Genomic DNA, 57,671 nt, shown 5'->3' on the forward strand with positions numbered 1-57,671 from the left:
GCCAACTTGGCGGGCCAGCAGGATGTGTTCGCGGGTCTGTGGCATTGGGCCGTCAGCTGCGGAGCACACCAGGATCGCGCCGTCCATCTGCGCGGCACCGGTAATCATGTTCTTGATGTAGTCGGCGTGGCCTGGGCAGTCAACGTGTGCGTAGTGACGGGTTTCCGTTTCGTACTCGACGTGGGCGGTGTTGATCGTGATACCGCGCGCTTTTTCTTCTGGAGCCGCATCGATCTGGTCGTATGCTTTGGCTTCGCCGCCGAATTTCTTCGACAGAACCGTTGCGATTGCAGCGGTCAGCGTGGTTTTACCGTGGTCGACGTGGCCGATGGTGCCGACGTTGACGTGCGGCTTGGTCCGTTCGAATTTACCTTTTGCCATTTTATTCTTCCTTAGAACAATGATTTAAATGTAGGGGCCGGCACTCTCGTGAAAGCCGGCCCGGAACTTCTATTACTTAGCTTTCGAGCTTACGATTGCTTCAGTCACATGCTTAGGTGCTTCAGCATAGTGCTTGAATTCCATCGTGTAAGTCGCACGACCTTGGGTCGACGAACGCAACGACGTGGCGTAACCGAACATTTCCGACAGCGGCACTTCGGCCTTGATGATCTTGCCGCCACCGCCAGCAATTTCATCCATGCCTTGCACCATACCGCGACGCGACGACAGATCGCCCATCACGGTACCGGCGTAGTCTTCCGGCGTTTCCACTTCCACGGCCATCATCGGCTCCAGGATGACTGGCGATGCTTTGCGGCAGCCATCTTTGAATGCCATCGAAGCGGCCATGCGGAATGCATTTTCGTTCGAGTCAACATCATGGTACGAACCGAAGAACAGCGTGACTTTCACGTCAACAACTGGGTAGCCAGCCATCACGCCCGAAGTCAGCGTGTCGCGCACACCTTTTTCAACTGCAGGGATGTATTCGCGAGGAACGGTACCGCCCTTGATCGCGTCAACGAATTCGAAGCCCTTGCCCGGTTCTTGCGGTTCGATCTTCAGAACCACGTGACCGTATTGACCACGACCACCCGATTGCTTGACGAATTTGCCTTCCGACTCTTCGCACACTTTACGGATCGTTTCGCGGTAAGCCACTTGTGGCTTGCCGACGGTGGCTTCAACGTTGAATTCGCGCTTCATGCGGTCAACGATGATGTCCAGATGCAACTCGCCCATACCGGCGATGATGGTCTGGCCCGATTCTTCATCGGTACGCACGCGGAACGATGGATCTTCTGCTGCCAGACGGTTCAGCGCCAGGCCCATTTTTTCCTGGTCGGCCTTGGTTTTTGGCTCAACCGCTTGCGAAATCACTGGCTCAGGGAAGACCATGCGCTCCAGAACCACGCTTGCCTTGTCGTCGCAAAGCGTATCGCCCGTGGTGGTGTCTTTCAGACCCACAACAGCGGCGATGTCGCCAGCGCGCATTTCCTTGATTTCTTCGCGTTCGTTCGCTTGCATCTGCACGATACGGCCGATACGCTCTTTCTTCTGCTTCACGGAGTTCAACACCGAGTCGCCCGAATTCAGGGTACCCGAGTAGCAACGGATGAAGCACAGCTGACCCACGAACGGATCGGTTGCGATCTTGAACGCCAGTGCCGAGAATTTCTCGTTGTCGTCAGCGGCGCGCTCGACCGGCTGCTCATCTTCATCCAGACCTGGGACAGGCGGAATGTCGATTGGCGATGGCAGGTACTCGATGACCGCGTCCAGCATGGCCTGTACGCCCTTGTTTTTAAAGGCGGTACCGCACAGCATTGGAACGATTTCGCTGGCGATGGTACGCTGACGCAGAGCAGCCTTGATCTCGGCTTCCGACAGGTCGCCTTCTTCCAGGTACTTGTTCATCAGGTCTTCCGACGCTTCAGCAGCGGCTTCCACCATGTTCTCGCGCCACTTGGCAGCATCGGCGGCCAGGTGTGCAGGAATGTCTTCGTATTCGAACTTCATGCCTTGCGAAGCGTCGTCCCAAATGACGGCCTTCATCTTGACCAGATCGATAACGCCGGTGAAGACGTCTTCAGCGCCGATCGGCATCTGGATAGGCACCGGGTTGGCTTTCAGGCGCGAACGCATCTGATCGTAAACCTTGAAGAAGTTGGCGCCGGTACGGTCCATCTTGTTCACGAAGGCCAGACGTGGCACTTTGTACTTGTTAGCCTGACGCCATACCGTTTCCGATTGTGGCTGCACGCCGCCGACTGCACAGTAAACCATGCAGGCGCCATCCAACACGCGCATCGAACGTTCCACTTCAATGGTGAAGTCAACGTGGCCTGGGGTGTCGATGATGTTGATGTGGTGCGCTGGGAAGTTGTTTGCCATGCCTTTCCAGAAGCACGTAACAGCAGCCGAGGTAATCGTGATACCGCGCTCTTGCTCCTGTGCCATCCAGTCGGTGGTGGCGGCGCCATCATGGACTTCGCCCAGCTTGTGGTTCACGCCTGTGTAGAACAGGACGCGCTCGGTCGTGGTCGTCTTACCTGCATCGATGTGAGCGGAGATACCGATATTACGATAGCGCTCAATGGGGGTCTTGCGGGCCATAATTAATCCTAAATGAATGGACAAAACCGAGCAGCATTTTTTTGCAAAAATGAGCCCGGCCTCGAACAACAGATGCTTGACAGCCGCCTTGCGGTAGCTGGCTTTATATTAGAAGCGGAAATGCGAGAACGCTTTGTTCGCTTCAGCCATACGATGGACTTCGTCGCGTTTTTTCATCGCGCCGCCGCGGCTTTCAGCCGCTTCCATCAGCTCACCGCCGAGGCGTTGTGGCATCGATTTTTCGCTGCGCTTGTTAGCAGCTTCACGCAACCAACGCATGGACAGGGCCATACGACGGACTGGGCGAACTTCGACCGGCACCTGGTAGTTTGCACCACCGACGCGACGGGATTTCACCTCAACCAACGGCTTGGCGTTGTTGATTGCGGTAGCAAAAACTTCGAGCGGATCTTTGCCCGATTTTGCTGCGATGTGCTCGAAGGCACCGTAGATGATGTTTTCTGCAACCGATTTCTTACCGGACAGCATCAGCACGTTTACAAATTTAGCGACATCAGTGTTGCCGAATTTTGGATCTGGCAAAATTTCGCGCTTGGGTACTTCACGACGACGTGGCATATCAATTCCTTTCAATCTTCAGTTGAGCGCGCGTTCTTCGCACACTCGCGGACGACCATCATAGTCCTCCACTTACTCGACCAGATGCGGTCGACTACATTCACTTAGCTAGTTGCCACTGAGCGAAACTTGGGTTTGCTGCGTACAACTTATTACTTCTTGCCTGCTTTAGCGCGCTTGGTACCATACTTCGAACGCGATTGCTTACGGTCTTTAACGCCTTGGGTATCCAGAGCACCGCGAACCATGTGGTAACGCACACCCGGCAAATCCTTGACGCGGCCGCCGCGCAACAGCACAACACTATGCTCTTGCAGGTTATGGCCTTCACCGCCAATGTACGAAATGACTTCGAAACCATTGGTCAGGCGAACTTTAGCGACTTTACGCAGAGCCGAGTTAGGCTTCTTTGGAGTCGTGGTGTAAACACGTGTGCAGACGCCACGCTTTTGCGGGCTGTTTTCCAGCGCCGGCGATTTGCTCTTCACGGTCAAGGCGACGCGTGGATTGCGAATCAATTGATTGATGGTTGGCATCGTTATAAATCCAACAAAAAAATACGATTAATAACCCGGGCAAGATGCCCGGCGACTAAAACCTCGTCCCGTTCTTATCTGCTGCGCACCGGAGGCACCCGCAGCCACTCGATAAGGAGCGGCCAAGAAATACCAAGTAACACGTAAACGATGTGCAGAATAAAATCGAGAACTCGCTAGTTTAGACCTTGTGTTACAGGGGGTCAATCAGTTTACGGCTTTTTGCTATAAAAAAAGGCAAAAAGACGGCGCGTTCGTGGCATTTTGGCTAATTTTTCCTGGCGCTGCACTAGCCGCCCCCTTGCCGATCCGACACTCTTTCGTTGTGAACAAGTTGCTGCCAGGGCTGTTCTTGTACGACCACGCGATGGCAAAAGGAATGATAATAGCGGACATTTTTCGCTGCCCTCCCTTATGCGCTCCTTGCTTCGCCCCGCCAATCTGTTCCTGCTGCTGACGTATGCCCTGCTGACGGCCGTGCCCTTCATCCCGGTGCTGCTGGGGCGTGCGCTCGAGCATCCCTGGCAGATGCTCACGTTCGAGCTGCTGGCCTGGCTGGCCGTCTGGAGCCTCTTCCAGCGCCCCGCCTACTTCCACTGGCTGCTGGTGCCCGCCTTCCTCGCGCTGCCGACGGAGCTCTACCTGTTTATCTTTTACGGCCAGGGCATTTCCACGCACCATCTGGGCATCATCGTGGAAACCAGTCCCAAGGAAGCGATGGAATTTCTCGGGCAAAAGGTCTGGCTGATGGGCGCCGTCATGCTGGGCGTCATCGCCTGGTGCCTGCTCAGCTGGTATGCGGCCACGCGCACGCGCGACCTGGACTGGCGCGGCAAGACGCGGCCGGCCGCCTTCGCGCTGCTGTTGCTGCTCGGTGCTTTCTGGGGCTATGGCTACGAATTCGGCTTCGACGCCAAGGTGCTGCACAGCGCCGCCGCGTCCGGCAAAAGCGGCGCGCCGGCGGCCAGCGGCAAGGCGCACGCCTCCGGCTTCGGCGACGCCAGCGCGGCCGAGGATGAAACGGCCGAGGAAGACGAGGAAAGCAGCAAGCCCGAAAATGCCAGCATCGCCGGCGCCGACGAGACGGGCCTGGGCTGGCCCAGCCTGCCACACTGGGCGCGCCTGCCCTACACCTTCGACACCATCAGCAATTCCTGGCCCTTCGGCCTGATGGCGCGCGGCCTGGACTTTTACAAGGAACGCCGCTACCTGGCCGAACTGGGCCAGAAAAGCAGCAGCTTCCGTTTCGGCGCGCACCAGCAGCATCCCGACACCCAGCCGGAAGTGGTGGTGATGGTGATCGGCGAATCGTCGCGCTACGACCGCTGGAGCCTGAACGGCTACGAGCGCGACACCAATCCCCTGCTGAAGCAGGAAAGCAACCTGGTGCCGCTGGCCGACGTCATCACGGCCGTCTCCGCCACGCGCCTGTCGGTGCCTGTCATCATCTCGCGCAAGCCGGCCACGCAAAGCCTGAAGGATGGCTTTTCGGAAAAATCCTTCCTCACGGCCTACAAGGAAGCGGGCTTCAAGACCTACTGGCTGTCGAACCAGATCTCGTTCGGCCAGTTCGACACGCCCGTCTCCGTCTTCGCCAAGGAGGCGGACGTGGTGCAGTTCCTGAACCTGGGCGGCTTTACCAATAATTCGAATTTCGACCAGATCCTGTTCGACCCGCTGAAAAACGCGCTGGCCGATCCGGCGCCGAAAAAGCTCATCGTGCTGCATACCCTGGGCAGCCACTGGAACTACAGCCAGCGCTATCCGAAATCGTTCGACAAATGGCAGCCGTCGCTGTTCGGCGTCGACAAGCCCGTGTACACGGACACGGCCATCAAGCCGCAGCTGAACAACAGCTATGACAGCTCGATCCTGTACACGGACTGGTTCCTGTCGAACGTGATCGGCATATTGAAAGACGATGGCCAGCGCATGGCCCTGCGCAGCTCGCTCGTCTACGTGGCCGACCACGGCCAGACCCTGTACGACGGCAGCTGCCGCCTGGCGTTCCACGGGCATAACACGCAGTTCGAGTTCCACGTGCCCGCCTTCGTCTGGTATTCGCCGCAATTCCAGCAGCACTACCCGGACAAGGTGACGCAGCTGCAGCGCCATCAGAAGGCGCGGCTGTCGACGGAAAACATGTTCCACACGCTGCTAGACCTGGGCGACATCCGTTTCGCCGGCGAGCAGCCCGAATGGAGCATCGCCAGCCCCCGCTTCAAGCAGCACAAGCGCTACGTCGACAGCTACGGCTGGACCAATTACGACAACGCCATCATTCGTGGCGACTGCCGCGAAGTGATCGACAAGAGCACGCCGGAAAAACAGGACAAATAAGCGAGGATAAGCAAGCGCGGCCGTCACGCCCGCGCCAGCACGCCCGCGCAATCGTCCGGCTGCGCCATGTGCGTGCTGAGCCAGTCGAAGACGCGGCCCGCCTTGTCTTCGATGTCCAGGCCAAAGCCCCGCTGGGCCAGCAGGGCGATGCCGTTGGTAACCTGCAGCACGCCGGGCGCCAGCAGCAGCGCGCCATGCGCGTCGCGGCGCACGCACCAGGGCGCCAGGCAGTCTTCCAGCAAGGGCCCCAGCACCAGGTTGTGCGACGAGACGAGCACCGGATGCTGCGCTGCCAGCGTATGCAGCACGGCGGCCGCGGCCGCCACCGATTCGAGGTGGTTGGTGCCGCGAAAGATCTCGTCGATCAGGAACAGCGCCGGCGCGCCGCTTCCGGCCAGCGCCAGCAGTTCACGCGCGCGGCGCAGTTCGGCGATATACAGACTTTCGCCGCCATCGAGCGAATCTTCATTCTGCATGCTCGAATACAGCGGCAGCATGGGCACGCTGGCCGCCTGCGCATAGCAAAAGCCGAAGGCGCGCGCGCTGATCAGATTGAGACCCACGCCGCGCAGCAAGGTGCTCTTGCCGATGGCATTCTGCCCCGAGATGAAGACGCCGCGCCCATCGAGCCGCAACGACAGCGGCATGGCACCGTCGAGCAGCGGATGCACCATGGCGTCCAGCGACCAGTGCCGCGCACCGCCCTCCTGCGCCCAGCAGAACCGCGCCCGCGCCCGCACATGGCGCGCCAGGGCCAGGTCCGCCTCCAGGTCGGCCAGCAGCAGGAAGCTCTGGCGCAAAACATCGCGTTCGCGCCGCACCACGCGCAGGCTGTGAAAATAGCGGCGGATATTGCCCAGCATGAGCCAGTCGTCATACTCACTCAGCAGGGGAATCATCTTGATCCAGCGCAGCGGCGTGATCTGGCGGTTGATCGCGCCTGCGGCACGCGCGCCTTCGCGCAGCGGCGCCGTGCATGGCAGGTCGAGCGCCCCCAGGCGGCCATGCACCAGCAACATCCGCTGCACGGTAAACACGCTGCGCTCCCACGGCTTGCAGCGGTCATGAAAGCACATCTGCAACGCCATCAGCGCCAGCCAGACGGGCACCACGACGGCCCATGCCAGCGGCGCGACCAGCCACGCGGCCAGCAGCGATACCAGCAGCACCAGGGTGGGCAGCAGCAGCCAGCGGCTCCACCATGGCGGTGCTGGCGGCGGCGCGCCGCACAGCAGCGCCGCCACCTCCATGTCCGCCGTGCGCAGCGGCCGCATGGCTTGCTCCAGCGCCGCCTGCTGCGCCGGCGCGGCCAGCAGGGCCGCGATGCGCGCGCGCGAGGCGGCGCCTGCAATACCGCTCGCCAGGCGCTGATGCAGGCGCTGCTGGCCAAGAATGCTGGTCTGTGCGGCGAGCTGCGCATGGTAGTCATCGAGCAGCATTTCATCCCAGGTCTGCTCATCGAGCTGGAGCGGGCTACCTTCGACCTGCTGCAGCATGGCAATGTCGCTGCGGGCAAACGGATAATCGAATTCCGCCGGTTCAGGCAGGCTGGCAAACTGGCGCAGCCAGCGGTTCAGGCGGGCAACAAGGGAGGGCGAGGACGGCATCATGCTCCAATCAGTGAGCAGCATGGCGCCGCGCGCCATCACTGCCACGGCACAGATCAGGTCGATTGCCAGATTATCAAGATCCATCGCCGCAGACCCGGCCGCTGCGGCCGGGCGGACACCTGGCGGACGGCGCGGACACGGCGGACAGCCGGACACCGCGGTTTTTCTCCTTGCAGATCAATGGCTTATACAGTGGCACGGATCGTGCATAGCAATGGGCATTGTCCACGAAATGTCCACCATGATCCGCGATACCTCCTCCCAAGACGCCGTGCTGTCCGCCCCGGCGGGCCAGCGCCACAAGAAACGCGCCCTGCTGCTGGCCGGCGCCGTCATCGTCATCGGTGGCGCCATTGCCGTGTTTGCCGGCTGGCGCAACAGCGAACACTCCGTCAACGCCAGCCGCCTGCGCATCGCCGAGGTCACGCGCGGCACCCTGATCCGCGACGCCGCCGTGAATGGCCGCGTGGTGGCGGCCATCAGCCCCACCTTATATTCCACCACGGTGGCCACCGTGACCTTGAAGGCCAAGGCGGGCGATACGGTCAAGAAGGGCGACATCCTTGCCGTGCTGGAATCGCCCGACCTGTCCGATGCCCTGAAACGCGAACAGTCCAGCGTGCAGCAGCTGGAGGCGGAAGTGGCGCGCCAGCAGATCCTGGCCAAGAAACAGAAGCTGCTGGCGCGGCGCGAAGCGGACACGGCGGAGATCGACCGCCTGTCCGCGCAGCGCACGCTGGAACGCTATGAAAGCGTGGCGCAGGTGGGCATCATCGCCAAGATCGATTACCAGAAGGCGAAGGATGCCCTGAATTCCGCCGAGATCCGCAGCAAGCACGCGTCGCAGGCGGCGGGCCTGGAAAGCGAGGACGTGACCCTGGCGCTGAAGACCAAGGTCAACGAACTGGAACGCCAGCGCCTGAGCCGCGACAACGCCCAGCGCCGCGTCGACGAGCTGACCGTGCGCGCGCCCGTCAACGGCTTCATCGGCACCCTGTCGGTGGCCAACCGCAGCGTGGTGCAAGCCAATACGGCGCTGATGACGCTGGTCGACCTGTCGCAGCTGGAAGTGGAGCTGGAAGTACCCGAAACGTACGTGGCCGACATTGGCCTGGGCATGGGCGCGGAGATCGAGACGGGCGCCATCAAGGCGACGGGCAAACTCTCGGCGCTGTCGCCCGAAGTGGTGAAGAACCAGGTGCTGGCGCGCGTGCGCTTCAACGGCGAACAGCCGGCCGGCCTGCGGCAGAACCAGCGCGTCACGGCACGCCTGCTGATCGACGAAAAGCCGAACGTGCTGATGCTGGCGCGCGGCCCCTTCGTCGAGGCCGAAGGCGGCCGCTTCGCCTACGTCGTGCGCGACGGCGTGGCCATCCGCACGCCCATCAGGATGGGCGCCACCAGCGTCTCGGCCGTGGAAATCCTCGGCGGCCTGAAGCAGGGTGACAAGGTGGTCGTCGCCGGCACGGAAGCCTTCGAGAACGCGGCCCGCGTCTCGCTCAATTAATCCATTCTCATCTACCCGGAGACTCGCCATGCTGCGCATGCAAAACCTGAACAAAGTCTATCGCACCCACATGATCGAAACGCACGCGCTGCGCGGCTTCGAGATCCACGTCAAGCAGGGCGAATTCGTCACCGTCACGGGGCCATCCGGTTCCGGCAAGACGAGCTTCCTGAACATCGCCGGCCTGCTGGAAGAATTCACCGATGGCGAATACATCCTCGATGGCGTCAACGTGAAAGGCATGAACGACAATGCCCGCTCGCGCCTGCGCAATGAAAAACTGGGCTTCATCTTCCAGGGCTTCAACCTGATCCCCGACCTGTCGCTGTTCGACAATGTCGACGTGCCCCTGCGCTACCGAGGCTACAACAGCGCCGAGCGGCGCGAACGCATCGAGGATGCGCTGGCCAAGGTGGGACTGGCCTCGCGCATGAAGCACTATCCGGCCGAACTGTCGGGCGGCCAGCAGCAGCGCGTGGCGATCGCGCGCGCGCTGGCCGGCTCGCCCAAGCTGCTGCTGGCCGATGAACCGACGGGCAACCTCGACACACAGATGGCGCGCGGCGTGATGGAACTGCTGGAAGACATCAACGCGCAAGGCACCACCATCCTGATGGTCACGCATGATCCCGAACTGGCGCTGCGCAGCCAGCGCAACGTGCACATCATCGACGGCCAGGTGTCGGACCTGGCGCACAAGGGACCGACGCTGGCCAGCAGCCCGGCCAAGGCCGGCAGCAACGCCGCCACTGCCTGAGGATAGACGCATGTTCCAGTACTACTTCCTGCTTGGCCTGCGCAGCCTGCGCCGCAATCCCGCCCTGACGGCGCTGATGGTGCTGACGCTCGCCATTGGCGTGGCCGCCAGCATTTCCACGCTCACCATCCTGCACGTCATGTCGGGCAATCCCCTGCCGCACAAGAACGGCCGCATGTTCGTGCCGCTGGTGGACAATGGCTCCCTCTCCGGCTACACCCCGGGCAACGAATCGGGCGACAAGCAGCTCAGCTACCGCGACGCCGTCAACTTCCAGAACAGCAAGATCGGCGAGCGCCGCAGCGTCATGTACGGCGTGGGCGGCGCCATCGAACCCGAGCGCAAGGACATCGGCGCCTTCAGCTCGCAGGGACTGGCCGCCTACCGCGACTTCTTCCCCATGTTCGAGACGCCGTTCCTGTATGGCCAGCCATGGAGCGCCGCCGACGATGCGGCCGGCGCCGACGTCATCGTCCTGTCGCGCAAGCTGGCGGAAAAACTGTATGGCGACAGCAACCCGGTGGGCCAGCGCATGACATTGATGGGCTTCCAGTTCCAGATCACGGGCGTGCTCGACAAATGGGATCCCGTGCCGCGCATCCACCGCATCATCGGCAGCGGCGCCTTCGGCAGCGAAGACAGCTACTTCATCCCGTTCACCAGCGCGATCCGTCACCAGACGGGACACAACGGCAGCATGAGCTGCAGCGGCAACCGCGAGCCGGGATTCCAGGGCACGCTCGACTCGGAATGCACGTGGATGCAGTTCTGGTTCGAGATGGCCGGCGATGGCCAGCGCGCCGAGCTGCAGAACTACCTCGATAGCTATGCGCAGGAACAGCGCAAGCTGGGCCGCCTGAAACGCGCCGCGCCGAACCGCCTGTTCAGCATCGATGAATGGCTGGTCCACCTGCGCGTGGTCGGCAACGACAACAAGCTGTCGGCCTGGCTGGCGTTCGGCTTCCTGGCCCTGTGCCTGGTCAATACCATCGGCCTGCTGCTGGCGAAGTTTTCCGTGCGCGCTTCCGAAGTGGGCATCCGCCGCGCGCTGGGAGCGTCGCGCAGCGACATCTTCCGCCAGTTCCTCATCGAGACGACCGTCATCGGCCTGGCCGGCGGCGTGCTGGGATTGCTGCTGTCCTTCGGCGCCCTGGCCCTGATCGGCATGCAGTCCAAGCAGCTGACCGTCGCCGCGCACATGGACTGGGTGATGCTGGCCATGACCTTCGTCCTCTCGGTCGCCGCCGCCATCCTGGCCGGCCTGCTGCCGACCTGGCGCGCCTGCCAGGTGACGCCGGCCATCCAGCTCAAATCCCAATGACCGCCGCCACCGCACACGAATAGGACCATCATGGAAATCCGACCCATCCTGTCTGCGCTGATGCGCAGCAAAACCGGCGCCATCCTGGTCGCCGTGCAGGTAGCCTTGAGCCTGGCCATCCTGGCCAATGCCCTGCATATCGTCAACGTGCGCCAGGAAGTGGCGGCACGCCCCAGCGGCGTGGCGGCCGAGAGCGAAGTGTTTCACCTGCTGGCGCGCAACCTGCGTCCGCTGGGCCACAACGAGGAACTGGCCTTGCAAAAACGCCTGGCCGCCGCCGCGCGCGCCGTGCCCGGCGTCGTCTCCGTGGCGCAGGTCAGTCAGGTACCGCTGTCGCGCAGCGGCAGCAACAGCGGCTTCGCCGCCAGCCGCAAGCAGGAAAACAGCTCCGCCATCGCTGCCGTGTATCTCACACCCGACTCGCTGATCAAGACCTGGGGCCTGCAACTGCGGGAAGGCCGCGACTTCACGCCCGCCGAAATCGCCGAGATCGACCAGAACGTGACACAAGTATCACCACCGCAAGTCATCATCACGCGGGCCATGGCTGAAAAAATCCATCCGGGCGGCGGCAGCGCATTGGGCATGCCCCTGTTCCTCGGCACGGGCGAGGATGCCCAGCAATTGCAGGTGGTCGGCGTCATCGACCGGCTGCAGACCCAGGGCGCGGAAGTGGGCGAACAGGGCGAGTATTCCGTGATCTTTCCCGTGCGCCTGACGGGCGACGGCGATACCCTGCTGACCATCCGCACGGAAGCCGGCCAGCGCGACCGCGTGATGAAGGAAGCCGAGCAAGCCATCCGCGCCGCCACGCCCGACAAGCTGATCGTGCGCATCCGCAGCCTGAACGAGGACCGCGACACGCGCTACCGCGCCGACCGCGCCCTGTCGTGGATGCTGATCACCGTCTCGGCCCTGCTGCTGCTGGTGACGGCCAGCGGCATCGTCGGCATCGCCAGCCTGTGGGTGACGCAGCGGCGCAAGCAGATCGGCGTGCGGCGGGCACTGGGCGCGCGCAAGGTCGACATCCTGCGCTACTTCCTGACGGAGAATTTCATGATCACCAGCGTGGGCGTGGCCGCCGGCGTCGTGCTGGCCCTGGCGCTGAACCACCTGCTGGTGAGCCAGCTGGAAATGGCGCGCCTGCCCCTGTACTACCTGCTGGGCGGCGCGCTCGTGTTCTGGCTGCTGGGACTGGTCGCCGTGTATGGCCCGGCCTGGCGCGCGGCCAGCATTTCGCCGGCCACCGCCACGCGCAGCACGTGAGCATTTGCCCCTGCCCTGGCCGTCATGACAATGTTATGCTGCGCGCATGCCTACCGTACTGATTATTGACGACAATGCCGCCGTGGCCATCGCGCTCGACGTGCTGTTCTCGCTGCACGAGATCGATGCGCTGCGCGCCGCCTCGCCCGAGGAAGGCCTGGCGCTGCTGGCGCGCCATCCCATCGACCTGGTGGTGCAGGACATGAACTTCACGGCCGACACCACCTCGGGCGAGGAAGGCGGCGCGCTGTTCCACGCCATCCGCGCCCGCTACCCCGACCTGCCCGTGATCCTGCTGACGGCCTGGACCCAGCTCGATGCGGCCGTCGACCTGATCAAGTCCGGCGCGGCCGATTACCTGGCCAAGCCATGGGACGACCGGCGCCTGATCGCCAGCGTGCAAAACCTGCTGGAGCTGGGACAGGCCAGCCAGGCCCTGCGCCAGCGCGTGCTGGCCGAGCAGCGCCAGCGCCACGCGCTCGAACACGACTTCGACTTGCGCGGCATGGTGTGGCAGGACCCCGCCACCGAGCGCGTGGTGCACCTGGCGTGCCAGGTGGCGCGCGCCGACGTGCCCGTGCTCATTTCGGGGCCGAACGGCAGCGGCAAGGAGCGCATCGCCGCCATCGTGCAAGCCAATTCCCAGGTCGCCGACGGCCCCTTCGTGGTGCTCAACTGCGGTGCCGTGCCGGTGGACCTGATCGAAGCCGAACTGTTCGGCGCCGAAGCGGGCGCCTACACGGGTTCCACGCGCGCGCGCGACGGCAAGTTCGATGCGGCCGACGGCGGCACCCTGTTTCTCGACGAGATAGGCAATTTGCCGCTGGCCGGCCAGATGAAACTGCTGCGCGTGCTGGAAACGGGCTGCTTCGAACGCCTCGGATCGAACCGCGAACGCCAGGTCAAGGTCAGGGTCATCAGCGCCAGCAATGCCGACCTGCCGGCCATGATCCGCGCCGGCACCTTCCGCGAAGACCTGTTCTACCGCCTGAACGTGATCGAGCTGCGCCTGCCGCCGCTGGCCCAGCGTCCGGCCGACATCCTGGTGCTGGCGCGGCATTTCCTGGGACCGGACAAGCGCCTCGATGCGCAGGCGCAGGCCAGCCTGCTGGCGCATGGCTGGCCCGGCAATGTGCGCGAACTGAAAAACGTCATGCAGCGCGCCAGCCTGCTGACGCCGGGCGCCGTGATCCAGGCGCCGGAACTGGGCCTGCCGCCAGCGGCCACGCCCCGCGCGCCACCGGATGGCGCGACCACGGAACCGGACCGCGACAGCGTCGTGACGGCGCTGGCGCGCGCCCACGGCGTGGTGGCGCAGGCGGCGCAGGAACTGGGCCTGTCGCGCCAGGCGCTGTACCGGCGCATGGAGCGCCTGGGCATCGCGCGCGCCTGATGCCGATGCGCCCGAACGCCCTGCGCCTTTCGCTGCTGACGCGCTGGACGGCGCTGATCGTCACCCTGCTGGTGCTGGGCATGGGCATCGCCCTGCTGCTCGCGCACTTCCTGCCCGGCCAGCCGTGGCTGGTGCTGGGCCTGTCCCTGCTGTGCATCCTGCCGATCGCCATCATCACCATCCGCGCGCAGCTGCAAGCGATGCTGTCGCTGTTCCGCGCCTTGAGCGGCACGGTCGCCAGCTACCAGGACGGCGACTTCGCCTTCAGCCTGCGCTGGCCGCAAAACGATGAACTGGCCGACCTGGTGGCGACCCACAATGCGCTCGGGGACGTGCTGCGCAAGCAGCGCCTGGACCTGGTACAGCGCGAGCTGCTGCTCGACACCATGGTGCAGAACACGCCGGTGGCCATGCTGCTGGTGGCCGATGGCAGCGCCATCGTCTACGCCAACCTGGCCGCGCGCCAGCTGCTGCACCAGGGGCGGCGGCTGGAAGGACAGCGCCTGGCCGACATCGTGCAGCAGGCGGCGCCGGCGCTGGCCGAAGCGCTGGCGCGCGCCAGCGACGGCCTGTTTACCAGCGGTGAAGGCGAACAGGAAGAGGTGTACCACCTGGCGCGGCGCAGCTTCAGCCTGAATGGCCGCCAGCATGAATTGCTGCTGCTGCGCCAGCTGACCCTGGAATTGCGGCGCCAGGAAGTGCAGACCTGGAAAAAGGTCATCCGCGTCATCAGCCATGAGCTGAACAATTCGCTGGCGCCCCTGGCCTCGCTGGCCCATTCGGGCGCCGAGCTGGTACGCCGCGGACAAACGGAACGCCTGCCGCAAATCCTCGCCACCATCGAGGAACGCACGCGCCACCTGGAGAGCTTCATCCTCGGCTATGCACGCTTTGCCAAGCTGCCCGCGCCGCGCCTGGCAGCCTGCGAATGGCAGCCCTTTCTCGACAGCCTGGCCTCGCAAGCGCCCTTCACGCTGGACGGCCAGCCACCCGCGCAAGCGGCCGTCTTCGATGCAGCGCAAATGCAGCAGGCGCTGCTGAACCTGCTCAAGAATGCGCGCGAATCGGGCTCGCGCGAAACGCACATCGGCCTGCACGTGAGCCAGGCGCAAGGCCAGCTGCGCATCGAGGTACGCGACCGTGGTCCGGGCATGAGCGGCGCCGTGCTGGAAAACGCGCTGGTGCCGTTCTACTCCACCAAGCGCAGCGGCACGGGACTGGGCCTGGCCCTGGCGCGCGAAATCGCCGAAGCCCACGGCGGGCGCATCACCCTGGCCAACCGCGAAGGCGGCGGCCTGGCCGTGACCCTCATCCTTCCCTTGCTGGACAGAAATGAGATCCGTGTATAACGATTTTTAGATCACACCATTTACAATTATTTATTGTGCCATATCAACAATTTGTATGTTCTATTTTGCAAGTAAATGCTCGGCGTGCCCGTGTGTTAGAAATAAGCTATTTAAGTTTGCATAATGATATAAAAATAGCTCATTGACAATAAAATGTCTTGGCGATAACTTAGCTCCGCGGTACGGTTTTTTGAAACATCAATCGTCTTTTCGCGGGGATAACCATGAAACTGAAATCACTCATCGCAGCAGCGGTACTGGGTGCGGCATCCATCGGCAGCGCCTGTGCAGCGTCGTACACCGTCAACCTGACCAATACCACAGGCAATCTGTGGACGGGCGGCTTCAACGCCACACCGAGCCCGCTCGGTGCCTTTACGGACATTTTCACGTTCACCCCGAATGCGACATTCGGTTCGACCGCGCAAGCCTTCCTGGCCAACCTGTCGGTCACGGGCAGCGATGCTTCCGCGATCAACTTCACCAGTGCCAACTTGAACGGGATCTCGCTGACGGGCTTTGGCGGGCCTACCGTCTTCGGCTATGCGCAAGGCCAGGTGCTGGCGCAAACCAGCCTGCTGTTCAACGGCCCGCTGACCCTGACCGTGATGGGCAACACCAATGGCGGCAGCTACGGCGGTACCTTCAACCTGAACCTGGCGCCTGTTCCGGAACCGGAAACCTATGGCATGCTGCTGGCTGGCCTCGGTGTACTGGGCTTCCTGGCGCGGCGCCGCAAGCAAGCTTGAACGCTCCACCCCAAAGACGCTGCGGCGTCTTTTTTTCGGCCGGCTGCTACACTGGCGCCATGACGACCGATTTCACTTCCACCAGCAGCAGCGCTTTCAGCCATCCTGGCCACCCGCCGGCCACCACCACCGAACATCGCGGCATCCGCTATCTGCACCTGGGCACCAAGTGGGTGCAAGGCGCCATGCGCCTGGACAAACCCGACGCCATCGAGCTCGAATACGTGCAGATGATGATGATGTGGATGCTCTTCAAGACGCAGCCGAAACGCATCGTGCAGCTGGGCCTGGGCAGCGCCGCGCTGACCAAGTTCAGCTACCGCCGGCTTCCCGACGCGACGGTCACGGCCATCGAACTCAATCCCAACGTGATCGCCATCTGCGGCGCGCAGTTTGCGCTGCCGCCGAACGATGCGCGCCTCGACGTGCGCGAAATGAATGCGCTCGACTTCGTGCTCGACCCGGCCAACCACGGCAGCATCGACGCGCTGCAGGTGGACCTGTACGACGAAGAGGCGCGCGGCCCCGTGCTCGACACGCCCGAGTTCTACCAGGCCTGCTTCGACTGCCTGACGGACGATGGCATCATGTGCACGAATGTCTTCGGCGACTTCCCCAACTACGACAAGAACCTGCAGGCGATGGAACTGGTCTTCGACGCCGTCGTCTGGGTGCCGGAAATGGAAGACGAGAACATCGTCGTGCTGGCCTTCAAAAAATCGCCGTCGCTTGATTTCAGCGAGTTGTACGAGCGTGCCGCCGCCATCAAGAAGCAGTTCAACCTGCCCGCCAAGAACTGGGTCAACGGCTTGAAGCAATGGATGCTGGACCAGCAGTAAAGGCGTGAAAACGGCGCCGCATCACGCCGGCAGCATGCACCGATGGACGCGCCGATGGCAAAGTTGGCGCCTGGCCGCCTGCCCTGCGTGCGCGGCGGCAGCCCAAGGGAATGCACGGCCATCGCCGATGCGCTCAACACCAGCGACATGCCCGCGTATGCCGCCGCCTGGGGGATGGAATCCGCTTGACCCGTCCGCGTGCTTGCCCGATGATCGGCGTTGATGGCGATAGCCACCAACCGACCCACTCATGAATGGAGCAGATGATGATGAAGCGAGTATCCCTGGCCGCGGCCCTGACGATCATGCTGGCCTGCGGCGGCAGCGGCGCGGCACTGGCTGCCGACGGCACCGACGCGGCCCTGAAGGCGGCCATTGCCGGCGGCGCGCGCACGCCGGGCAACGCGGCACGCGACGGCGCGCGCCACCCGTATGAAACGCTGACCTTCTTTGGCATCAAGCCGAACATGACAGTGGTGGAACTGGCGCCCGGCGGCGGCTGGTACACGGAAATCCTGGCGCCCTACCTGCGCGAGAATGGCAAGCTGATCGCGGCCGGCAGCGATCCGCAATCGGCCAGCGAAGGTGCGCGGCGCAGCGCGGCACGCTTCCAGCAAAAACTCGACGCCAATCCCGCCGCCTTCGGCAAGGTGGAAATCGGTGCCTTCGCGCCGCCCACCACCTACCGCATCGCGCCGAAAGGCACGGCCGACATGGTGCTCACCTTCCGCAATATCCACAACTGGATACCGATCGGCGAGGAAGGCATGCAGGTCCTGTTCAAGCAAGTCTATGACAGTCTGAAACCGGGTGGCGTCTTCGGCATCGTCGAGCACCGCCTGCCGGCTGGCAAGGCGCAGGACGCCACGGCCAGCAGCGGCTACATGCATGAAGCATATGTGATCAAACTGGCCGAAGGCGCCGGTTTCAAACTGGCGGCGAAGTCGGAAATCAACGCCAATCCGAAAGACCATGCCGACCACCAGGGCGGTGTCTGGGCCCTGCCGCCCACCTACGCCAACAAGGACGTGGAACGCGACAAGTACACGGCCATCGGCGAGAGCGACCGCATGACGCTGAAGTTCGTCAAGCCATAATGTAAAAAAGGCCACCTCGCGGTGGCCTTTTGCCTTACTTCTTGCCTTCCTTCTTGCCTTCCTTCGCCGGCACCGGCACCAGGCTCAGGTCCTGGAAGTCGTAGCTGAAGTCCGTCTCGGCCGAGACGGGCGCCATCTTCACGCGGTCGATGCTGCCGTCCGGGTTGAGCGAGAACGTCACATACGCGTCGGCGTTGAAGTTGCGCTCCTTCCAGCGCACGATGAAGGTATCGTGCTGCCAGTGTTCCAGCTCGCCCGTCAGGTCCGGCGTGCGCGTAAAGCTGAGGATGTGCTTCTTCCCCTCCGGCTTGATCACGACCTTGCCATACCACGCATCTTCATACTCGCCGTCGTACGCCGCCAGCGGCAGCGAAGGCTGCGATTTCGCCGCGCGCGCGCTCGACGCCTTGCCCTGCTTTTTCACCTCTTCGGCATGCTGCTCCTGCTCCACCTTGGCCACCAGCGCGAGCCAGTCCGACGGCGCCGCCTGCAGGTAATGATCGAGGATGCGCCATTGCAGCGCCGTCATGGAGCCGCCATTTTCCGCGTTGGTCAGGATGGCCACGCCCAGCTTCGCTTCCGGCACCATCAGCACGCGCGAATAAAAGCCCTGCAGCGCGCCGCCGTGCATGGCCACTTTCATCCCCTTGTAGTCGCGCAGCTGGAAGCCCAGGCCATACGCGCTGAAGTTCGGTTTCGTTGCCGCCAGCGCCGGTTTCGGTTCCGGGATCTTGATCGGCGTTTGCGCCGTCCACAGCTCGCGCGCCTGCTTCTCGCTGATCAGGCGCGCTTCCTTGCCATCCTTGTCCGTCACGCCGGCGATCCTGCCTTCGTCGAGCAGCACCATCATCCACTTGGCGATATCTTCCGCGTTCGTGTTGATGCCGACGGCGCCCACGGCGTTCGGCACCGGCATCGACTTGACGGCGGCGATCTTGCCGTTGATCTTGCTGTGCGCCGTGGCGACGTCGGGATTGCCCGCGTTTTCAAGCAGGCTGGTGGTGGTAGCCGTCATGCCCAGCGGCGCGAGGATGCGCTCGTGCATGGCCTCGCCCCAGCTTTTTCCCGCCTTGTCGGCGATGATCTTGCCGGCCACGATGTACAGCAGGTTATCGTAGGCGTAGCTGTTGCGGAAACTCGTCGCCGGACGGATGTAGCGCAGCTTCTCGATGATCTCGTCGGTGGTAAAGGTCGTGGTGGGCCACCACAGCAAGTCGCCGGCGCCCAGGCCCAGGCCACTGCGGTGCGTCAGCAGGTCGCGGATGGTCATGGCGCCCGTCACGTAGGAATCGTGCATCTGGAAGCCGGGCAGGTGTTTGGTGACGGGATCGTCCCAGGCCAGCTTGCCCTCGTCGACCAGCATGGCCAGCGCGGCGGCCGTGAAGCCCTTCGAGTTCGATGCCACCTCGAACAGGGTCTTGGCGTCGACGGCGGCCGGCTCGCCGATCTTACGCACGCCAAAGCCCTGAGTCGTGACGACCTTGCCATCCTTGACGATGGCAATCGCAATACCCGGCACATCGAAGAGTTTCAGGGCGCTGGTGACGTCGCGCTCAAGATCAAAGGCGGGCGCTGGCACTGCCGCCGCGGCGACGACTGGCGCGGCGTCGGCGGCCTGCGCCGGCACGGTGACGCTGGAAAACGCCAGCACGATGGCGGCGGCGATACGGTTCATGGTCTGCATGTTCATGGTGTCCAGTCAGGTTAACGGGCTTGCGCGGCCATCAGCTTGTCGACGCTTTCCTGCGTCACCGGATGATAGCGTTCGCGCGCCTTCGCATACACGTCCTTGGCCCAGGCATGGCCCTGCGGCGTCTTCATCAGGGCGCTGTACAGGGGCACGACAAACTTCTGGCGGCCCACGCTCAGCAGGAAGGCCTGCAAGGGCTGCTGCACGTCGTAGCCGGCGTTCACGGACGCCAGGTAGAAGCGGTAGGCCACTTCATTGTTGCCGCTCTTGCCCACGCCATAAACCTGGTCCAGTTCGCGCAACTGCGCCGCGCTGGCCTTGTTGTTGATGTCGTTCAGGAAGTGCATCGATTCGATGGCGATCCACTTGTCCATGCCCAGGTCCTTGGTCGCCAGTTCGCCTTTCAGCCAGGCGTCGCGGTGCTGGTCGAGCAGCGCCAGGCGCGGCGAGACGACGCGCTTGGCGCTGGCCGGTACGCCCGTGCCATACAGCCACTCGTCGAGTTCCGCCGCCGGCATCACGTCAGGATGCTGCGCCAGCAGGTTCTTGCGCAGATAGGCGATGAACTGGTCCGTCGTCACGCTCTGGAACGCGTGCTGGTCGAACCAGCCGCGCAGGAAGGGATCGAACACGGCGCGGCCCGCGCGCTGCTCCATGGTGGCCAGGAACCAGGCGCCTTTCGGATAGATGATGCCGTCGTCCGTATACGTCTGCGCCGGATTGGCGTCCGCATCGCGCGTGATCAATGCCGTTTTCGCCGCCGGCAATTCGCGGATCGAGGCGGCCAGTTCCTCCTGGTCGACCTGCACGCCCATCTGCGCCACTTCGCTGCCATACAGCTGCTCGACGATGCGCGTCGTGACGTAGGTGGTGAAGCCTTCGTTGAGCCACATGTGCTTCCACGAGGCGTTGGTGACCAGGTTGCCCGACCACGAGTGGGCCAGTTCATGCGCGATCAGGTCGACCAGGCTGCGGTCGCCCGCGATCATGGTCGGCGTGAGGAAGGTCAGGCGCGGGTTTTCCATGCCGCCGTAGGGGAACGATGGCGGCAGCACGATCATGTCGTAACGCCCCCAGCCATACGGGCCATACAGCGCTTCGGCCGCCTGGATCATTTTTTCCGTATCGGCCAGCTCGTATTCGGCCGCCTTGATGCGCGGCGGTTCGGCATACACGGCCGAGCGGGGACCCAGCTTGCGCACTTCCAGTTCGCCGATGGCAATGGCCAGCAGGTACGAGGGAATCGGCTGCGGCATCTTGAATTTCCAGCCGCCCTTGCCCGTCGCCTTTTCATCATTCTCGGCGCTCATCACGACGCGCATGCCCGCTGGCGCATCGATGCGCGCGCTATAGGTGAAACGCACGGCCGGCGTGTCCTGCGACGGCACCCACGAGCGGGCGTTGATGCTTTGCGACTGGCTGAACATGAAGGGCAGCTTGCCCGACATGGTCTGCTGCGGCGTGAGCCACTGCAGCGCGATGGCATTCGGCTCCGTGTGATAGTAGACGCGCACTTTTTCAGGCTGGCCCGTGGTGGTGATGCGCAGCGCCTGGCCCTTTTCCGGGTCGGCCTTGTCCAGCTGGTACGGCGCCATCTGCCATGCGCCGCGCTTGTGCTGTACCTGCACCTTGGCGATCGCCAGGTCGCGCGTGTCGAGCACCAGCGTGCGCGCTTGCGGATCGATCCAGTTCAAGGACAGCTCGGCATAGCCGGAGAGGGTCTTTTGCTTGAAGTCCGCCTTCAGGTCCAGCTGCAGGTCGCGCGTGCGCACCTGGTCGTAGCGCGCATAGCTCAGGGGGTCGGCGTGCGCGGCCAGGGTCGCCTGGCAAAGTAGCGCACAGCCCAGCGCGCGCAAATAGGTCATAGTTTGCATGGTCGTCTTTTGAATGATTTGCGAAGACCCCGGTCCGTGTGCGCCGGGGCGTCGCGCAGAATAGCACTTCCGGCGCAGGCCCGGCGGAAAAAGCGCCGGAGGGGCCGGCGCTGTTTTCCTATTTCGCCTCTGGCCTGGCTTCGGGCGCCTTTAACGGCGCATTGAAATCCTTCATCAGGTTGTTCTTGTCGCGCTCCTGCTTGAACAGTTCCAGGCGCGATGGCGTGATTTTCCTCGGCCAGGCGTTGTTGCTGGTGTCGATGTCGGCCGTCTCCCAGTATGGGTCCTGCACCAGGCCCACCATCGGTTCATCGGTGATGATCACCTTGCTGATTTTTTTCGGCGAGTAGCGCCACACTTCGGCCGGCACGCGCTCGACGATCTTCTTGCCGCTGGCCAGCTCGATTTCCAGGATCAGCGGCATCACCAGGCCGCCAATGTTCGAGAAATCGACCAGGTACAGATGCTTGCCCCGGGCGCGCTGTTCCAGCATCGCCCGTTCCCACGGCTCCAGCCCTTCCTGCTCTTCCGCATAAGCGTTGCGGTCCTTGTTGGTGACTGTGAAGTCGTCATGCCGGTTATAAAAATCCTTCAGCGCGGGGTCCAGGTCGACCTTCTTCGGCAGCGCCTGGTTGCGCTGGTCGGAAATCGAGATGGGCTGGGCCGCCTTCTGCGCCCTCTTCCAGGCTTTTTCGATCTCGGGATTCCTCGTGCTCACGCCATACTCGCTGATGCCGTCGATGCTGATGTCGACGGCATCGGTGGAATAAAACCAGCCGCGCCAGAACCAGTCCAGGTCCGTGCCGGAGGCGTCTTCCATGGTGCGGAAAAAATCGGCCGGCGTGGGGCGCTTGAACTTCCAGCGCTGCGCATACTGCTTGAAGGCGAAGTCGAACAGCTCGCGTCCCAGGATGGTCTCGCGCAGGATATTCAGGGCGGTGGCCGGCTTGTCGTAGGCATTCGGCGCCAGCAGCAGCACCGATTCCGGATTGGTCATGATGGGCACCTGGTTCTGGCTGCGCATGTAGTCGACGATCTTGCGCGGCTCGCCATTCCAGGACGGGAAATGCTCTTCCCACGCCTGCTCGGCCAGGTACTGCAGGAAGGAATTGAGGCCCTCGTCCATCCACGCCCACTGGCGCTCGTCCGAGTTGACGACCATGGGGAAATAATTGTGCCCCACCTCGTGGATGATCACGCCGATCAGGTCGTATTTCGTCGTCTTCGAATACGTCAGCGCGCCCGTCTTCTTGTCCCTCGCGGGGCGTCCGCCATTGAACGCAATCATCGGATACTCCATGCCGGCCACGGCGCCATTGACGGAGATCGCCACCGGATACGGATAGTCGAAACTGTATTTGCTGTACTGCTCGATGGCGTGCGCCACGGCGCGCGTGCTGTACTGCTGCCACAGCGGATTGCCCTCGTTCGGATAGTAGGACATGGCCAGCACGCGCCTGCCGCCGCTGTCGAGGCCTTGCGCATCCCAGATGAACTTGCGGCTCGACGCCCAGGCCACGTCGCGCACATTGGCCGCCTTGAAGTGCCAGGTTTTCGTGCCCGCCGCCTTGCCCTTTTCCGCCGCCAGCGCCTCGTCCGGCGTGATCACCAGCAGCGGCGCATTGCTGTTCCTGGCCCGGGCCAGGCGCTCGCGCTGCGCCGCGCTCAACACGGCGGCAGGATTCTGCAATTCGCCCGTGGCGGCCACCACATGGTCGGACGGCACCGTCAGGTACAGCTCGTAGTCGCCAAATTCCAGGGCGAATTCGCCCGTGCCCAGGTACTGCTTGTTCTGCCAGCCGACGGCATCGTAATAGGCGGCCATGCGCGGGAACCACTGCGCGATCTGGAAGATCGTGTTCTTGTCGTCTTCAAAATACTCGTAGCCGGAGCGCTCGACCAGCACCTTCTGGTCATTGATCTTATACGACCAGGCGATGTGAAAGCTAACGCTCTGGCCCGGCGCCAGCGGCACCGGCAAATCGATGCGCAGCATGGTCTGGTTGACGACGTACGGCAGCGGCTTGCCGCTGGCCGAGGTCACGCTGGCCAGATTGAAGCCGCCATCGAATGTCCGGCCTTCCTGGATGGCGCGCCAGTCCTCGAATTTCAGCGCCTCGTCCTCGTTGCCGCTCAGCCAGGCCTGGCGCGACGGCGCGCTCAGGACGCGGCGCTGGTCCGCGTCCTTGCGGATGCCGTTCTGGTCCAGCTGCAGCCACAGGTACGCCAGGCTGTCGGGCGAGCGGTTGTGATACGTGACTTGCTCGCTGGCCGTGATTTCGCGGCGCGCTTCATCGAGGCTGGCGCGGATCACGTAGTCGGCGCGCTGCTGCCAGTAGGCGTGGCCCGGCGCGCCGGAGGCGGTGCGGTAGGCGCCCGGCGTGGGCAGCAGCTCATCGAGTTGGCGGAACTTGTCGTCGAACGGCACGCCGGCGCTCAGCGCGGGCAAGGAGGCAAACAGCGTACAGCACAAGGCAAGCAAGCGGACGAAGACCGGCATGGCGCATTCCATCTGGGAGTCGTGGACAGAACTGCATTCTAAGTCGAGTCTGTTTGCAAGTTGATCATTGTTGTCCGCGCCCCACACACGCGGCCGCGCCGCCGGCAGCCGGCACTGGCGCGCAAACAGGCATTGGCGTATGATGCGCCTCGAACATTGGGGAGTAGTCGTCCCGCGGTCCTGCCGCGGGAACCTGTATCAACATGATTGGCCCGCAGGCCATGGTGCAGGTGGTTGCAGAACTTGACGAGACCATTGATCCAGGGCGGCCGCATGGGCCGGAGTCGCCCGTGGATCATTGGTTAATTCGTCCGGCCCACGTACCTCTCGCACTCTCATGGAAGCATTCCTCATCTCCACCGGCATCGTCGGTCTCGCTGAAATCGGCGACAAAACCCAACTCCTGGCCTTTCTGCTGGCCGCCAAATTCCGCAGGCCTTTGCCCATCGTGCTGGCCATTTTCGTCGCCACCATCGCCAACCACGCATTTGCCGCCGCCATCGGCGCCTGGATCACAAGCATGCTGGGACCGGACGTGCTGCGCTGGGTGCTCGGCGTCTCCTTCCTGGCCATGGCCGCCTGGACCCTGATCCCCGACAAGCTCGATGAAGACGACACCAAGCTGGCCAAGTATGGCGTCTTCCTGACCACCCTGATCGCCTTCTTCATGGCGGAAATGGGCGACAAGACGCAGGTGGCCACCGTGGCCCTGGCGGCGCGCTACCACGACATTGTTTCCGTCGTGCTGGGCACCACCTTCGGCATGATGCTGGCCAACGTGCCGGCCGTGTACCTGGGCGACAAGATCGCCAACCGCGTCTCGCTGCGCCTCGTGCACGGCATCGCGGCGCTGGTATTTGCCATCCTCGGCGTGGCGACCCTGCTGGGTGCCGGCGCGGCACTGGGGTTCTGAGGCGGCCCTAAAAAATTTCTTATTTACAATGTTCATATCGATATTTACAATACCGCCCACATGAACACAGGCGCACTGGTCCCGCCAGGCCAGCGCGCCTTTTTATAAGGAATGTATGCAGTTCTCTGGAAAAATGGCGGTGCTGTGCCTGGCCGCTTGCGCCAGCCAGTTCCCCGCCGCCGCCGCACCGGCGCAGCATCAGACACGGCCGACCGCAAGGCAGGCCGCACCCGAAGTGCGCACGCGCGACCTGCTGCTGTTCGCTGCGGGCCTGATCCTGCTGGCCGGCAGGCGCCGTCCCGGACACGACGCCTGGCAAGACCCGGCGACAGGCTTACACCAGCAATAACACCGCATGCTCGCGGCCATCGTCACGCAGGGCGATGCTGTCGCCGGCCTGCGCGACGCCATCGAGCGAGAGTCCCGCTGGCCGTCCCTGCGCCTGCTCCACGGTGATCGCATAGCTGCTGGCGCCGAAGCGGTAATGCAGCTTGAAGGTGCGCCATTCGGCCGGCATGGACGGCGCCACGCGCAGCACGTCCGCTTCGCGCGTCAGTCCCAGCAGGGATTCGACGATCAGGCGGTACAGCCAGCCCGACGACCCCGTGTACCAGCTCCAGCCGCCGCGTCCCACGTGCGGCGCCACGGCGTACACGTCGGCCGTCACCACGTAAGGCTCGACCTTGTAGCGCTCCACCGCCTGCGCATCAGCGCCATGGCGCACGGGGTTGATCATGCGCAGCAGCTCCCACGCTTTTTCACTCTCGCCCATGCGCGCAAACGCCATCGCCGTCCAGATGGCCGCATGCGTGTACTGGCCGCCGTTCTCGCGCACGCCCGGCACGTAGCCGCGGATATAGCCGGGATTCAGGCTGGATTTGTCGAATGGCGGATCGAGCAGCTGGATCACGCCCGCATCGCGCCGCACCAGGCGCGCATCGACCTGGCGCATGGCGCCGGCGACCCGTTCCTGGTTGGCGGCGCCCGACAGCACGCCCCAGCTTTGCGAAATCGAATCGATCTGGCATTCCTCGTTGGTGTGCGAGCCGAGCGGCGTGCCGTCGTCGAAATACGCGCGCCGGTACCACTCGCCATCCCATGCATGCTCCTCGACATTGGCCGCCAGTTTCGCCGCCTCGTCGCGGCAGAACCCGGCAAACGGCGCATCGCCGCGCAGCACGGCCACCTCGGCAAAGCGCTGCAGCACTTCATACAGGAAGAAGGCCAGCCACACGCTTTCGCCCTTGCCATGTTCGCCCACCTTGTCCATGCCGTCGTTCCAGTCGCACGAACCGATCAGCGGCAAGCCATGCACGCCCAGGCGCAGGCCATGGCGGATGGCGCGCACGCAGTGTTCGTACAGGTCGGCCGATTCCCCCGAACGCACCGGCAAGTCATAGTAGGAATCCTCTTCCGGCTTGACGGCGCGGCCCTCGATGAAGGGCGCCACTTCCGACAGCACGTTGAGGTCGCCCGTGGCGATCACGTAACGGCAGGCGGCCAGCGGCAGCCACAGGTAATCATCGGAACAGTGCGTGCGCACGCCGCGGTCCGACGGCGGGTGCCACCAGTGCTGCACGTCGCCTTCGACAAACTGGTGCGCCGCGCACAGCAGCAAATGGCTGCGCAGCAGTTGCGGCGCCGTGTGGATCATGGCCATCGCGTCTTGCAGCTGGTCGCGGAAACCGTAGGCGCCGCCCGACTGGTAATAGCCGCTGCGCGCCCACAGGCGGCAGGCGATGGTCTGGTACATCAGCCAGCCATTGGCGATCACGTCCAGCGACGGGTCGGGCGTCTCGATGCGCACGGCGCCCAGGGTGCTCTCCCAGTGCGCGCGCACCTTTTCCAGCGTGGCGCGCGCCGCTTCCTTGCCCGCATGGCGCTGCACCATGGTGCTGGCGTCGGCATTGCGGCGCCCGCCCACGCCGAGGATGAAGACGATGTCGCGCTCCTGCCCCGGCTGCAGTTCGAACGGCACCTGGATCGCCGCGCACGGATCCAGTCCCGTCCCCGCCTTGCCGGACAAACGCACCCGGCGCAAGGCGGCCGGCTGCGCCAGGCTGCCGTTGCGGCCGATGAATTCATTGCGGTCGCAGGTGATGGAACGGATGCTGGCATCCGTATTGAAAAAGCCGACCCGGCCCGAGAATTCCGTGTTGTAGTTATTGCGCGCGAACAGCGCGCCGCTGATGGTATCGACCTCGGTGGCCACATGCATGCCGGACTTGGCGCGCAAATCGGCCAGCACCCATTCCACATAGCCCGTGACGGACAGGCGGCGCGGCACGCCGCTGTCGTTGCGCACCTTGATCACCGAGTATTTGACGGCCGCGTCCAGCGCCACGTAGGTGCACAGTTCGGTGGCGATGCCCCCTTCGCTGTGCTCGAACACGCTGTAGCCGAAGCCGTGGCGCGTGACGTAGTCGCCGCTGCCGCGCGCCGGCAACGAGGTGGGCGACCAGAACTGGCCGCTCTGTTCGTCGCGCACATAGAACGCTTCGCCGGACAGGTCGGACACGGGGTCGTTCTGCCACGGGGTGAGGCGGAATTCATGCGCATTCTCGCTCCACGTATAGGCTTGGCCGCCCTCGGACACCACCGTGCCGAACTGCGCATTGGCCAGCACGTTCGACCACGGCGCCGGCGTCTGCCTGCCTTCGCCCGTGGTGATCACGTATTCGCGGCCATCGGGCGTGAAACCGCCCAGGCCATTTTCCAGGATCAGCTCGCGCTGCGGCGCCCGGTGCGGCACGCCGCCATGCTCGCGCGCAGGGTCCTGCAGCAACGGCGGCATGCGCAGCACGGGGCTCGGCGGACGCTTGACCTGCTCGGCCAGGGTGCCGCGCAGGTCGCTGATGATGGCGCGCGCCACCGACTGCAGCAAGATGCGGTCTTCGTTGGCGATCTGCTCGGCCAGGCGCACGAAGATGCCGCCCGGGCGGTCGATCGCCTGCGCATCGATGCCCGAGGCGATCAGGCCCATGATCTGATCGTGCAGCAGCTGGCGGTAGCCCGACTGCTCCTCGTACCAGATCACCAGGTCCACCACCAGGCCCTTCAGGCGCCAGTAGGCATGCGCCTGCACCATCTGGCGCGCCAGTTCGATATTGGCCGCGTCGCGGATCTGCAGCAGCACGATGGGCAAGTCGCCCGAGATGGCATACGCCCACAGGCCGGACTGGCCGCGCTGATTCTTGATCAGGATGCCGGCTTCGGCGCGCAGGGCCGCATTCGGATAGATCACGGCATTGGCCAGGCGCGCATACAGCTGCGCATCGGCTTCGCTGGCGTTCAACTGGCGCAGCACCACCTGGCTGTGCGTCCAGGCCAGTTCGAACACGCGGTCGGCCAGGTGGCGGTCCTGGTATTTGTCGATCAGGTGCAGGGCCGCATCGCGCTGCTCGGCCATGCCGGTGACGCTGTCGACCGTGACCGCCTGGTCCGGTTCCAGCGTGATCACGTAGCGGATGGCCACGATGGGATCGAGCACGGAGCCGTGGCCGCCACTCAACGGCCCGCTGTCCTGCAGCGCCTGCGGCAGCTGCGCCGTATTGCCGCGGCCGATGAAGCGCGCACGGTCCGTCTCGAACGAGACCTCGTAGCGCTCCACATCATGCACCGTCATCACGTGCAGCAGCCATGGCATCTGCTCGTCCCTGGAACGCGGACGGCGCGTACATAGAATCGCCTTTTCCTGCGCCAGGATTTCCGTCTGCACGAACAGCTTGCTGAAGGCGGGATGGGCCGCGTCGGCCGCCGCCGGCGCCATCACCACTTCGGCAAAGCTGGTGATCTCGATACGCCGCTGGCGGTTCGAATTATTGCTGATGCGCGTGCGGCGGATTTCAATGTCGTCCTCGGGCGAGACGACGATTTCCGTGTACAGATCGAGGCCGTGGTCGGCGCGGCGGAACTCCGCCCGCCCCTCGGAAAAGATCACTTCATACTTCTTCGGCTCGGCCAGGGTCGGCTGGTACATGGTGGACCAGACGGCACCGTCGTCGAGGTCGCGCAGGTAGCAGAAATTGCCCCAGTTATCGCGCGTGCTGTCCTCGCGCCAGCGCGTCACGGACAAGTCTTTCCAGCGGCTGTAGCTGCCGCCCGCATTGCTCACCATGACGTGGTAGCGGCCGTTCGACAGCAGCTGCGTTTCCGGCACGGCGCTGTTGGCCTGCGTGAGGATGCGCATCGGCATGGCCTGCTCGGGTGCGCCGCTGCGCAGCACCGCCAGTTCGGCCGTGTTCGAGTAAAACGCGCCTGCCTGTGGCGTGCGTTCCTGCAGCACCAGCAAGGCCGATTGCAGCAAGGGATCGGATTCGAAACGGCGCTGCATCGGGCGGTCGTGCAGCAGGTAGCTGAGGGCCAGGAAACCCATGCCCTGGTGGTGCACCATGAAGGAGCGGATGACGGCGCTGGTCTGCCCGCGCGGCAGGCGCGCGGTGGTGAAATCGACGGCTTCGAAGAAGCCGTAGCGGCCCATGTAGCCGGCCGCCTGCATGCGCTGCAGGTTCTGGCACGACGCTTCCGGCTGCACCATCAAGCCCATCATGCTGGCATACGGCGCCACCACCAGGTCGTCGGCCAGGCCCCGTTTCAGGCCCAGTCCCGGCACGCCGAAGGCGCGGTACTGATAGTTCAAGCTGGCGTCGACCGTGTTGTAGCCGGATTCGGAAATCCCCCACGGCACGTCGCGCTGGCGGCCGTAATCGATCTGCGCCTCGATGACGGAGTGGTAGGTCTGGTCGAGCAAGGTATTCGGGTAGTTCGGCATCACCAGCAGCGGCATCAGGTACTCGAACATCGAGCCGCTCCACGACAGCAGCACGGGCTGGCCCGCGACCATGCACAGCTGGCGACCCAGCGCGAACCAGTGCTCTTGCGGCAGCTGGCCCTGGGCGATGGCGATGAAGCTGGCCAGGCGCACTTCGGACGCCAGCAAATCGTAGTAGCTGGGGTCCAGGCGCCGTTCGCTGACGTTGTAGCCGATGGCCAGCAGCTTGGTCGACGGGTTGTACAGGAACGCGTATTCGATCTGCGCGAAGTCGCGTGCCTGGCCCGCCGCATGGGCGATGTCGCGCAGGTGGCGGCCCGCCTGTTCGCGGCCCTGCGCCAGCAGCGCCGCCAGCTCGGGCGGCGTGCCATCGGCGATCTCCAGGTTGGCCAGCGCGCGCAGGGTCGGCACCTGCATCCACGCCGCATCGACGCCCGTTTGCGCCGCCCATGGCGCCAGCTGCAGCAATTCCGCCAGTGCCGCGCGGCACTGGCGCGCCAGCGCGCCCGTCCACATCGACAGCTCGCCATCCTCGCTTTGCAGGGTCAGCGACAGCAGCGCATCGGCCGCGCCATTCGCCGCGCTCAGATAGGCATGCCATTCGGCCAGGCTGGCGGGCGTTGCCGCCGCCTGCAGCAAGGCCATGCTGTCGCGCATGGCCTTGCCCTCGCCTTCGGCGGCGATGAATTCCTGCAGCACCTGCGCCGTCGTGCGGATGCCCTGCACCACCTGCGCGCCGATGATGGGAGCGTCATACAGCTCCACCAGGCCTGGCTGCAAGGTCAGCAGATGGCCGGCCAGGTTGCCGCTGTCGACCGTCGAGATGTACATCGGCTGCAGCGCCTTGAGGGTCTGCGTGTCGTACCAGTTGTAGAAATGGCCCTGGAAGCGTTCCAGCTCGCCCATGGTCTGCAAGGTGGCGCGGCTGCGCTCGATCAGCTGGCCCATGGTGATGTAGCCGAAATCATAGGCCGTCAGGTTGGCCAGCAGCGCCAGGCCGATGTTCGTCGGCGAGGTGCGGTGCGCCACCACCAGGTTCGGATGCTCCTGCATGTTATCGGGCGGCAGCCAGTGGTCGTCGGGGCCGACAAAGGTGTCGAAGTAGGCCCAGGTCTTGCGCGCCACGCCATGCAGGAAACGCCCCTGCTCGGCCGACAGGCGCGCCACGGCCCGCTCGATCGGGCGGCTGATCCACCAGGCGATGGCGGGGGCGGCAAGCCACAGCAGAAGCACCACGGCGGCGGCCGGCAAGGCGTCGGGGCGCCAGTACAGCAAGGCGCCGAAGGTGGCCAGCGCCAGCGCGGGCGAGCACCACATGGCGCGCCAGCTGTCCGCCTGCGAGCCGGAGGAACTGTGCAGGTTCGAGGCGCGCCAGTCGAGCAAATGCTTGTGCGACACGCCCAGGCGCCACAGGGTGCGCGCGATGGCGTCCAGGCTGATCCAGGCTTCATACGGCAGGAAGACGAGACTCAGCATGGCATGCGAGAACTGCACGCCGCAGCGCCGCTCGAACGCGGCCAGATGCTGGCGCCAGAGGGTATCGCGCGGCTTGCGCAGCAGGTCGTACAGGGCCGAGAACACGGGCGGCAGGAAGATGATGGCCAGGACCGCCGTGCTCCAGAAGGCCACGTGCGGCAGGAAGCCCCACACCAGCAGCAAGGACAAGGTGGTGGCCGGCGCCACGATGCTGCGGCGCAGGTTGTCGAACAGCTTCCAGCGCGACAGCATCGACAGGGGATTGCGTTCGCGCTTGCCGGCGCGGCCCGGCACGCGGCCCAGCAGCCAGCCGACCAGTTGCCAGTCGCCGCGGATCCAGCGCTGGCGGCGGCTCACGTCGGCGTCGTAGCGGGCCGGGTATTCTTCGTACAGCTCCGAGTCGCTGAGCAGGCCGGCGCGCAGGTAGCAGCCTTCCAGCAGGTCGTGGCTGAGGATTTTATTGTCGGGCAGGCGCTGGCCCAGCACGCGCTCGAACATGTCGAGGTCATAGATGCCCTTGCCGATGAAGGAGCCCTCATAAAACACGTCCTGGTACAGGTCCGAGACGGTGCGCGTGTACGGGTCGATACCCGGTTCGCCTCCGCACAGCAGCTCGTAGCGCGAGGCGTTCGCGCTGGGCAGGGCGACGGCCACGCGCGGCTGCAGGATGCCGTAGCCGGCCACCACGCGCGTGCCCGCCGCGTCCAGCACGGGGCGGTTCAGCGGGTGCATCATGGTGGCGATGAATTCGCGCGCCGCGTCGCGCGGCAGCAGCGTATCGGTGTCGAGCGTGATCACGTATTTGATGGTGCGCAGGCCGCGCAACTCGCCTTCCACCAGCGAGAATTTGTCGCGCGCGCCGCCGCGCAGGAAGGCGTTCAGGTCGGACAACTTGCCGCGCTTGCGCTCTTGCCCCATCCACGCATTCTGCTGCGAATTCCACAGGCGCGGACGGTGCAGCAGCAGGAACGGTCCCACATGGCCCAGCTCTTCGTGGTCGGCCGGGTCGCCGTTTTCCTTGAACTCGACGCCTTCCACGCGGTACTTGTCATTCAAGGCGCGGATGGTTTCCTGCGCCTGGCGCAGCAGGGCGTCATCGCCGGGCAGGGTTTGCGCCTGCGCGTCGACGAAGTCCGTCAGCAGGCAAAAGCGCAGGTTCGGATCGCGGTTGGCGAGATAGCGCACTTCCAGCGCCTCGCACAGGGCCGCCACGTTGTCGTGGCTGTAGATCAGGGTCGGCACCACCACGATGCCGCGCGCGTCCGATGGAATGCCGCCCTGGTAATCCATGCGCGGCAGCGGGTGCGGCGACGTCATCAGGGTTGCCAGCCAGTTCACCACGGCCACGGACAGCTGGCTGCTCCCCAGCAGCGCCAGCACGCCCAGCGCCACCAATGGCCAGCCCTGCACGCCATGGCGCACGGCGCGTTCGAGCAGCAGCGCGCTGGTGGCGAGCGTCAGGAAGGCGATCGCGCCCAGGTACACGGCCAGCGGCGCGGCGCGCGCCGTCTGCTGCAGCGCCTCGGCGAAGGGCAGTTTGGCGCCGGCCTGTTTTTCCAGCACCAGCACGCCGCGTCCGACCAGGTAAAAGCCGATATGGCCGCGGCGCGCGTCATTGCCGTTGCCATGCGTGTGGGCCAGCTGCACCACCATCTCGGCCACTTCCACTTCGCTGCGCGCGCTGCGCTTGGCGATGCGTTCGATGGCATGGCGGTAGCTGTCGCGCGTGGCGAAATCCATCAGGCCATACGTGCCGGCCGGGTCCAGGCGCAAGGTTTGCTCGACCACGCTCATGGTCTCGACGAATTCCTGCCAGTCCATGGTGCCGAGAAAACGCAGGCTGCCGATGCTGTTGGCGATCGACACCTGGTCGGCCGCCTGCTGCCCGATCTCGGACTGGATCTGCTGCTCGATGGTGAGGCCCGATTCGGCCAGCTTGTGCGTCAGCCACGACAGGGCCAACGTCAGCGACGGGCTTTGCCCCTGCAGGCGGCGCGACAGTTCCGCCACGAAGGCGCTGGTGATGGGCGGATTCGAGCGCGCCATGTCGGCCACCAGCAAAATCAGGCCGCTGGGATTGCGCTCGGCGATGTCCGTCATCTGGTCGGCCCAGGTATTGGCCAGGTCGCGCTGCATGCGGTCGTCCGCCACGCGCACGGCGACGCGGCGCAGGTTCTCGATCAGGGCCAGGCGCAGCATGATGGGCACGGCCCACAGTTCGCCCAGGGTCAGCGTGGCGACATCCTGGTAAGCCTCGACGAAGTGGCACAGGTTTTCCAGGTCGACCCGGCCATCGCCATGCGAGATGATTTCCAGCGCGATCTTGTACACGCGCGGGCAGCCCGCGTCCGTGCCGGAGGTCAGCCGTGGCAGCTCCTTGCTGTAATTCTTCGGCAAGTGGCGCCGCGTGGTGCGGATCTGCTCTTCGATGAGATAAAAATTATCCAGCAGCCATTCCGAAGCGGGCGTGACCTGCCGCCCGCTTTTCACGGTGGCCGTCAGCTCGTTGACGGTGGCCGTGATCAGGGCCGCGTTGTCGGCCAGGCGCGCCAACAGGCGGTCGCGGCCGTGATGCCGGCCCACCGCATGGCCGGCGGCCACCTGCTTGCCGTGGGCGGCCATCTGCATGGCGCTGAACAATTCCGAGCGCAAGGGCAGGGCATCATCGCGCGCGGCGTCGAAGGTATCGGGGGCAAGGGAATGATCGCGGAAGATGTCCCTGACCTTGGACATCTGTTCCTTGATCTGTTGCGTGACGACTGCTGTGTACTCTTTCAACTTGGGCCTCGCTAGGTGCACGCAGGCAACCAGCGGCCACCGTCACGCGGGCCCAGTCAGGAAGAACACGATCGGACACTGGCGAAGACGGAAAGCGAAGCGCCGGAGCGTTGCGACGAATCTCAGGGTTCGGGGAGATTTTCTGAACTTCATCGTAGGGGCGCACTGTGCGCAAGACCGTGCGCTAGCGTACATACCTGACCTTTTAGCGGCGTGTCTGCAAAGAAATTAGCGGAGTGAACGGGAGAAAAATGCCACGAGGAAATGAATGGAGGAAACAAACGCCATGCACCGCGCCAATGATGGCGCGGTGCAAGATTTCATAAGGGAAACGTCAACCGATCTCAGGCCGCGATGGCCAGCGCATGATGCGTCGCCTCCGCCATTGCCATGCCGCCGTTCAGCTGCCAGGCGGCCGCATGGCCCAGGCGGCGCAGGCAGGCGGCGGCGCGCGCGCTGCGGTTGCCGCTGCGGCAGAAGAAGACCAGCGGACGCTGCGGCTGCAGCAGCCAGGTGCCGACCTGCCCTGCCAGGCGGCTCAGGGGCACGCTGTGCACGGCGCAGCCTTCGAATACGCCGCCGGCGCAGGCCGCGTGTTCATACGCCTCGCGCACGTCGACCAGGATAGCGTCGGGATGCTGGCGCAGGAAGGTCGGCAGGCCGGCCGCATCGAGCTGCAATTCGGCGGCAGGCACGACGCCTCCGTGTGCGGCGCGCACGGTGCCGCAGATGCTGCTGTCATCGACTGCCGCGCACAGCACGGTGTCCGGCGTGAGCAGGCCCGCGTCCAGCAAGGGGGCGATGGCGTGCGGCGCCAGGGCGCCGACGAAGGCGAAGCGCTGGTCCAGCAGGTACACGTGGATGTCACCGCAATCGACGCGGCGCAAGCGCTGCCGGCCCAGCGCCAGTTCGCCATCGGCCCCCACATCGCCCACCTGCTCGATGGCCAGTTCCTGCAGCAGCGCCAGGCGCGCCGCGCCGTTGTCAAGCGGCGCCGCCGTGTGCACGATGGCGCGCACGGCCAGCTGCTGGCAGCCGATGAAGGCGGCCAGGCGCGGCACCAGCGCGGCGGCGGGATCGATGACGACGCACGTGGCGCTGGCCGCGTCGCTGAGCAGCCAGGTGCACTGGCCATCGACGCTCAGCTGGATTATGCCGTCCTGCGCGCCGTCCTGCGGCGACGGCGCCAGCGCCGACGGCAGCAGACAGCTGCTGCGCAGCGCCTCGCCGCAACGCTCGATGCGCGCGCAGGCGGCGTCGATGGTTGCCGCGTCGATCAGCGGGCCGAACGACAAGCGGATGGCGGAACTGGCGCGCCACTGCGGCACGTGCATGGCTTCGAGCACGTAGCTGGGCAGGGCCTTGGCGGCGGAGCAGGCGCTGCCCGAACTGACGCGCACGCGCGCCGCGTCAAACAGGTCCAGCAGCTCCTTCGAGGACAGGCCCGGCACGGAAAAATTGAGCGTGGTGGGCAGCGACAAGTCGAACGGCATGTTGAAGACGATGCCGGGGAAGGCGCGCGCCAGGCTGGCCGACAGCTGCTGGCGGAAAGCGTCCAGCTCGGCGTGGCTGCGGAAGGTCTTGCCATCATCCAGCGCCGCCAGCACGGCGCCCAGGGCGGCGATGCCGGCCATGTTTTCCGTGCCCGAGCGCAGGCCTGCTTCCTGGCCGCCGCCCATCATCAAGGGCGTAAACGGCGCGCCGGCGCGCACGTACAGCATGCCGATGCCCTTGGGCGCATACAGCTTGTGGCCGGAAAACGGCGCGTAATCGATGCGCGTGGCGGCCAGGTTCAGCTGCAGCTTGCCCAGCGCCTGCACGCAATCGACCATCCAGTACGCGTCGGCGCCGCGCTCCCGCAGCAGCTGCGCGATGGCGGACAAATCGCTGATGACGCCCGTTTCATTGTTGGCCGCCATCGTGCACAGCATGGCCGCGTCGCCGATCAGCGCGGCGAGCGCCTGCAGGTCGTGGCGCCCCTGCGCATCGACGGGCAGCTTGCGCACGTCGAGGTTCAGGCCCAGCAAACGGTTCCAGTGCGCCAGGCTTTCCGGCACGGCCTTGTGTTCGGTGGCGCCATACAGCAGCAGGCTGCCGATGCGCTGGCCCGCGTCGCGCCGTTCGCGCAGTGCGCACAGGGCCGACAGCACGGCCGTCTGGATGCCTTCGGTGGCGCCGCTGTTGAACATCAGGCGCCCCTCGCCCACGCCCAGCAGGCGGCGCGCGCGCTGGCGCACGCCATCCATCATGGCCTTGGCCTGCAAGCCTGTCGCATGGGTGCTGCTGGGGTTGCCGAAACCCAGCTCCATCGCCTGCCGGGCGGCGGCGACGGCGGCGGGCAGCACGCAGGTGGTGGCATTACTGTCGAGGTAGATTTCTTGCATGATGGCGGTCCGGGCATTCTCTGGAAAGGGGGCAGCGCTGGCGGCTGGAACAGATAACAGTCTACCGGCAGGCGCCCGTGAAGATATGCCAAACAATGCTGCAAACAAGGTACCATGCAGCATGTTCATGCTACAAAATGGAAAATCGCAAAATGAATTCCCCCGCCGCCACGCTCGACAAGTTTGACTGCGCCATCCTGGCCGCGCTGCAGCAGGACGGCACCCTGTCGATCGCCGCCCTCAGCGAGAAAATCGGCCTGTCCAGCACGCCGTGCTGGAAGCGCGTCAAGCGGCTGGAAGAAGACGGGTATATCGAAAGCCGCGTGGCCATCGTCAACCGGCAAAAAGTGGGCTTGCCCGTCACCGTGTTCGTCAGCGTGCGCACGGGCCAGCATGATGAAAAATGGCTGCGCCGCTTCGCCGCCGCCGTCATCGTCTTGCCCGAAGTCCAGGAATTTCACCGCATGAGCGGCGACATCGACTACCTGCTCAAAGTCGTCACCACCGACATCAAGGGCTATGACACTTTCTATAAAAAGCTCATCAAGGCGGTACAGCTGACGGGCGTGTCCTCCGCCTTTTCCATGGAACAAATCAAATGCAGCACGGAACTGCCGCTGGAACTGATCGCCCACGGCTTGCCGGCCTGACGCATTTTCCGGCGCTGGCCGCCACACATGAAAAAACGCCATGATTGCCTGTTTTTCACGTTGCTGCATTGCAACATAAATAACCTGCAAGCAGCATTGGCGCGGCCGGGCGCGGGGTGGGACCGGTATACTGCCACCTTGCCTGCCCGCTTTTTCTGCCCATTGCGCAGGCCCTCCTTCAAGGTCTTTCATGTCTCTGCTCCGCCGTCTCTCCATCCAGAAAAAACTCCTGTTCAGCATGGGCTTGTGCCTGCTGATCTTCATGGCGATTTCCTCGTTCCTCAGCGTGCGCATGAGCAGCGACTATGTGCGCGAGCGCGTCGTCAGCCAGGAGTTGCCGGCGCAAGTGGGTGAAATCCGCAACGACGTGCTGCGCCAGATCAGCCAGCCCCTGTCCGTGGTGCAAACCATGGCCAACGATGTCTACCTGCAGGACTGGGAAGACGCGGGCTTGCCCGACAGCGGCATCGCCACCTTCCAGCGCTATGCCGCCGTCGTCAAGCAGAAGAACCAGGCCGCCTCGATCAACTGGGCGTCCGCCAGCACGGGCAAATATTTCACCACGGAAGGCTTGCTGCGCACCCTGGACAAGAACCAGGCGGCCGACCAGTGGTTTTATGGCTTGCTGGCCGGCGACAAGGCCTACACGCTCGACATCGACAAGGCGGACAATTCCAGCGACCTGATGCTGTATCTGAATGCGCGCGGCCAGACGGCGGGCGGCAGGCAGATCGCCGCCGGACTGGGCCTGTCCATCAATGCGCTGGCCGACACCATCCGCCACTACAAGATCGGCCAGACGGGCCACGTCTACCTGGCGCGCGCCAACGGCATCGTGCTGGTGCACCGCGACACGGCCCTGGCCGACGGCAAGCATGCATTGCAGGATTTGCCCGGCTTTAGCGCAGCCTTGAGCAAGCGCCTGCTGACGGGCAACAAGTATGTCTCCGCCATCTATGACGCGCCGGCCGGCCGCCAGTTCGTCGCCGCCGCCTTCGTGCCGGAGCTGAATCTGTATGTGATGGCGGAAGTGCCGGAAACGGAAGTGCTGGGCAATGTCACGCGTTCGGCCCTGATCGCGGCGTTGATCGCCGGCCTGGCGGGCGGCGGCATCGCCCTGTGCATCATTTATGTGATCAGCCGTGCCATTGCCGCGCCCGTCGCGCGGGCAGCCGGCATGCTCAGCGAGATCGCCAGCGGCAACGGCGACCTGAGCCGCCGCATGCCCGTCGAATCGGCAGACGAGGTCGGTGCGCTGGCGGCCGCCTTCAACCGCTTCGTCGCGTCGTTGAACGTGACGATACGCGAAGTACGCGACAGTACGGGCGCCATTGCCAGCGCATCGAGCCAGATCGCCTCGGGCAACCTGGACCTGTCGGCGCGCACGGAAGCGCAGGCATCGAGCCTGGAAGAGACGGCGGCCGCCATGGAAGAACTGACGTCGACGGTGAAACAGAATGCCGACAACGCGCGCCAGGCGAACCAGCTGGTGGTGTCGGCCTCGGGCCACGCCGTCAAGGGGGGCGAGGTGGTCGACCAGGTGGTACGGACGATGGGAGAAATTACAGACAGTTCGCGCAAGATCGCGGATATTATCGGGGTGATCGACGGCATTGCCTTCCAAACCAATATCCTCGCCCTGAACGCGGCGGTGGAGGCGGCGCGCGCGGGCGAACAGGGCCGCGGCTTCGCCGTGGTGGCCACCGAGGTGCGCAACCTGGCGCACAGGTCGAGCGCGGCGGCCAAGGAAATCAAGGAACTGATCGTCGATTCGGGCAGCAAGGTGGAAGCGGGCAGCAAGCTGGTCGACTCGGCCGGCGCCACCATGCAGGACATCGTCGTCTCCGTGCAGCGGGTGGCCGACCTGATGGGGGAAATCGCCTCGGCCAGCCAGGAGCAAAGCCAGGGCATCGCGCAAGTCAATGCCACCGTCACGCAGATGGATGATGCAACCCAGCAAAACGCGGCGCTGGTGGAAGAGGCGGCGGCCGCCGCCCAGTCCCTGCAGGATCAGGCTGGCCGACTGGCGCAGGTGGTCAGCGTCTTCAAGCTGGAGGAAAGCGGCCGGGCGCCGCAGCCAGCCGCCGCGCCCAAGCTTGCCCGCGCCCCGGTCGCCGCGCCGCCAGCACCGGCCGCGCGCCCGAAAGCGCCGCCCAGCGATGCGTGGGAAGAGTTTTAAAGACTGGTGGACGACGCTTAAATCGCCGGCGCTTTTACGCTTGCCGCCTGCTTGAAGAAATCATAGATGCCGCTCTCGCTCATGCGGCGCGCGTTCGCCAGCTCGCCGCCCTTGGTGGCGTACAGCACCTGGTTGTTGTCGCTCGACACCAGCACGGCGGCCGGGATGCCCTTCTTCAAGGGATTGCCGTAGGCCTGCGCCACATCCAGGTTATGGTCGAAGTTGCCCACGTCGACCTTGACGACCTTGAACTGCTGCTGCATCAATTCCGCGTTCTTGCCCTCTTTGAGGGCCTTGTCGAGGGCGCGGCAATCCTCGCACCAGTTGGCGCCAAAGATCAGCAGCACGGGCACGTGGGCCGCCTTGGCTTCGGCCAGCGCGCGGGTCACGTCGGCCTTGGCGTCGGCCGCCGCGTTGTACGGCAAGTGCGGCGTGGCGACCGGGGTGGCCGGTGTGGGGGCGGCGGCAACGGCGGCGCCGGCCAGCAGCACACTGGCGAAAACGGTGGAAAGGATGGCAACGCGCATGCGGAACTCCTGAAAAGATCGTGAGGCCAACTGGACAGGCGCCAGCGGGCATGGTCACTTAGAATATGCCTGCTTACAGGAAATATCCAGAATTTAATTGCACTGTGCTTATACGAAAAACGCATAAGCAAGGCCAGGAGCATGCATTGACCACCGTAGACACCCTGCCTCCACCGCTGTGGGACGCCGCGCGCATGCTGCGCAGCGCCTTCCCGCACGGCATCCCCGCCACGGCGTACGCCCCCGTGCTGGCCTTGCTGTATGAACACTTTTCCGACCGCCACCTGGCGGACTTGATGGCCCATGCCACGGGCAAGGACGCGGCCCGGGTACTCAACGACATGCATGCCTGTGCCGGCAGCCAGCCCGACGACGCCGCGATCAGGGCCGTCAGGGAACGGCTGGACCGGCACGGCTGGCAAGCCATCTGCGCGGAAGATTGAAGCCGGGAAGAGGCATACCGGCCGGCAGCAAAACGGCACGCATGGGATAATGGCGGGCTTTACAGAGCAACGCGTCTGGAACGCGCCCTCCCCATCATGACGACTTCTTTCCTGGCACGCTGGCTGCCACAACCGAACAACGGCAGCCGCCGCGAACAAGCGCGCGCCTGCGCGGGCGCCATCTGCGGCTTGCTGCTTACCGGCCTCATCTGCCATTTCCTGCTGGCGCCCGACAGCGCCAGCGTGTACCTGATCGCCCCCATGGGCGCCTCGGCCGTGCTGCTGTTCTGCCTGCCGGCCAGTCCGCTGGCGCAACCGTGGTCGGTGGTCGGCGGCAACGTCGTCTCCGGCCTGGTGGGCGTGGCTTGCGTGAAATGGCTGGGACCCAGCGTGGGCGTGGCGGCGCTGGCCGCCTGCCTGGCCATCGGCGCCATGTTTGCCCTGCGCTGCCTGCATCCGCCGGGCGGCGCCGTGGCGCTCACCACCGTCGTCGGCGGCGCCAGCGTGCATGCGGCCGGCTTTGAATTCGTCTTCATCACCGTGCTGTTCAATTCCGCCGTGCTGGTCGCCTGCGCCGTGCTGTACAACAACCTGACGGGGCGCCGCTATCCGCACACCCAGCAGCTGGCAACGCCGCATCCGCATGCCACCAAGGACGCAACGCCCAGCACGCGCCTGGGCTTTTCGCCGGACGACCTGGACGCCGTGCTGCGCCAGCACGGCGAAGTGCTCGACATCAGCCGCGACGATCTGCAAGCCATCTTCCTGCAAACGGAAATGCGCGCCTACCAGCGCCGCTTCGGCGTCGTGACGTGCGCCGACATCATGTCGAAGGACGTGCTCAGCGTGGAATTCGGCACGCCATTGGATGTTGCCTGGCGCACCATGCGCACCCACGATGTGGGCGCCCTGCCCGTCGTCAACCGGGCACGCCGGGTCATCGGCATCATCACGCAGACGGATTTTTTGCGGCATGGCGGCCTCGACGATTACCAGGGCATGCGCCAGCGCCTGCGCAGCCTGCTGCAGCGCAGCGGCCTGTCCCACGGCGACAAGCCGGAGGTCGTGGGACAGCTGATGACGCCGTCGCCGCACACGGCGCGCCTGGGCACGCCCATCATCGACCTGGTGCCGCTGATGGCCGACGCCGGCTACCACCATATTCCCATCGTCGATGACGACGAACGCCTGGCCGGCATCATCAGCCAGTCCGACCTGATGGCGGCGCTATATGAAAGCCGCTTTGCCGAGGCGGCCGCATGACGCCATTCCAGGCGCTGCTGACGGCCCCCGAGGGCGGTCCGGCCGGCACGCCCGTCGGCGCGCATTTCTTCGGCAGCCAGCTGTGCATCGAGGCGCCTGGTCCCACCGTGGATATCGCGCAAGTGATCGTCAGCGTGGGTGGCGTCGACAAGCCGGAATTGTTCCTCAACTGGCTAGACGGTCAAGGCCGGCAAGCGTCGCTCAAGCCGCTGACAAGGGAAGACATCGCCATCGTCTTGCGCGAAGCGCCGGCCGCGCTGCAGCCGCAACTGCAGCGCCTGTGGGGCGAGCGCCAGCGCAACCGGCGGCAAGTGTCGGGCTGGCTGGCGGGCTTGACAGGCATGACGGCCATCGCGGCGGCCCTGCTATGGTGGCAAGGCGGGCATGCCGTCGGCGCGCTGGCGGGATGGATTCCGCTGTCGGCGGAAATGCAGCTGGGCGAACTGGCCCTGGCGCAAGTGCGCGTGCAGGCCGGCCTCATCGACAGCGGCGCGGCGCAGAAAACGGTGCAGGACATCGGCCGGAAATTGACGGCCGGTTCGCGCTACCAGTACCGCTGGCTGGTCAGGCATGATGACACGGTCAACGCGTTTGCCATGCCCGGTGGCATCATCGTCGTGCATACGGGCTTGCTGCGCCAGGCGGCAGATCCGGGCGAACTGGCCGGCGTGCTGGCGCATGAAGTGCAGCACGTGGAACAGCGCCATTCGCTGCGGCAAATGATAGGCAGCCTGGGCTGGGGCGCGCTGGTGGGCGTGACCATCGGCGACATCAGCGCCGTGGCCGCCACGCTGGCGCACCAGGCCGGCACCCTGTATTTCAGCCGCGACATGGAGGAAGAAGCGGACCGCCTGGGCCTGCATGCGCTGCAGCGCGCGCACATCCGCCCCGACGGCATGCTGCGCTTTTTCCAGAAGCTCGATGGCAAGGACCAGGCCAAGCTGCCGGAGTGGATTTCCTCGCACCCGCAAACGGCGGCGCGCGCACAGCGACTCCAGGCCATGATCGCCGCCTCGCCCTGCCCTGCCTGCCTTCCCTTGAGCAGCAGCCACTGGCAAGCCATGAAAGCGGCCCTGCCGCCGTCGGCAAAATAGCAACATGCTTCCCGCATAATTTATCCAAGCGCACTGGGCAATGGCGTATGCTTACGCCCCGGCTGCTCCTTCGCGACCGGCCACCCCGACCCCCAACGCCTCCGTTCACTTCCTCACAAAGGATATCGCGCATGAAGCATCGTTTTGCCGCCGGCACCCTCGGCACCCTGGCCGTTTCCCTGTTGCTCTCCCATGCGCCGCTGGTGCAAGCGGCCCAGCCCGCTGCCCTGGCCACCGCTGCACTGGCCGTCAGTGCGCCCAAGACGAAGCAGCAGCTGCAAGTGCTGGCCGACCAGTACTACGATGCGCAAGCCCGCTTCGAGCCGATCAACGCCACCGAAAGTGGCGACAACCGTTTTGACGACCAGCTCGGTTCAGCCATCGTGCCCGCCGCGCGCGCGAAACAATTTGTCCTGTACCACCAGTTCCAGAAAACCCTGCGTGCCATCCCCCGCGCACAGCTGTCGCAGCAGGACCAGATCAACTACGATATCCTCGACTATGAACTGGCCACGGCGCTGAGCTTCGAGCGTTTCCCCGAATACCTGCTGCCCCTGAACCAGATGGACAGCATGCCCGTCACCCTGGCCAATTACGCGGGCGGCGAGGCATCGCAACCGCTGACCACGGTCAAGGAATACGATGCCTACCTGAGCCGTATCGGCCAATTGCCGGGCTGGATCGACCAGGCCATCGCCAACATGAAAGTCGGCATGCAAAAGGGTATCGTGCTGCCGAAGGCGCTGACGGAATCGGCCCTGCCGCAATTCAAGAAACTCGTCAGCGCCACGCCGCAGGAGAGCGTCTACTACACCCCCATCAAGAACTTGCCGGCCAGTTTTTCCGCCGCCGACAAGGCGCGCCTGACGCAAACGTATACCGTCATCATCGAAGCCAAGCTGATGCCGGCCCTGCAGCGCCTGGCCACCTTCATGGAACGCGATTACCTGCCGGCGGGCCGCGGCAGCAGCGGCTGGAGCGCCCTGCCCGATGGCGCGGCCTGGTATCAGGCGCGCGTGGCCAGCAGCACCACCACGGACATGCAGCCGGAACAGATCCACGCCATCGGCTTGCGCGAAGTGGCGCGCATCCAGGAACAATATGCGATCGTGGGGCCGAAGATGGGCTACAACGGCCCGGCCGCCGGCTTGCCCGTGTGGGTCTCGGAGCAGGCGAAATACCGCCCGTTCAAGACGGAACAGGAAGTGCTGGACGTGTATCGCAAGCTCAACGTGCTGCTCGACAGCAAATTGCCGGCCCTGTTCACCCTGGTGCCGAAGGCGCCGCTGGACTTGCGCCTGGAACCGGAACTGAGCCGCGACACGGCGGCCGACCACTACACGGCGCCGGCCGCCGACGGTTCGCGTCCGGGCGTGTTCTGGTCCGTCGTCACGGATCCGAAACAGTATGGCGACACGGGCATGACCACCCTGTTCCTGCACGAAGGCAAACCTGGCCACCACTTCCATCTGGCGCTGGTGCAGGAAATGGACTTGCCGAATTTCCGCCGCTTCGGCGGCAACAATGCCTTCACGGAAGGCTGGGCCCTGTACGCGGAAACCCTGGGCAAGGAAATGGGCCTGTTCGACGATCCGGCCCAGTATTTCGGCCATTTGAACGACGAGATGCTGCGCGCCGTGCGCCTGGTGGTCGACACGGGCTTGCATACCAAGGGCTGGACCCGCGAGCAGACGATCAAGTACATGCGCGACACCCTGGGCTACGATGCCGTGGCGAAGAGCGAAACGGAACGCTACATGGCCTGGCCCGGCCAGGCGCTGGGCTACAAGATCGGCGCCTTGAAAATCGTCGAATTGCGCCAGCGCGCGCAACAGGCACTCGGCGACAAGTTCAGCCTGCCGAAGTTCCACGAAGTGGTGCTCGGCGACGGCACCCTGCCCCTGAAACTGCTGGAAGCCAAAGTCGACCGCTGGATCGCGCAGCAGAAGTAAGACGCATCGCCTGACGGCAAAACGGCAGCACCTTGACGGGACTGCCGTTTTTTTTTCGCCTGCCGCCGGCAGCTACACCAGCAGCGCGGCACTCATCGAACGCACTTCCTCGGCCGATTCGGACAGGATGCTTTGCAGGGTCTCGTTGTCGATAATGAAATCGATGACGGAATCGGAGGGGGTAAGCATTTCCACGAACGTCGCCTGCAAGGGCGACGCGACGGGCGAGAGTTGCTTGGCCAACAATAAGGTGTCGAGCAGGGAATCGGGCGGGATCGACAGCAGCCCATCGCGCAAGCCTTCGATGGCTTCGCTGACGGCCAGCGGAATATGCAGCTTCTTCATGACTTCGCGGGAAATGATTTCCTCGGCCGATTCCATCCAGTGGTCGGCATCGTCGTCGAGCAAGCCGGGAAATTCGTCGGCGCGCGACAGCAGGTAAAAGCCGCCCACTTCGTGCACGATGCCGGCGAACAGGGCCGTATCGGCGTCGACATGCGTGACGCGGCGGGCAATCACGTGCGCCAGCGCCGCCACGTGCGCCGTGTGCTCCCACAGCTGGGTCGCCTTCTGGCGCAGCACAGGGTCGATGATCTTGCTGCCGAACTGGCGCACCACCATGGCGGCCACCAGCGCATACAGGTTGCGGTAGCCCATGCGCATGACGGCGGCGCGCACGCTGGTGACGGGCGCCGTATCGCCGCGGCTGTAGACGGCCGAGTTGGCCAAGGCCACCGTGCGCGCCGCCAGCAAGGGCTCGGCCAGCACCAGCTTGATGGCGTGATCGATATGGCAATCGGGCTCGGCCAAAGCCAGTTGTAATTGCAAAGCGGAATTCACGCTGGTGGGAAACGTCAATTCCCCCCTTACCGCCTGGGAAACAATCAAGCCGAATGCCTGTAATTTATTCATCATACAATCAATCCGCCTCAGATATTATTTCAGCAAACAATCTCACTTTATAGCAGAAATTAATTGCCGGGCCAGTCCTTTTAAAAAACAGGGGGCGCCGGATTTAACGGCAGCGCCTCGTCACTTAATGCCAGCGCCTGCAGCGTCAATTCATCACCGATGACAAACAGCTTAGGCTGCTGTAATACCTGCAACAGGAATGGCTGGCCTTCACGCAGCCTGCGCCGATAATCGGCCAAGGTATATAAGTTGGGATTAATTTTACGCCGCAAGGTTCGTTCGGCCGGCGCCAATCCCGTCAACAGATCGCCATAATTCGCTTCTTCCGCCACCAGCAGCAACTCGATGGAACTGCCCGGCATATCCTGTCCCTTCGCCGTGGCGCCATACACGAAGGCCAGCTGCCATTGCGCGCGCTGCGATGCCAGGGTCGTACTGAGCACGCCCACGAGGCCAAATGTCTTTTGCACCAGGCCGCTCAATTCCGGATACACGAGGCTTTCCTTGTTCGGCCAGAAGCGCCGCACATTGCCGATACGCTCGGACGTGATCAGGCCGGCATCGTGCAGGCGGCGCAGTTCGCGCTGCGCAGACGCGCTGCCCATGCCTGTCAGCCGCATGATCTCGTTCAAGTGAAAGCCTTCATTCACGCGGACAAAGAGCAATCCCAGCAGTTTCTGCTGGGCAGGAGTAAACAGGGCTTGGGCAATCATGCGCCAGATCTTAGCATGAATAAACTGACAATTGGCGTGTTGCGGCCCCAGGAGAAAAACGGCGCAACAGCGCCTCGGCGCTCGGAGCGCGCGCCGTCGCACCGTGCGAGCGGCTGGCTGGCTGGATGGATGGAGGGAAAAGGAGCGCCAGGGGACACACCGAGAAAGCACTTGCCACCGCATGATGGAAGTGAGCGCACACTGTGACTGCGACGCGATGGCACCATGACGCCGTCACAGCGGCATCCAGGCGCGATCCGAACGAATGGCGTCAGCCGAACCGGCGCCAATCGCCAGGTAATCTGCGTGTGACGACAATAAAGATCAGCCCGCTTTTATTTTTTCCTGCAAGCCCAGGATAATCACATCGATACCGGCATCAAAACGCAAGTCGAGGGAACTGTCAAAAATAGTCGCCATTGAAGCATATACATGGGGATAACGTTCCGCGGCCATCACGGCAAAATCATCGCGCCGTGCCGCCAATCCCTGCTGGAAGGAATTGGCAGGGCCACCGCCTTCCGCTTCCATGACAAAACCAAGCACATAATATAAAAGCGTAAACGTGTTCAAGCTGGCCAGCTGCTCCGATGCGCCCCCCAGGCGCATGCATCCGATCAACGCTTCAGCCACGCGAAAAACATTGTCCGAGATAACATAACTGCCGCCAAACACGCGCACGCCATCGCGCCGCGCGGCCAGCGCCTGGCGCAATTGCGCCGCCACCTGGCGTATCTGCGCATCCCAGTGGGCATGCGTATCGATGCTGCGCGCCACGTCCTGTATCAGCATGTCGGCCATACCATCGAGCAAGGCCTGTTTGTTCGCAAAATGCCAGTACAGCGAGGCAGCCTTGATGTCCATGGCATCGGCCAGGCGGCGCATGGTCAAGCCTTCGATGCCCACGTCATCGAGCACATCGAGCGCCTTGGCCACCACCGCTGCGCGTTGAATTTTCATTTTTATACATTTCCCTTGAAACTCTAACGTCGTTAGTTTACCATTTTGCGTAGACTAACAACGTTAGATTGGCATCTCATGTACAACACGCATACCGAAGTCATCATTGTGGGGGCCGGTCCCGTGGGACTCACCCTCGCCTGCGAACTGCGCCTGGCAGGCATCCACGTGGCCGTGCTGGAGCGGCGCGCGGAGCGGACCACGCAGTCGCGCGCGCTGACCATCCATGGCCGCACCCTGGAAATGCTGGGCTTGCGGGGCCTGGACCAGCGCTTCACGGCATTGGGCAAACCGCTCTCCAGCGGACATTTCGCGGGCCTCGATAGCCGTCTCGACTTTTCCAGCGTCGACTCGCCCCACCCCTACACCTTGTTCTTGCCGCAAAGTAGCACCGAACGCCTGCTGGAGGAGCGCCTGCTGGAGGAAGACGTGGCCATCGTGCGCGGCGCGCTGGTCGGACAGGTGCAACAGGATGCGCACGGCGTCATGGTGTCCGGCACGTGCGAAGGCGAACCCTTCAGCTTGCGCGCACAGTATCTGATCGGCGCCGACGGCGGCCACAGCCTGGTACGCCAGCAGGCGGACATCCCCTTCGACGGCGTGGCCGCCACTTGCAGCATGCTCATGGGCGACGTGCTGCTGCGCCACCCGCCCGCCTCGCCCGTGCTGGCGCTCACGAACGCGGCGGGCAGCCTGATGATGGTGCCGCTGGGCGACGGCCGCCACCGCGTCATCGTCATGAATGCGCAGCGCCCGCACGTGGCGGCCACGGAAGCGGCCACCCTGGAGGAATTGTCACAGGTAAGCACGGCCATCGCCGGCCACGACTTCGGCTTGCACGACCCCGTCTGGCTGTCGCGCTTTGGCGACGAGACGCGGCTGGCGCGCCGCTACCGCCAGGGCCGCATCTTCCTGGCCGGCGACGCCGCCCACATCCACATGCCGGCGGGCGGCCAGGGCATGAACGTGGGCATGCAGGATGCGATGAACCTGGGCTGGAAACTGGCGGGCGTGCTCAAGGGCCATGCGCCGGACAGCCTGCTCGACAGCTACCATGCGGAACGCCATCCCGTGGGCCAGGCGCTGCAGCACAATACGCTGGCGCAAACGGCCTTGCTGACGCGCTTTGATCCGCACACGCTAGCCTTGCGCGCCGCTGTCAGCGACATGCTGGCGCAACCCGAGCTGAACCGTAAAATGGCCAGCGACCTGTCGGGCTTTGGCCTGCGCTATCCGGCCCCGCTGGCATCGAGCGCGGGCCACGCCGGCTGGACCGGGCGGCGCGCTCCCGACTGGCTGCTGCGCCTGGCCGACGGCACGGCCGTGGGCATCCATGAACTGCTGCATGCCGGCAAGTGGCTGCACCTGGCGATCGGCGACGCGCCCGGCGCGCCGCCCTTCGGCTTCGACCGCGCCTGGCTCACCGCCTTGAAAGTCAGGACGGCGGCCCCGCAGATGGCCGGCCTGGCCGGCATCCTGATACGGCCGGATGGCTATATCGATGCCGCCACCTGATCAAGCCACCTGCTAGCGCGCGGCCGGCTCGCCGCGCGACGGGCTCAGCCCCAACGCCAGACGCGCCACTTCCCGCTCAGCCTTCTCGTTGCGCGTGCGCTGGAGGTTCTTTCAATCATGCATAAAAAAACGGCACCCGAAGGTGCCGTTCTTGTCAGCTAGCAGCGTAGATTACGCTTCGTCGCCGTGGTGTTGCTGGATTTCGATATCCTGCAACGCTTCGGCAGCTTCGCCAGCCAGCGAGGCTTTCTCGGCCAGCAGCAGCGCTTGGCGCTCTTCCACTTCCCACGCTTCCTTCTCTTTGCGTGCGCGGTGGAAGGCCAGGCCCGTACCGCCAGGAATCAGACGGCCGACGATGACGTTCTCTTTCAGGCCGCGCAGACCATCGCGCTTGCCCATGATCGCCGCTTCGGTCAGCACGCGGGTGGTTTCCTGGAACGATGCGGCCGAGATGAACGAATCGGTCGACAGCGATGCCTTGGTAATACCCAGCAAGACGTTTTCGTAGGTCGCTGGAATCTTGTTCTCAACGGCCATGCGATCGTTCTCGTCCAGCAGTTCCGAACGCTCCACCTGCTCGCCAACGATGTAGTTGGTGTCGCCGGCATTGACGATCTGCACGCGGCGCAGCATCTGACGCACGATCACTTCGATGTGCTTGTCATTGATCTTCACGCCTTGCAGACGGTACACGTCCTGCACTTCGTCAACGATGTAACGTGCCAACGCTTCGATACCCAGCAGGCGCAGGATGTCTTGCGGATCGGCCGGGCCGTCCACGATCATCTCGCCCTTGTTCACGACTTGGCCGTCATGCACCAGCACTTGTTTGTCCTTGGTGATCAAGAACTCATGCTTGTTGCCGTCCATGTCCGTGATTTCCAGACGCTGCTTGCCCTTGGTTTCTTTACCGAACGCAACCGTACCCGTGACTTCCGCCAGCATACCGGCATCTTTCGGCGAGCGCGCCTCGAACAGTTCCGCAACGCGTGGCAGACCACCGGTAATATCGCGCGTTTTTTGCGATTCGGTCGGGATACGTGCCAGCACTTCACCCACCGATACCTGTTGACCGTCCTTGACCATGATCAGCGCGCCGACCTGGAAGCCGATCGCCACCGAGTGTTCGGTGCCGGCGATCTTGACTTCTTCGTTCGCGTCGTTGATCAGCTTGACTTGCGGACGCAGGGTCTTGGTCAGCGAACCGCGACGTTTCGCATCGATCGCCACCAGGGTGGACAGACCGGTCACTTCGTCGACCTGACGGGCCACGGTGACGCCTTCTTCGACGTTCTCGAAACGCACTTGACCGGCGTATTCGGTAATGATCGGACGGGTCAGCGGATCCCACGTTGCCAGGGCCGTACCGGCCTTGATGACCATGCCGTCCTTGACGATCAGGGTCGCACCGTACGGTACTTTATGACGCTCACGCTCACGGCCATGGTCGTCGGTGATCAGCACTTCGCCGGAACGGGAAATGACGATTTGCGCGCCCTTGCCGTTCGTCACGTAACGCATGGTTGCCGTGAAGCGGATGGTACCGTTCGACTTGGCTTCCACCGACGATGCCACTGCCGCACGCGATGCCGCACCACCAATGTGGAACGTACGCATGGTCAGCTGGGTACCCGGCTCACCAATCGACTGCGCTGCCACCACACCGACGGCTTCGCCGGCGTTGACCAGCATGCCGCGGCCCAGGTCGCGGCCATAGCACTTGGCGCACAGGCCGAAGCGCGTGTCGCAAGTCAGTGGCGTGCGGACCTTGACTTCATCGATGGACAGACGCTCGATCTCTTCGACCATGTCTTCGTCCATCAGGGTGCCAGCTTCGTACAGCGTTTCCTGGGTTTCAGGATTGACGACGTCATGCACCACCACGCGGCCGAGGATACGGTCACGCAACGGTTCGATGACTTCACCACCTTCGACCAGTGCCTTCATGACGGCGCCGTTCATGGTGCCGCAATCGTCTTCAATCACCACCAAGTCTTGCGTCACGTCAACCAGACGACGCGTCAGGTAACCGGAGTTCGCCGTTTTCAGCGCCGTATCGGCCAGACCTTTACGCGCACCGTGGGTCGAAATGAAGTACTGCAAAACGTTCAGACCTTCGCGGAAGTTCGCGGTAATCGGCGTTTCGATAATCGAGCCATCCGGTTTGGCCATCAGACCACGCATACCGGCCAACTGGCGAATCTGGGCTGCGGAACCGCGCGCACCGGAGTCGGCCATCATGTAAATGGCGTTGAACGATTCTTGCGTCGACTTGGTGCCGTCGCGGCGGATCACGTCTTCGACTTTGAGCTGGTCCATCATGGCCTTGCCGACTTCATCGGAGGTCTTGCCCCAGATATCGACGACCTTGTTGTAACGCTCGCCGGCGGTCACGAGACCCGAGGCGTATTGCTGTTCGATCTGCTTGACTTCCGATTCGGCCGTCGCGATCAGGGTGACTTTTTGTGGCGGTACCAGCATGTCGTCGACGCAGATCGAGATACCGGCGCGTGTCGCCAGGCGGAAACCCGATTGCATCAGTTTGTCTGCGAACACCACGGTGGCGCGCAGGCCGCACTTGCGGAACGACGTGTTGATCAGCTTGGAAATTTCTTTCTTTTTCAGCGCGCGGTTCAGGACGGAGAACGGCAGGCCTTTCGGCAGAATTTCCGACAGGATCGCACGGCCGATCGTCGTTTCGTAACGCGTGACCGTCTTCTCGAATTCGCCCGTTTCGGCGTTTTTCGGGTATTCGGTAATGCGCACGGTGACGCGGGTCGTCAGTTCGACTTCCTTGTTGTCGTAGGCGCGGATCACTTCCGACACGTCAGGGAACATCATCCCTTCGTTCTTCGCATTGATCGCTTCGCGGGTCGCGTAGTACAGACCCAGCACGATATCCTGGGAAGGCACGATCGACGGCTCGCCGTTCGACGGGAACAGGATGTTGTTCGATGCCAGCATCAGGGTGCGTGCTTCCATCTGCGCTTCGATCGACAGAGGAACGTGGACCGCCATTTGGTCGCCGTCAAAGTCGGCGTTGAATGCGGCGCAGACGAGCGGGTGCAGCTGGATGGCCTTGCCTTCAATCAGGACTGGCTCGAACGCCTGGATACCCAGACGGTGCAAGGTCGGGGCGCGGTTCAACATGATCGGATGTTCACGGATCACGTCTTCCAGGATGTCCCAGACGACCGGCTCTTGAATCTCGACCAGCTTTTTCGCCGCCTTGATCGTGGTCGCCAGACCCATCAGTTCCAGTTTATTGAAAATGAATGGCTTGAACAGTTCCAGCGCCATCAGTTTCGGCAAGCCGCACTGATGCAGTTTCAATTGCGGGCCCACGACGATGACCGAACGACCGGAGTAATCGACGCGTTTGCCCAGCAAGTTTTGACGGAAACGGCCGCCCTTGCCCTTGATCATCTCTGCCAGCGATTTCAGCGGACGCTTGTTGGCGCCGGTCATCGCTTTGCCGCGACGGCCGTTGTCCAGCAGCGAATCGACCGCTTCTTGCAGCATGCGCTTTTCGTTGCGCGTGATGATCTCTGGAGCGCGCAGCTCCATCAGGCGTTTCAGACGGTTGTTACGGTTGATGACGCGGCGATACAGATCGTTCAGATCCGAGGTCGCGAAACGGCCACCGTCCAGCGGTACCAGCGGACGCAGTTCCGGCGGCAGCACTGGCAGCACTTCCATGATCATCCAGTCAGGCTTGATGCCCGAACGTTGGAACGCTTCCAGCACTTTCAGGCGCTTGGCGTATTTCTTGATCTTGGCTTCGGATTTCGATTCCTTCAGTTCCACGCGCAGGGTTTCGGCATCGCGGTGGATGTCGATCGAGCGCAGCAGTTCACGGATACCTTCGGCGCCCATGAAGGCGGTGAAGTCGTCGCCGTACTCTTCGTACTTGGCGGCGTAGTCGTCTTCCGACATGATCTGGCACTTCTTCAGCGGGGTCATGCCGGGATCGGTCACGACGTATGCTTCAAAGTACAGCACGCGTTCGATGTCCCGCAGGGTCATGTCCAGGACCATGCCCAGACGCGACGGCAGCGACTTCAGGAACCAGATGTGCGCGGTTGGCGAGGCCAGCTCGATGTGGCCCATGCGCTCGCGGCGCACCTTGGCCAGCGTGACTTCGACGCCGCACTTTTCGCAGATCACGCCGCGGTGTTTCAGGCGCTTGTACTTGCCGCACAGGCATTCGTAATCCTTGATCGGGCCAAAGATCTTGGCGCAGAACAGGCCGTCGCGCTCAGGCTTGAAGGTACGGTAGTTGATGGTTTCCGGCTTCTTGACTTCGCCGTAGGACCACGAACGGATTTTCTCAGGCGAAGCGAGACCGATCTTGATTGCATCGAAGGTCTCGTTGGTCTGTACTTGCTTGAATAGATCGAGCAGTGCTTTCATGTATCACTCCAGAGGTGATTAAATTTCTATATTCCTGAGACTACATTGCCCGGCGTGGTTTCCCAGCCGGGCTTTGTGTTTCCCAAACCAAATGACAGGGTGCTGTCGTTTAGTTGCGTTCGAGGTCGATATCGATACCCAGCGAACGGATTTCCTTGACCAGCACGTTGAACGATTCCGGCATGCCGGCGTCGATCACGTGGTCGCCCTTGACGAGGTTCTCGTACACTTTGGTACGGCCATTCACGTCATCGGACTTGACGGTCAACATCTCTTGCAAGACATACGACGCGCCATACGCTTCCAGTGCCCAGACTTCCATCTCACCGAAACGCTGACCACCGAACTGGGCTTTACCGCCCAGTGGCTGTTGCGTCACCAGCGAGTACGGACCGGTCGAACGCGCATGCATCTTGTCATCAACCAAGTGATGCAGTTTCAGCATGTGCATGACGCCGACAGTGACCTTGCGCTCGAACGCTTCACCGGTGCGACCGTCATACATGGTCACCTGGTTTTTCGATGCGGTCATGCCCAGGTTCTTGGCGATGTCGTCCGGATACGCCAGGTCCAGCATGCGGCGGATCTCTTCTTCATTGGCGCCGTCGAACACTGGCGTGGCGAATGGAACACCTTTTTTCAGGTTTTCCGCCAGCTTCATGATCTCTTCGTCGTCGAAGTCGTTCAACTCTTCGGCACGGCCGTTGTCGTTGTAGATCGTCGTCAGGTACTTGCGCACTTGCTCGACCTTGGTTTGCGCCTTCAGCATTTCGCCGATGCGGATACCCAGACCCTTGGCAGCCCAGCCCAAGTGCGTCTCGAGAATCTGACCAACGTTCATCCGCGAAGGAACGCCCAGCGGGTTCAGCACCACGTCGGCTGGCGTGCCGTCGGCCATGTACGGCATATCTTCCACAGGAACAATACGGGAAACCACACCCTTGTTACCGTGGCGACCTGCCATCTTGTCGCCCGACTGCAGGCGGCGTTTCACGGCCAGGTAGACCTTGACCATTTTTTGCACGCCTGGTTGCAGCTCATCGCCTTGCGTCAGTTTCTTGCGCTTCTCTTCGAAGGCCAGATCGAACTGGTGACGCTTCTCGTTGATCGATTCCTTGATCGCTTCCAGCGCGACCGCTGCATCGTCGTCCGCAGGGCGGATGTCGAACCAGTGGTACTTGTCCAGATCGGCCAGGTATTCCTTGGTGATCTTGGCGCCTTTCGACAGCTTTTTAGGGCCACCGTTGACAACTTTGCCGATCAGCATTTTTTCCAGACGCTGGAAGGCATCGCCTTCGACGATACGCATCTGGTCATTCAGATCCAGACGGAAGCGTTTCAGTTCGTCATCGATAATTTGCTGGGCACGCTTGTCGCGCACGATGCCTTCACGGGTGAAGACTTGCACGTCGATCACGGTACCGATCATGCCCGAAGGCACGCGCAGCGACGTGTCTTTCACGTCCGACGCTTTTTCGCCGAAGATCGCGCGCAGCAGCTTCTCTTCCGGCGTCAGCTGGGTTTCGCCCTTCGGCGTCACTTTACCGACCAGCGTGTCGCCGGCTTGCACTTCCGCGCCGATGTAGACGATACCGGATTCATCCAGACGAGCCAGCTGGTTTTCCGCCAGGTTCGAGATGTCGCGCGTGATTTCTTCCGCGCCCAGTTTCGTGTCACGGGCCACCACCGACAACTCTTCGATGTGAATCGAGGTGTAGCGGTCGTCCTTGACGACGTTTTCCGAGATCAGGATCGAATCTTCGAAGTTCAGACCATTCCATGGCATGAAGGCCACGGTCATGTTCTGGCCCAGCGCCAATTCACCCAGGTCGGTCGATGCGCCGTCGGCGATCACGTCGCGCTTGGCAACACGGTCGCCCACTTGCACGATCGGACGCTGGTTGATGTTGGTGTTCTGGTTCGAACGGGTGTACTTGATCAGGTTGTAGATGTCGACGCCCACTTCACCAGCTTGCGCTTCGTCATCGTTCACGCGAATCACGACACGGCCCGCATCGATGTAATCGACGATACCGCCACGCAGCGCTTGCACGGTGGTGCCCGAGTCGACCGCAACGGTGCGTTCGATACCGGTACCGACCAGCGCTTTTTCCGGACGCAAGCAAGGCACGGCCTGGCGTTGCATGTTGGCGCCCATCAATGCGCGGTTCGCATCATCGTGTTCGAGGAACGGAATCAGCGAGGCAGCGACGGAAACGATCTGACCCGGCGCCACGTCCATGTACTGGATGCGCTCTGGGGATACCAGGATGGTTTCGCCGGCTTCACGGGCCGAGACCAGTTCATCGGACAGCATGCCTTCGTCGTTGATGGTCGCATTCGCCTGAGCGATGATGTAGCGGCCTTCTTCGATGGCGGACAGGTAGTCGATCTGATCGGTAATCTTGGAGCCTTCGACCTTGCGGTACGGGGTTTCCAGGAAGCCGTATTCATTCAGGCGGGCATACAGAGCCAGCGAGTTGATCAGACCAATGTTCGGACCTTCCGGTGTCTCGATCGGGCAGACGCGGCCGTAGTGGGTCGGATGCACGTCGCGCACTTCAAAGCCGGCGCGTTCGCGTGTCAGACCGCCGGGTCCCAGCGCCGATACGCGGCGCTTGTGGGTAATTTCCGACAGAGGATTGGTTTGGTCCATGAACTGCGACAGCTGGGACGAACCGAAGAACTCGCGAATCGCGGCCGAAATCGGCTTCGAGTTGATCAGGTCATGCGGCATCAGGTTGTCCGCTTCGGCTTGGCCGAGGCGTTCCTTGACGGCGCGCTCAACACGCACCAGGCCGGCGCGGAATTGATTCTCGGCCAGTTCGCCCACGCAACGTACGCGACGGTTGCCCAGGTGATCGATATCGTCGACTTCGCCGCGGCCATTGCGCAGTTCCACCAGGATCTTGATCACGGCCAGCACGTCTTCGTTCGACAAGGTCATGGCGCCCGTCAGTTCATCGCGGCCAATGCGGCGGTTGAACTTCATGCGGCCCACGGCCGACAGGTCGTAGCGGTCCGAATTGTAGAACAGGCCATTGAACAGCGCTTCAACGGAATCTTCCGTTGGCGGTTCGCCTGGACGCATCATGCGGTAGATCGCCACTTTCGCAGCCATCTGGTCGGCGGTGTCGTCGATACGCAGGGTTTGCGAGATGTAGGCGCCCTGGTCCAGGTCGTTGGTGTACAAGGTCTGGATTTCGGACACGTTGGCATCGCGCAGGCGGCCCAGCAGGTCTTCGGTCAGCTCATCGTTCGCGGAAGCGACGACTTCGCCGGTGTCGCCATCGACGATATTCTTCGCCAATACGCGGCCCAGCAGGTAGTCTTCCGGTACGGAAATGTGCTTGATGCCGGCAGCTTCGATATCACGCACGTGCTTGGCGTTGATACGCTTGTCTTTCAGCACCAGGGTCTTGCCCGACTTGTCGACGATGTCGAAACGCGCCACTTCGCCGCGCAGACGCTCGGAGACGAATTCCATCTCCGCGCCTTCGGAGCGCAGGTTGAAATTGTCGAAGACGAAGAAGTTCGCCAGGATTTGCTCGTGCGACATGCCGATGGCTTTGAGCAGAATCGTCACTGGCATCTTGCGGCGGCGGTCGACGCGGAAGAACAGGATGTCTTTCGGGTCGAACTCGAAGTCCAGCCACGAACCGCGGTAAGGAATGATACGCGCGGAGAACAGCAGTTTACCGGACGAGTGGGTCTTGCCGCGGTCGTGCTCGAAGAACACGCCAGGCGAACGGTGCAACTGGGAAACGATCACGCGCTCCGTGCCGTTGATCACGAACGAACCGGTGGTCGTCATGAGCGGCAATTCGCCCATGTAGACTTCCTGTTCCTTCATCTCTTTGACGACGGGCTTGGTTGGCGATTCCTTGTCCAGGATCACCAGGCGCACTTTCGCGCGCAGCGGCGACGCGAACGTCAGGCCACGTTGTTGACATTCTTTGACGTCGAAGGCAGGATCGCCCAGAACGTACGACAAGAATTCGAGACGCGCAAAACCATTGTGCGAAACGATAGGGAAAATCGAGGTGAAAGCCGACTGCAGGCCATCATTCTTGCGGCCGGACGGTGCTATGTCCTCTTGCAAGAAGCTATGATAAGACTCGAGCTGGGTCGCCAGCAGGAACGGAACGTGGTGAACGTTGGCGCGCTTCGCGAATGATTTGCGAATGCGTTTCTTCTCAGTAAATGAGTAGTGCATGGACACTCCGTGAGTGACAGAAAGGATAGAAAATTCAGGTTTTGCAAGTGTTCGTTTGCACCGCTGCGTGTGACACAGACGAAACCTCAAGGCTCTGCTTTCCGGCTTGAATCGAATAAAAACTGCTGCTACAACTACATGACAAATACGATGCAGACGACAAAGGAGCCAAAGTCGGATTTCCCCCCTTGCGAGGGGAAACCTCAGACTTTGACTCGGGCGCTAACTGACGCCAGTACAGATATTACTTCATCGAAGCGGTTGCGCCGGCTTCAACCAGTTTCTTCACTGCAGCTTCAGCGTCAGCTTTCGACACTGCTTCTTTCACAGTTTTTGGTGCGCCATCGACCAGGTCTTTAGCTTCTTTCAAGCCCAGGCCGGTGATTTCGCGAACTGCTTTAATGACGCCAACTTTGTTTGCGCCGAAGGTGTCCAGAACAACGTTGAACTCGGTTTGCTCTTCAGCAGCTGCTGCTGGGCCTGCTGCAGGACCGGCCGAAGCCATTGCTGCTGCGGACACGCCGAATTTTTCTTCGAATGCTTTAA

37 protein-coding genes and 1 riboswitch (1 of these 38 running past the window's edge) are annotated in these 57,671 nt (G+C 63.4%); of the genes, 20 read left to right on the top strand and 17 right to left on the bottom strand.

Annotated elements, in window-relative coordinates; genetic code table 11:
- The 4 genes from BM193_RS27175 to rpsL form a co-directional block, all read right to left on the bottom strand.
- Positions 1-381, bottom strand: a 381-nt coding sequence (locus BM193_RS27175) for a GTP-binding protein (protein ID WP_175533318.1), incomplete at its 3' end; no start/stop codon positions are given.
- Positions 382-453: 72 nt separating this feature from the next.
- Complete coding sequence (fusA, locus tag BM193_RS27180) at positions 454-2,559, bottom strand: elongation factor G (protein WP_092804318.1); 2,106 nt, start codon at positions 2,557-2,559, stop codon at positions 454-456.
- Positions 2,560-2,667: 108 nt separating this feature from the next.
- Entirely contained in the window at positions 2,668-3,138 is a 471-nt protein-coding gene (gene rpsG / locus BM193_RS27185) for a 30S ribosomal protein S7 (RefSeq protein WP_010394377.1), read from the bottom strand.
- 152 nt (positions 3,139-3,290) lie between these two features.
- Complete coding sequence (rpsL, locus tag BM193_RS27190; RefSeq protein ID WP_010394376.1) at positions 3,291-3,674, bottom strand: 30S ribosomal protein S12; 384 nt, start codon at positions 3,672-3,674, stop codon at positions 3,291-3,293.
- 414 nt (positions 3,675-4,088) lie between these two features.
- Here rpsL and BM193_RS27195 point away from each other — a divergent pair, with 414 nt between their 5' ends.
- Positions 4,089-6,014 (top strand): phosphoethanolamine transferase, encoded by a 1,926-nt coding sequence (locus tag BM193_RS27195; protein WP_139176383.1) that lies wholly within the window; start codon positions 4,089-4,091, stop codon positions 6,012-6,014.
- Positions 6,015-6,037: 23 nt separating this feature from the next.
- On the opposite strand, the gene BM193_RS27200 is transcribed toward BM193_RS27195, so the two are convergent.
- On the bottom strand, positions 6,038-7,708 hold the full coding sequence (locus BM193_RS27200) for a MutS-related protein (protein WP_254786448.1): 1,671 nt from the start codon (positions 7,706-7,708) through the stop codon (positions 6,038-6,040).
- A 157-nt stretch (positions 7,709-7,865) separates the two neighbouring features.
- Here BM193_RS27200 and BM193_RS27205 point away from each other — a divergent pair, with 157 nt between their 5' ends.
- From BM193_RS27205 to BM193_RS27245, 10 genes are all read left to right on the top strand, one after another.
- Positions 7,866-9,131 carry an efflux RND transporter periplasmic adaptor subunit gene (locus BM193_RS27205; RefSeq protein WP_092804345.1) on the top strand — a complete coding sequence of 422 codons (1,266 nt, stop codon included), beginning with the start codon at positions 7,866-7,868 and terminating at the stop codon, positions 9,129-9,131.
- A 28-nt stretch (positions 9,132-9,159) separates the two neighbouring features.
- The gene (locus tag BM193_RS27210; RefSeq protein WP_092804315.1) at positions 9,160-9,888 is read left to right on the top strand and encodes an ABC transporter ATP-binding protein; all 729 of its coding nucleotides are present in this window, start codon (positions 9,160-9,162) and stop codon (positions 9,886-9,888) included.
- A 10-nt stretch (positions 9,889-9,898) separates the two neighbouring features.
- Positions 9,899-11,209: an ABC transporter permease gene (locus tag BM193_RS27215; protein ID WP_092804312.1), complete on the top strand. Its 1,311-nt coding sequence runs from the start codon at positions 9,899-9,901 to the stop codon at positions 11,207-11,209.
- A gap of 30 nt (positions 11,210-11,239) precedes the next feature.
- Positions 11,240-12,475: an ABC transporter permease gene (locus BM193_RS27220; RefSeq protein WP_092804309.1), complete on the top strand. Its 1,236-nt coding sequence runs from the start codon at positions 11,240-11,242 to the stop codon at positions 12,473-12,475.
- A 46-nt stretch (positions 12,476-12,521) separates the two neighbouring features.
- The gene (locus tag BM193_RS27225; protein WP_092804306.1) at positions 12,522-13,868 is read left to right on the top strand and encodes a sigma-54-dependent transcriptional regulator; all 1,347 of its coding nucleotides are present in this window, start codon (positions 12,522-12,524) and stop codon (positions 13,866-13,868) included.
- Positions 13,868-15,217, top strand: coding sequence for a sensor histidine kinase (locus tag BM193_RS27230; RefSeq protein WP_254786449.1), 1,350 nt, complete (start codon positions 13,868-13,870; stop codon positions 15,215-15,217). Before BM193_RS27225 ends, BM193_RS27230 begins: the two co-directional genes overlap by 1 nt.
- A 224-nt stretch (positions 15,218-15,441) precedes the next feature.
- Positions 15,442-15,966: an FxDxF family PEP-CTERM protein gene (locus BM193_RS29000; RefSeq protein ID WP_217638533.1), complete on the top strand. Its 525-nt coding sequence runs from the start codon at positions 15,442-15,444 to the stop codon at positions 15,964-15,966.
- A 59-nt stretch (positions 15,967-16,025) separates the two neighbouring features.
- Positions 16,026-16,805 (top strand): spermine/spermidine synthase domain-containing protein, encoded by a 780-nt coding sequence (locus BM193_RS27240; protein ID WP_092804303.1) that lies wholly within the window; start codon positions 16,026-16,028, stop codon positions 16,803-16,805.
- A 54-nt stretch (positions 16,806-16,859) separates the two neighbouring features.
- Positions 16,860-16,994: a hypothetical protein gene (locus BM193_RS29335; protein ID WP_302847695.1), complete on the top strand. Its 135-nt coding sequence runs from the start codon at positions 16,860-16,862 to the stop codon at positions 16,992-16,994.
- 80 nt (positions 16,995-17,074) lie between these two features.
- Entirely contained in the window at positions 17,075-17,902 is an 828-nt protein-coding gene (locus tag BM193_RS27245) for a class I SAM-dependent methyltransferase (protein ID WP_175533438.1), read from the top strand.
- Between the two features lie 34 nt (positions 17,903-17,936).
- Here the strand turns inward: BM193_RS27245 and BM193_RS27250 are convergent, their stop codons facing one another.
- The 3 genes from BM193_RS27250 to BM193_RS27260 form a co-directional block, all read right to left on the bottom strand.
- A complete protein-coding gene (locus BM193_RS27250; protein ID WP_092804300.1) occupies positions 17,937-19,586 on the bottom strand; it encodes a serine hydrolase in 1,650 nt (549 codons plus the stop codon).
- Positions 19,587-19,606: 20 nt separating this feature from the next.
- Positions 19,607-21,466, bottom strand: a complete 1,860-nt coding sequence (locus BM193_RS27255) for a M1 family metallopeptidase (protein WP_092804297.1) — start codon at positions 21,464-21,466, stop codon at positions 19,607-19,609.
- Between the two features lie 118 nt (positions 21,467-21,584).
- Positions 21,585-23,966, bottom strand: coding sequence for a M1 family metallopeptidase (locus BM193_RS27260; protein ID WP_092804333.1), 2,382 nt, complete (start codon positions 23,964-23,966; stop codon positions 21,585-21,587).
- A 146-nt stretch (positions 23,967-24,112) separates the two neighbouring features.
- Positions 24,113-24,294, top strand: a riboswitch (yybP-ykoY riboswitch).
- Between the two features lie 9 nt (positions 24,295-24,303).
- Here BM193_RS27260 and BM193_RS27265 point away from each other — a divergent pair.
- Together BM193_RS27265 and BM193_RS27270 are read left to right on the top strand one after the other, a co-directional pair.
- On the top strand, positions 24,304-24,879 hold the full coding sequence (locus tag BM193_RS27265) for a TMEM165/GDT1 family protein (RefSeq protein WP_092804294.1): 576 nt from the start codon (positions 24,304-24,306) through the stop codon (positions 24,877-24,879).
- 115 nt (positions 24,880-24,994) lie between these two features.
- Entirely contained in the window at positions 24,995-25,228 is a 234-nt protein-coding gene (locus BM193_RS27270; RefSeq protein ID WP_139176380.1) for a hypothetical protein, read from the top strand.
- On the opposite strand, the gene BM193_RS27275 is transcribed toward BM193_RS27270, so the two are convergent.
- Both BM193_RS27275 and BM193_RS27280 read right to left on the bottom strand, forming a co-directional pair.
- Positions 25,214-33,904 carry a glycoside hydrolase family 94 protein gene (locus BM193_RS27275; RefSeq protein ID WP_368087101.1) on the bottom strand — a complete coding sequence of 2,897 codons (8,691 nt, stop codon included), beginning with the start codon at positions 33,902-33,904 and terminating at the stop codon, positions 25,214-25,216. The genes BM193_RS27270 and BM193_RS27275 overlap by 15 nt on opposite strands.
- A gap of 344 nt (positions 33,905-34,248) precedes the next feature.
- Entirely contained in the window at positions 34,249-36,288 is a 2,040-nt protein-coding gene (locus tag BM193_RS27280) for an aminotransferase class V-fold PLP-dependent enzyme (RefSeq protein ID WP_092804288.1), read from the bottom strand.
- Between the two features lie 152 nt (positions 36,289-36,440).
- Between BM193_RS27280 and BM193_RS27285 the strand changes: the two genes are divergently transcribed.
- Together BM193_RS27285 and BM193_RS27290 are read left to right on the top strand one after the other, a co-directional pair.
- Positions 36,441-36,938 carry an Lrp/AsnC family transcriptional regulator gene (locus BM193_RS27285; protein WP_092804327.1) on the top strand — a complete coding sequence of 166 codons (498 nt, stop codon included), beginning with the start codon at positions 36,441-36,443 and terminating at the stop codon, positions 36,936-36,938.
- Between the two features lie 190 nt (positions 36,939-37,128).
- A complete protein-coding gene (locus BM193_RS27290; RefSeq protein WP_092804285.1) occupies positions 37,129-39,117 on the top strand; it encodes a methyl-accepting chemotaxis protein in 1,989 nt (662 codons plus the stop codon).
- A gap of 17 nt (positions 39,118-39,134) precedes the next feature.
- On the opposite strand, the gene BM193_RS27295 is transcribed toward BM193_RS27290, so the two are convergent.
- The gene (locus BM193_RS27295) at positions 39,135-39,644 is read right to left on the bottom strand and encodes a thioredoxin family protein (protein ID WP_217638532.1); all 510 of its coding nucleotides are present in this window, start codon (positions 39,642-39,644) and stop codon (positions 39,135-39,137) included.
- A 146-nt stretch (positions 39,645-39,790) separates the two neighbouring features.
- On the opposite strand from BM193_RS27295, the gene BM193_RS27300 reads away from it, so the two are divergent.
- The 4 genes from BM193_RS27300 to BM193_RS27315 all read left to right on the top strand — a co-directional run bounded on the left by BM193_RS27300 (position 39,791) and on the right by BM193_RS27315 (position 44,396).
- Positions 39,791-40,087 (top strand): DUF3349 domain-containing protein, encoded by a 297-nt coding sequence (locus tag BM193_RS27300; protein WP_175533439.1) that lies wholly within the window; start codon positions 39,791-39,793, stop codon positions 40,085-40,087.
- Between the two features lie 96 nt (positions 40,088-40,183).
- On the top strand, positions 40,184-41,350 hold the full coding sequence (locus tag BM193_RS27305; protein WP_092804279.1) for an HPP family protein: 1,167 nt from the start codon (positions 40,184-40,186) through the stop codon (positions 41,348-41,350).
- Positions 41,347-42,444, top strand: a complete 1,098-nt coding sequence (locus BM193_RS27310; protein ID WP_092804276.1) for a M48 family metallopeptidase — start codon at positions 41,347-41,349, stop codon at positions 42,442-42,444. Before BM193_RS27305 ends, BM193_RS27310 begins: the two co-directional genes overlap by 4 nt.
- 131 nt (positions 42,445-42,575) lie before the next feature.
- The gene (locus BM193_RS27315) at positions 42,576-44,396 is read left to right on the top strand and encodes a DUF885 domain-containing protein (RefSeq protein ID WP_092804273.1); all 1,821 of its coding nucleotides are present in this window, start codon (positions 42,576-42,578) and stop codon (positions 44,394-44,396) included.
- Between the two features lie 72 nt (positions 44,397-44,468).
- On the opposite strand, the gene BM193_RS27320 is transcribed toward BM193_RS27315, so the two are convergent.
- The 3 genes from BM193_RS27320 to BM193_RS27330 form a co-directional block, all read right to left on the bottom strand.
- On the bottom strand, positions 44,469-45,308 hold the full coding sequence (locus tag BM193_RS27320) for an HDOD domain-containing protein (protein ID WP_092804270.1): 840 nt from the start codon (positions 45,306-45,308) through the stop codon (positions 44,469-44,471).
- Between the two features lie 80 nt (positions 45,309-45,388).
- Positions 45,389-46,021 (bottom strand): helix-turn-helix domain-containing protein, encoded by a 633-nt coding sequence (locus BM193_RS27325; protein WP_092804267.1) that lies wholly within the window; start codon positions 46,019-46,021, stop codon positions 45,389-45,391.
- Positions 46,022-46,345: 324 nt separating this feature from the next.
- On the bottom strand, positions 46,346-46,981 hold the full coding sequence (locus tag BM193_RS27330) for a TetR/AcrR family transcriptional regulator C-terminal domain-containing protein (protein ID WP_092804264.1): 636 nt from the start codon (positions 46,979-46,981) through the stop codon (positions 46,346-46,348).
- Between the two features lie 78 nt (positions 46,982-47,059).
- Here BM193_RS27330 and BM193_RS27335 point away from each other — a divergent pair, with 78 nt between their 5' ends.
- Positions 47,060-48,496 carry an FAD-dependent monooxygenase gene (locus BM193_RS27335; protein ID WP_092804261.1) on the top strand — a complete coding sequence of 479 codons (1,437 nt, stop codon included), beginning with the start codon at positions 47,060-47,062 and terminating at the stop codon, positions 48,494-48,496.
- 171 nt (positions 48,497-48,667) lie between these two features.
- Here the strand turns inward: BM193_RS27335 and rpoC are convergent, their stop codons facing one another.
- The 3 genes from rpoC to rplL form a co-directional block, all read right to left on the bottom strand.
- The gene (rpoC, locus tag BM193_RS27340; RefSeq protein WP_071325697.1) at positions 48,668-52,909 is read right to left on the bottom strand and encodes a DNA-directed RNA polymerase subunit beta'; all 4,242 of its coding nucleotides are present in this window, start codon (positions 52,907-52,909) and stop codon (positions 48,668-48,670) included.
- A 109-nt stretch (positions 52,910-53,018) separates the two neighbouring features.
- Complete coding sequence (gene rpoB, locus BM193_RS27345) at positions 53,019-57,125, bottom strand: DNA-directed RNA polymerase subunit beta (protein ID WP_092804258.1); 4,107 nt, start codon at positions 57,123-57,125, stop codon at positions 53,019-53,021.
- Between the two features lie 244 nt (positions 57,126-57,369).
- Positions 57,370-57,671, bottom strand: partial view of a 50S ribosomal protein L7/L12 gene (gene rplL, locus BM193_RS27350; protein ID WP_070223390.1) — the 3' portion only. 70 nt of this gene lie beyond the right edge of the window; only the last 302 of its 372 coding nucleotides appear in the window; its start codon lies off the right edge, out of view; its stop codon occupies positions 57,370-57,372.

It is taken from the genome of Janthinobacterium sp. 344 (genome assembly GCF_900112025.1).
GTDB lineage: Bacteria > Pseudomonadota > Gammaproteobacteria > Burkholderiales > Burkholderiaceae_D > Janthinobacterium.

Coding starts and splice junctions, on each gene's coding strand:
- BM193_RS27225 (WP_092804306.1), top strand. CDS start 12,522: ATGCCTACCGTACTGATTATTGACGACAATGCCGCCGTGGCCATCGCG.
- BM193_RS27290 (WP_092804285.1), top strand. CDS start 37,129: ATGTCTCTGCTCCGCCGTCTCTCCATCCAGAAAAAACTCCTGTTCAGC.
- BM193_RS27315 (WP_092804273.1), top strand. CDS start 42,576: ATGAAGCATCGTTTTGCCGCCGGCACCCTCGGCACCCTGGCCGTTTCC.
- BM193_RS27325 (WP_092804267.1), bottom strand. CDS start 46,021: ATGATTGCCCAAGCCCTGTTTACTCCTGCCCAGCAGAAACTGCTGGGA.
- BM193_RS27220 (WP_092804309.1), top strand. CDS start 11,240: ATGGAAATCCGACCCATCCTGTCTGCGCTGATGCGCAGCAAAACCGGC.
- rpsG (WP_010394377.1), bottom strand. CDS start 3,138: ATGCCACGTCGTCGTGAAGTACCCAAGCGCGAAATTTTGCCAGATCCA.
- rpsL (WP_010394376.1), bottom strand. CDS start 3,674: ATGCCAACCATCAATCAATTGATTCGCAATCCACGCGTCGCCTTGACC.
- BM193_RS27310 (WP_092804276.1), top strand. CDS start 41,347: ATGACGCCATTCCAGGCGCTGCTGACGGCCCCCGAGGGCGGTCCGGCC.
- BM193_RS27210 (WP_092804315.1), top strand. CDS start 9,160: ATGCTGCGCATGCAAAACCTGAACAAAGTCTATCGCACCCACATGATC.
- BM193_RS27260 (WP_092804333.1), bottom strand. CDS start 23,966: ATGCCGGTCTTCGTCCGCTTGCTTGCCTTGTGCTGTACGCTGTTTGCC.
- BM193_RS27240 (WP_092804303.1), top strand. CDS start 16,026: ATGACGACCGATTTCACTTCCACCAGCAGCAGCGCTTTCAGCCATCCT.
- rpoC (WP_071325697.1), bottom strand. CDS start 52,909: ATGAAAGCACTGCTCGATCTATTCAAGCAAGTACAGACCAACGAGACC.
- BM193_RS27305 (WP_092804279.1), top strand. CDS start 40,184: ATGACGACTTCTTTCCTGGCACGCTGGCTGCCACAACCGAACAACGGC.
- BM193_RS27280 (WP_092804288.1), bottom strand. CDS start 36,288: ATGCAAGAAATCTACCTCGACAGTAATGCCACCACCTGCGTGCTGCCC.
- BM193_RS27250 (WP_092804300.1), bottom strand. CDS start 19,586: ATGCAGACCATGAACCGTATCGCCGCCGCCATCGTGCTGGCGTTTTCC.
- BM193_RS27330 (WP_092804264.1), bottom strand. CDS start 46,981: ATGAAAATTCAACGCGCAGCGGTGGTGGCCAAGGCGCTCGATGTGCTC.
- BM193_RS27255 (WP_092804297.1), bottom strand. CDS start 21,466: ATGCAAACTATGACCTATTTGCGCGCGCTGGGCTGTGCGCTACTTTGC.
- BM193_RS27230 (WP_254786449.1), top strand. CDS start 13,868: ATGCCGATGCGCCCGAACGCCCTGCGCCTTTCGCTGCTGACGCGCTGG.
- BM193_RS27205 (WP_092804345.1), top strand. CDS start 7,866: ATGATCCGCGATACCTCCTCCCAAGACGCCGTGCTGTCCGCCCCGGCG.
- BM193_RS27195 (WP_139176383.1), top strand. CDS start 4,089: ATGCGCTCCTTGCTTCGCCCCGCCAATCTGTTCCTGCTGCTGACGTAT.
- BM193_RS27215 (WP_092804312.1), top strand. CDS start 9,899: ATGTTCCAGTACTACTTCCTGCTTGGCCTGCGCAGCCTGCGCCGCAAT.
- rpoB (WP_092804258.1), bottom strand. CDS start 57,125: ATGCACTACTCATTTACTGAGAAGAAACGCATTCGCAAATCATTCGCG.
- BM193_RS27320 (WP_092804270.1), bottom strand. CDS start 45,308: ATGAATAAATTACAGGCATTCGGCTTGATTGTTTCCCAGGCGGTAAGG.
- BM193_RS27335 (WP_092804261.1), top strand. CDS start 47,060: ATGTACAACACGCATACCGAAGTCATCATTGTGGGGGCCGGTCCCGTG.
- BM193_RS27245 (WP_175533438.1), top strand. CDS start 17,075: ATGAAGCGAGTATCCCTGGCCGCGGCCCTGACGATCATGCTGGCCTGC.
- fusA (WP_092804318.1), bottom strand. CDS start 2,559: ATGGCCCGCAAGACCCCCATTGAGCGCTATCGTAATATCGGTATCTCC.
- BM193_RS27265 (WP_092804294.1), top strand. CDS start 24,304: ATGGAAGCATTCCTCATCTCCACCGGCATCGTCGGTCTCGCTGAAATC.
- BM193_RS29335 (WP_302847695.1), top strand. CDS start 16,860: ATGGCAAAGTTGGCGCCTGGCCGCCTGCCCTGCGTGCGCGGCGGCAGC.
- BM193_RS27285 (WP_092804327.1), top strand. CDS start 36,441: ATGAATTCCCCCGCCGCCACGCTCGACAAGTTTGACTGCGCCATCCTG.
- BM193_RS29000 (WP_217638533.1), top strand. CDS start 15,442: ATGAAACTGAAATCACTCATCGCAGCAGCGGTACTGGGTGCGGCATCC.
- BM193_RS27270 (WP_139176380.1), top strand. CDS start 24,995: ATGCAGTTCTCTGGAAAAATGGCGGTGCTGTGCCTGGCCGCTTGCGCC.
- BM193_RS27200 (WP_254786448.1), bottom strand. CDS start 7,708: ATGGATCTTGATAATCTGGCAATCGACCTGATCTGTGCCGTGGCAGTG.
- BM193_RS27295 (WP_217638532.1), bottom strand. CDS start 39,644: ATGCGCGTTGCCATCCTTTCCACCGTTTTCGCCAGTGTGCTGCTGGCC.